44 protein-coding genes and 1 pseudogene are annotated in these 57,671 nt (G+C 36.9%); 25 read left to right on the top strand and 20 right to left on the bottom strand.

Annotated elements, in window-relative coordinates:
- The first annotated feature begins 420 nt into the window (after window positions 1-420).
- From HW278_RS00220 to HW278_RS00185, 8 genes are all read left to right on the top strand, one after another.
- A complete protein-coding gene (locus HW278_RS00220; RefSeq protein WP_255493652.1) occupies window positions 421-2,877 on the top strand; it encodes a hybrid sensor histidine kinase/response regulator in 2,457 nt (818 codons plus the stop codon).
- Window positions 2,878-2,926: 49 nt separating this feature from the next.
- Window positions 2,927-3,796: a nucleoside phosphorylase gene (locus tag HW278_RS00215; RefSeq protein WP_178976564.1), complete on the top strand. Its 870-nt coding sequence runs from the start codon at window positions 2,927-2,929 to the stop codon at window positions 3,794-3,796.
- A 20-nt stretch (window positions 3,797-3,816) separates the two neighbouring features.
- Complete coding sequence (locus HW278_RS00210) at window positions 3,817-4,182, top strand: hypothetical protein (protein WP_009418728.1); 366 nt, start codon at window positions 3,817-3,819, stop codon at window positions 4,180-4,182.
- Between the two features lie 48 nt (window positions 4,183-4,230).
- Window positions 4,231-5,232, top strand: a complete 1,002-nt coding sequence (locus HW278_RS00205) for a PLP-dependent cysteine synthase family protein (protein WP_002671739.1) — start codon at window positions 4,231-4,233, stop codon at window positions 5,230-5,232.
- A gap of 34 nt (window positions 5,233-5,266) precedes the next feature.
- Window positions 5,267-6,529 (top strand): aminotransferase class I/II-fold pyridoxal phosphate-dependent enzyme, encoded by a 1,263-nt coding sequence (locus HW278_RS00200; RefSeq protein ID WP_015782868.1) that lies wholly within the window; start codon window positions 5,267-5,269, stop codon window positions 6,527-6,529.
- A 113-nt stretch (window positions 6,530-6,642) separates the two neighbouring features.
- Complete coding sequence (locus HW278_RS00195; RefSeq protein ID WP_015782869.1) at window positions 6,643-7,341, top strand: polyprenol monophosphomannose synthase; 699 nt, start codon at window positions 6,643-6,645, stop codon at window positions 7,339-7,341.
- Window positions 7,342-7,357: 16 nt separating this feature from the next.
- Window positions 7,358-7,723, top strand: coding sequence for a diacylglycerol kinase family protein (locus HW278_RS00190; protein WP_009418724.1), 366 nt, complete (start codon window positions 7,358-7,360; stop codon window positions 7,721-7,723).
- An 8-nt stretch (window positions 7,724-7,731) separates the two neighbouring features.
- On the top strand, window positions 7,732-8,607 hold the full coding sequence (locus HW278_RS00185) for a DMT family transporter (protein WP_009418723.1): 876 nt from the start codon (window positions 7,732-7,734) through the stop codon (window positions 8,605-8,607).
- A gap of 32 nt (window positions 8,608-8,639) precedes the next feature.
- Here HW278_RS00185 and metG read toward each other — a convergent pair whose 3' ends face one another.
- Complete coding sequence (gene metG / locus HW278_RS00180; RefSeq protein WP_178976563.1) at window positions 8,640-10,706, bottom strand: methionine--tRNA ligase; 2,067 nt, start codon at window positions 10,704-10,706, stop codon at window positions 8,640-8,642.
- Between the two features lie 111 nt (window positions 10,707-10,817).
- Here metG and HW278_RS00175 point away from each other — a divergent pair, with 111 nt between their 5' ends.
- From HW278_RS00175 to HW278_RS00160, 4 genes are all read left to right on the top strand, one after another.
- Complete coding sequence (locus HW278_RS00175) at window positions 10,818-11,036, top strand: hypothetical protein (RefSeq protein ID WP_178976562.1); 219 nt, start codon at window positions 10,818-10,820, stop codon at window positions 11,034-11,036.
- A gap of 129 nt (window positions 11,037-11,165) precedes the next feature.
- A complete protein-coding gene (locus HW278_RS00170) occupies window positions 11,166-12,644 on the top strand; it encodes a YfcC family protein (RefSeq protein WP_178976561.1) in 1,479 nt (492 codons plus the stop codon).
- Window positions 12,645-12,656: 12 nt separating this feature from the next.
- Entirely contained in the window at window positions 12,657-13,283 is a 627-nt protein-coding gene (locus HW278_RS00165) for a rhomboid family intramembrane serine protease (RefSeq protein ID WP_178976560.1), read from the top strand.
- Between the two features lie 18 nt (window positions 13,284-13,301).
- Window positions 13,302-16,031, top strand: coding sequence for a PD-(D/E)XK nuclease family protein (locus HW278_RS00160; protein WP_178976559.1), 2,730 nt, complete (start codon window positions 13,302-13,304; stop codon window positions 16,029-16,031).
- 32 nt (window positions 16,032-16,063) lie between these two features.
- Here HW278_RS00160 and HW278_RS00155 read toward each other — a convergent pair whose 3' ends face one another.
- The 3 genes from HW278_RS00155 to HW278_RS00145 are packed head-to-tail and all read right to left on the bottom strand — an operon-like array spanning window position 16,064 to window position 19,238.
- On the bottom strand, window positions 16,064-17,284 hold the full coding sequence (locus HW278_RS00155; protein ID WP_015782872.1) for an aminotransferase class V-fold PLP-dependent enzyme: 1,221 nt from the start codon (window positions 17,282-17,284) through the stop codon (window positions 16,064-16,066).
- Window positions 17,285-17,318: 34 nt separating this feature from the next.
- Window positions 17,319-18,917: a bacillithiol biosynthesis cysteine-adding enzyme BshC gene (gene bshC / locus HW278_RS00150; protein ID WP_178976558.1), complete on the bottom strand. Its 1,599-nt coding sequence runs from the start codon at window positions 18,915-18,917 to the stop codon at window positions 17,319-17,321.
- Window positions 18,918-18,935: 18 nt separating this feature from the next.
- The gene (locus tag HW278_RS00145) at window positions 18,936-19,238 is read right to left on the bottom strand and encodes a hypothetical protein (RefSeq protein WP_002671767.1); all 303 of its coding nucleotides are present in this window, start codon (window positions 19,236-19,238) and stop codon (window positions 18,936-18,938) included.
- Window positions 19,239-19,367: 129 nt separating this feature from the next.
- Between HW278_RS00145 and HW278_RS00140 the strand changes: the two genes are divergently transcribed.
- On the top strand, window positions 19,368-20,108 hold the full coding sequence (locus tag HW278_RS00140; protein WP_178976557.1) for a 16S rRNA (uracil(1498)-N(3))-methyltransferase: 741 nt from the start codon (window positions 19,368-19,370) through the stop codon (window positions 20,106-20,108).
- Window positions 20,109-20,511: 403 nt separating this feature from the next.
- On the opposite strand, the pseudogene HW278_RS00135 reads toward HW278_RS00140, so the two are convergent.
- From HW278_RS00135 to HW278_RS00100, 8 genes and pseudogenes are all read right to left on the bottom strand, one after another.
- Window positions 20,512-23,687 (bottom strand): annotated as a pseudogene (locus HW278_RS00135) (efflux RND transporter permease subunit).
- 70 nt (window positions 23,688-23,757) lie between these two features.
- Entirely contained in the window at window positions 23,758-24,333 is a 576-nt protein-coding gene (locus HW278_RS00130) for a DUF4136 domain-containing protein (RefSeq protein ID WP_178976556.1), read from the bottom strand.
- Window positions 24,334-24,393: 60 nt separating this feature from the next.
- Window positions 24,394-25,359: a polyprenyl synthetase family protein gene (locus HW278_RS00125; RefSeq protein WP_178976555.1), complete on the bottom strand. Its 966-nt coding sequence runs from the start codon at window positions 25,357-25,359 to the stop codon at window positions 24,394-24,396.
- Window positions 25,360-25,402: 43 nt separating this feature from the next.
- Entirely contained in the window at window positions 25,403-27,061 is a 1,659-nt protein-coding gene (recN, locus tag HW278_RS00120) for a DNA repair protein RecN (protein WP_178976554.1), read from the bottom strand.
- 5 nt (window positions 27,062-27,066) lie between these two features.
- Window positions 27,067-27,963, bottom strand: a complete 897-nt coding sequence (locus HW278_RS00115; protein WP_015782878.1) for a DUF4835 family protein — start codon at window positions 27,961-27,963, stop codon at window positions 27,067-27,069.
- 28 nt (window positions 27,964-27,991) lie between these two features.
- Window positions 27,992-29,116, bottom strand: a complete 1,125-nt coding sequence (ribB, locus tag HW278_RS00110) for a 3,4-dihydroxy-2-butanone-4-phosphate synthase (RefSeq protein ID WP_016478682.1) — start codon at window positions 29,114-29,116, stop codon at window positions 27,992-27,994.
- A gap of 83 nt (window positions 29,117-29,199) precedes the next feature.
- Window positions 29,200-29,745 carry a hypothetical protein gene (locus HW278_RS00105; RefSeq protein WP_009411807.1) on the bottom strand — a complete coding sequence of 182 codons (546 nt, stop codon included), beginning with the start codon at window positions 29,743-29,745 and terminating at the stop codon, window positions 29,200-29,202.
- A complete protein-coding gene (locus HW278_RS00100; protein WP_009411808.1) occupies window positions 29,745-31,280 on the bottom strand; it encodes a helicase HerA-like domain-containing protein in 1,536 nt (511 codons plus the stop codon). Before HW278_RS00100 ends, HW278_RS00105 begins: the two co-directional genes overlap by 1 nt.
- Window positions 31,281-31,804: 524 nt before the next feature.
- Between HW278_RS00100 and murB the strand changes: the two genes are divergently transcribed.
- Window positions 31,805-32,788 carry a UDP-N-acetylmuramate dehydrogenase gene (gene murB, locus HW278_RS00095; protein WP_178976553.1) on the top strand — a complete coding sequence of 328 codons (984 nt, stop codon included), beginning with the start codon at window positions 31,805-31,807 and terminating at the stop codon, window positions 32,786-32,788.
- Between the two features lie 83 nt (window positions 32,789-32,871).
- Entirely contained in the window at window positions 32,872-33,879 is a 1,008-nt protein-coding gene (locus HW278_RS00090; protein ID WP_178976552.1) for an aldose epimerase family protein, read from the top strand.
- A 79-nt stretch (window positions 33,880-33,958) separates the two neighbouring features.
- Here HW278_RS00090 and HW278_RS00085 read toward each other — a convergent pair whose 3' ends face one another.
- The 5 genes from HW278_RS00085 to HW278_RS00065 form a co-directional block, all read right to left on the bottom strand.
- Window positions 33,959-35,017: a nucleoid-associated protein gene (locus tag HW278_RS00085; protein WP_009411811.1), complete on the bottom strand. Its 1,059-nt coding sequence runs from the start codon at window positions 35,015-35,017 to the stop codon at window positions 33,959-33,961.
- A gap of 30 nt (window positions 35,018-35,047) precedes the next feature.
- On the bottom strand, window positions 35,048-35,557 hold the full coding sequence (locus tag HW278_RS00080) for an IS1096 element passenger TnpR family protein (RefSeq protein ID WP_009418287.1): 510 nt from the start codon (window positions 35,555-35,557) through the stop codon (window positions 35,048-35,050).
- A gap of 109 nt (window positions 35,558-35,666) precedes the next feature.
- Complete coding sequence (locus tag HW278_RS00075) at window positions 35,667-36,797, bottom strand: peptidylprolyl isomerase (protein WP_178976551.1); 1,131 nt, start codon at window positions 36,795-36,797, stop codon at window positions 35,667-35,669.
- A 25-nt stretch (window positions 36,798-36,822) separates the two neighbouring features.
- A complete protein-coding gene (gldI, locus tag HW278_RS00070; protein WP_009411813.1) occupies window positions 36,823-37,395 on the bottom strand; it encodes a gliding motility-associated peptidyl-prolyl isomerase GldI in 573 nt (190 codons plus the stop codon).
- 6 nt (window positions 37,396-37,401) lie between these two features.
- On the bottom strand, window positions 37,402-38,409 hold the full coding sequence (locus tag HW278_RS00065; protein ID WP_178976550.1) for a DHH family phosphoesterase: 1,008 nt from the start codon (window positions 38,407-38,409) through the stop codon (window positions 37,402-37,404).
- A gap of 578 nt (window positions 38,410-38,987) precedes the next feature.
- Here HW278_RS00065 and HW278_RS00060 point away from each other — a divergent pair.
- The 3 genes from HW278_RS00060 (at window position 38,988) to HW278_RS12290 (ending at window position 44,635) form a co-directional block, all read left to right on the top strand.
- On the top strand, window positions 38,988-42,209 hold the full coding sequence (locus HW278_RS00060) for a P-loop NTPase fold protein (RefSeq protein WP_178976549.1): 3,222 nt from the start codon (window positions 38,988-38,990) through the stop codon (window positions 42,207-42,209).
- A gap of 481 nt (window positions 42,210-42,690) precedes the next feature.
- Window positions 42,691-43,650 carry an IS30 family transposase gene (locus tag HW278_RS00055; protein ID WP_255493651.1) on the top strand — a complete coding sequence of 320 codons (960 nt, stop codon included), beginning with the start codon at window positions 42,691-42,693 and terminating at the stop codon, window positions 43,648-43,650.
- An 850-nt stretch (window positions 43,651-44,500) separates the two neighbouring features.
- On the top strand, window positions 44,501-44,635 hold the full coding sequence (locus tag HW278_RS12290; protein WP_255493650.1) for a hypothetical protein: 135 nt from the start codon (window positions 44,501-44,503) through the stop codon (window positions 44,633-44,635).
- Between the two features lie 614 nt (window positions 44,636-45,249).
- Here HW278_RS12290 and HW278_RS00050 read toward each other — a convergent pair.
- The gene (locus HW278_RS00050; protein WP_178976547.1) at window positions 45,250-46,041 is read right to left on the bottom strand and encodes an IS982 family transposase; all 792 of its coding nucleotides are present in this window, start codon (window positions 46,039-46,041) and stop codon (window positions 45,250-45,252) included.
- Window positions 46,042-46,509: 468 nt separating this feature from the next.
- Here HW278_RS00050 and gldF point away from each other — a divergent pair, with 468 nt between their 5' ends.
- From gldF to HW278_RS00015, 7 genes are all read left to right on the top strand, one after another.
- The gene (gldF, locus tag HW278_RS00045) at window positions 46,510-47,229 is read left to right on the top strand and encodes a gliding motility-associated ABC transporter permease subunit GldF (RefSeq protein ID WP_178976546.1); all 720 of its coding nucleotides are present in this window, start codon (window positions 46,510-46,512) and stop codon (window positions 47,227-47,229) included.
- Window positions 47,226-48,914, top strand: a complete 1,689-nt coding sequence (gene gldG, locus HW278_RS00040) for a gliding motility-associated ABC transporter substrate-binding protein GldG (RefSeq protein WP_178976545.1) — start codon at window positions 47,226-47,228, stop codon at window positions 48,912-48,914. Before gldF ends, gldG begins: the two co-directional genes overlap by 4 nt.
- Before the next feature lies 1 nt (window position 48,915).
- Window positions 48,916-50,109, top strand: coding sequence for a tRNA 2-thiouridine(34) synthase MnmA (gene mnmA, locus HW278_RS00035; RefSeq protein ID WP_178976544.1), 1,194 nt, complete (start codon window positions 48,916-48,918; stop codon window positions 50,107-50,109).
- Between the two features lie 67 nt (window positions 50,110-50,176).
- On the top strand, window positions 50,177-51,451 hold the full coding sequence (locus tag HW278_RS00030) for a glycosyltransferase family 4 protein (RefSeq protein ID WP_178976543.1): 1,275 nt from the start codon (window positions 50,177-50,179) through the stop codon (window positions 51,449-51,451).
- 356 nt (window positions 51,452-51,807) lie between these two features.
- Complete coding sequence (locus tag HW278_RS00025) at window positions 51,808-52,119, top strand: membrane-binding protein (RefSeq protein WP_178976542.1); 312 nt, start codon at window positions 51,808-51,810, stop codon at window positions 52,117-52,119.
- Between the two features lie 135 nt (window positions 52,120-52,254).
- A complete protein-coding gene (locus tag HW278_RS00020; protein WP_178976541.1) occupies window positions 52,255-53,553 on the top strand; it encodes a TolC family protein in 1,299 nt (432 codons plus the stop codon).
- Between the two features lie 191 nt (window positions 53,554-53,744).
- Window positions 53,745-54,971 (top strand): alpha/beta hydrolase, encoded by a 1,227-nt coding sequence (locus HW278_RS00015; RefSeq protein ID WP_178976540.1) that lies wholly within the window; start codon window positions 53,745-53,747, stop codon window positions 54,969-54,971.
- A 106-nt stretch (window positions 54,972-55,077) separates the two neighbouring features.
- On the opposite strand, the gene HW278_RS00010 is transcribed toward HW278_RS00015, so the two are convergent.
- Both HW278_RS00010 and dnaA read right to left on the bottom strand, forming a co-directional pair.
- Window positions 55,078-56,250: an alanine dehydrogenase gene (locus HW278_RS00010; RefSeq protein ID WP_178976539.1), complete on the bottom strand. Its 1,173-nt coding sequence runs from the start codon at window positions 56,248-56,250 to the stop codon at window positions 55,078-55,080.
- A complete protein-coding gene (dnaA, locus tag HW278_RS00005) occupies window positions 56,250-57,671 on the bottom strand; it encodes a chromosomal replication initiator protein DnaA (protein WP_178976538.1) in 1,422 nt (473 codons plus the stop codon). Before dnaA ends, HW278_RS00010 begins: the two co-directional genes overlap by 1 nt.

The raw sequence follows: 57,671 nt of genomic DNA, 5'->3' as shown, positions 1-57,671 counted from the left end.
GTTCATTGTTCGTCATTTGTTCGTCATTTGTTTGTCTTTCCTTCGTTCATTGTTCGTCATTTGTTCGTCTTTTGTTCGTTCATTGTTCCTCTTTTCTCTATCTACCCGTGCAACTCGCACCGTCTTTTATTCATTGTAGACCCACTGTAGAGCCACTGTAGAGCCACTGTAGAGCCACTGTAGAGCCACTGTAGAGCCACTGTAGAGCCACTGAAAAGCCTCTCATTGTTCAACTATCTTATAAGCTTTCTATAATCCTCTCCTAATTTCACCATTAACCATTAACCATTAATCATTAACTATTTTTTTATCTTTTACTTCTTAAAAACATAGATTTTTCTTATTATAGTTGTACATTTAAAAAAAAGTCGTACTTTTGTCGGTTAATAAATGTCTTTTTTACGCACTAAAATACTCAAAATGAAGTCAAACAAAGTAACTCTTAAAGTTATTGTGAGCTATGTATTGCTCATCTGCGTGTCTATTGTAGCTGGATATGTAGTTTATAAAGAAATACAAAAACTCTCACACCAAGAAGAAATTAACCAGCAAGACAGAAATAAAATTATCCAAATTAGCAAGATACTCACCCTAATGAACGATACCGAAAGCGCAGGAAGGGTCGCTATACGTACCGATGATAGAGAAGCGCTTCAAGTTTTCTTAGAAAAGAATGTTACTTTACAGAATGAGGTACTAAAATTTCGTCGTGATATTACTTCCGAAAGACAGCTCTTAACTCTCGATACTATTACTTCTTTGCTAAATCTTAAAAGTGAAAACTTGCAGGAGTTAAAAGCTTTTCAAGAAAGCGACAGTACTTCTATCATTATTCGCAGTGCCATCAGTAAGCTCTCAAGTTTGGAACCTTATTTAGGTTATGAAGTATATAACAAAACCTATTCCCGACGTAAAAATAGAGAATATACTCCTGTTCCCGCTACTGATATTGCCTCTATCTTAAAGAAATATAAGAACATCAAGATTCCAAAAACGTTCAAAAATACCAAATTCGATAAGGTAGTAATGGAAACGCTTACCTTGCTCAATAAGGTAAATGAAGATACGCAAGAGTCTAAAAGCCAAATTAATGAACGAATGCAAAGCCTTTGGCAAAACGATGTGCGTTTATCTCAAAAACTTGACGACCTACTACATAATTTTGAAGAAGAGGTATTGGCTAATTCACAAAAGCTAAGTCAAGAGCGTCGAGCTATTTTTGAGAATAGTAAAAACCTATTGATGTTAGCTTTTTTGGTAGCTTTGGGCATTATTGCCATTTCTTCTATTGTGATTATCAATGATTTTGTTACCTCTCAACGTTATCGTCGTAAACTCGAAACCGCTAACCGGAAATCGTATAACCTACTGAAAAACCGTGAGCAACTCATTTCTATGGTAAGCCACGATTTGCGTACTCCATTGAGTTCTATTGTGGGATATTCCGAATTGCTTAGCAAACAGAAAATCTCCGATAAGGGTAAGAATTATCTTTCACATATCAAGTATTCATCAGAATATATATCTAAATTAGTAGATGAACTATTAGATTATACTCGTATCGAGGCAGGAAAAATATCTGTTGAAAAAGTTCCTTTCAATACCGCCGAAATTATTGATGAGGTAGCCAATAATGTGAAGTCAGCTTATAAAACTAAGGAAATAAATCTTACCTTCACTTTTTCCGAAACGGTAAATAATCTAAACTTTTCAAGTGATGCTTATCGTGTGAAGCAGATATTGTATAACCTCATTTCTAATGCCTTTAAGTTTACCGAACGCGGGAACGTACACATACAAGCCGATGCACGTCCGTTAAGCAACGATGTGTATGAAATAGGTATTGCCGTTACCGATACGGGTATTGGTATAAAGAAAGAACAGCAACAACACATCTTTGATGAGTTTACTCAAGCCAACGATGAGATTTCTAAGCGTTATGGAGGTTCTGGTTTAGGCTTGCATATCTCTCAAAAATTGGCGCATTTACTCAGAGGTAAGATATATTTAGAGAGTAACGAAGGCAAGGGCAGTACCTTTACCTTACGCTTCTTAGCCGAAAAAGTAGTAGAGCGTACCAAAGCACCTCAAATTATAACCTCAAACAAGCCCGCCAATAAGATTACAATTATAGTAATTGATGACGATTTCTCTATCCTTAGTCTCATTGAAGAACTGTTAAAGCAGAAAAATATTAACGCTATTACGTTTAACAATGGTAGAGATGCGTTTACTCAAATGACTAACCATAATTTCGACTTGGTAATTACCGATATACAATTGCCTGAAATGAATGGCTTCCACTTTGTAACGCTCTTTAATGAACAGTATAAGAACAACCCGCTTCCTGTATTAGCCATTACAGGCAGACGCGACGTGCCCGAAAGTTTTTATATGAAGAGTGGCTTCTCTGGTATCCTTCCTAAACCGTTTACTCCTGAGCAGTTTTATGAGAAACTAAAAGTGTTCTTCCCTAAGCTCGACACCAAAGTAGAACAAAAGACAATTATCTTAACCGATAATGCTTCCACAGGAGGATATACTCCTGAGGTATTGGAGAACTTTATGGGAGATGATATAGAAGGTATTGTTAATATTTATCAACATTTCTTAGCCGAAACAGATACTAACTTGGAAAGCTTAAAAATCTATGTTGATAATAAGGATTACAAAGGTATTAAGGCAATAGCTCATAAAATGACTAGTATGTTTGCACAGATAAATGCCAAGCGTGAATCCGAAATACTTATCTACTTAAATAAGGTAACTAATGAAAGCATTTCAGATTTACATTCTCAAATTCATAAGTTAGAACAGCTGTTTAACAATGAATGCAAACCAGCTATTGAAAGTTATTTAAAGAAAATAATGCAATAAGTCAAATATAATAAGTAATAATATTTTAGAATTAAAAAACCACCATACTATGATTAAAGAATCTGAACTTATCTTGAATTCCGATGGTAGTATTTACCACATCAATTTGCGACCTGAACAAGTAGCCGATACTGTTATTTTGGTAGGCGACCCTAATCGTGTACCTCGTGTGAGTGCTTATTTTGACAATATAGAATTTAGCACCCAAAAACGCGAATTTTGTACCCATACAGGTACTTATAAAGGTAAACGCCTTACTGTAATTTCCACTGGTATAGGTCCTGACAATATCGACATTGTTATCAACGAACTCGATGCTCTTGCCAATATTGATTTGAACACCCGTAAGCCCAAAGAGCAGCTCACATCGCTCAATATAGTGCGTTTCGGTACCTCTGGCTCTCTACAAGCCGATATACCCGTAGATAGTTTTGTACTCTCTTCTTACGGATTGGGTATGGACAATATGTTCCATTCGTATAAAGATAGTCCTAAGGTGCGTGAACTCGCTATGGAAGAGGCTTTTATCGCTCATACAGGTTGGAATCCTCTCAAAGGTCGTCCTTATATCATAGCTTGCGGACAGGAACTCAAAAAACGCCTCCTCACCGATAGAGTATTTGAAGGTATTACAGGTACTGCTCCAGGCTTCTACGGTCCTCAAGGACGCGTATTGCGTTTACCAGTGCAAGACCCTGACCTCAACGACAAGCTCCATAGCTTCAATTACAAAGGACATCGTATGACGAACCTCGAAATGGAAACCTCAGCCATCTATGGGCTCTCTAAACTCTTAGGACACCAAGCTGTTTCACTCAATGCTATCATTGCCAATCGTCCTACAGGTACTTTTACTAAGGATACTAAAAAAGTAGTAGAAGACTTGATAGTGTATGGCTTAGAACAATTGGCAAAATAGTCGCTATATAAAAAGTGAATATGACACCTCTCACAGGTCAAGAACTCCACAATTTAGCGATGAACATTGTAGGTGAAGCCTTACAAAAAGAACTACAATGGGAATTCCTATTGGTAAATAGTGAACTCAAACGCGACCCTCAATTTGTATGTGTAGATAAAAACAACCAAAAGTACTTCATCATTGTGCGGGCTGTGCCTTATGGAGATGACCCTACCGAGTATGATATCGTATTTATGGAAGTGGTGCGCAAACACGCCGAAAAACACAACGCTCGCACTTTCTATGCAGGTGTAGGGCTTAGCAATGTAACAGATGAAACCCTCCCTCTATATAAAGATGAACCTTATAAACTCAACTTTCAAGGGCTTATCGAAATTTGCTAATTGATAAATTATTCGTATTTTTGCCACTCAAAATAAACTAAGTAACTAATGAAAATAGATGAATCATTGAACGTACATAGCAGCTTACTACAACTCATTGGTAATACGCCCCTTTTGGAATTGCACAAAATTACCAAAGGTCTCAAAGGGCGTTATTTTGCAAAGCTAGAGGCTTTCAATGTGGGTCATTCTGCTAAGGATAGGGTGGCTAAGTACATTGTAGAAGATGCCGAACGTAAGGGATTACTTAAACCAGGTAGTACCATCGTGGAAACTAGCTCTGGTAACACGGGCTACAGTTTAGCAATGATAAGTGCCCTAAGAGGCTACCGCTGTATCATTGCAATTAGCGATAAATCGTCTCACGACAAGGTAGAAATGCTCCAAGCCTTAGGAGCAGAGGTGCATTTGTGCCCTGCAAATGTTGCTCCCGATGACCCTCGTTCTTATTACGAGGTAGCCAAACGTATACACAGCGAAATCCCCGATTCAATTTACATCAATCAGTATTTCAATCCACTAAACCCAGAATCTCATTACCAGACAGGGCGTGAGATATGGGAACAAACACAAGGCGAGATTACTCACGTGGTGGTATGTAGTGGAACAGGCGGTACCATTTCAGGTATTGCTCACTACCTAAAAGAGCAAAACCCAAGAGTGCAAGTACTGGGGGTAGATGCATATGGTTCGGCTATCAAAAAATATCACGAAACCCGAGAGTTTGACCCTGCTGAAGTATATCCATACAAAATAGAAGGAATAGGTAAAAACTTGATTCCTACTGCTACTGATTTCGATGTCATTGATGAGTTCATCAAAGTAACCGATAAAGATGCAGCACTTATGGCTCGCAAATTAGCACGTACCGAGGGGCTCTTTATGGGCTACACTAGTGGGGCTGCAATACAAGCGGTAAAACAATATGCTGAGGCAGGTAAATTCGACGAAAATAGCATCGTAGTAGTCCTCTTCGCCGACCACGGTTCGCGCTATATGAACAAAATCTATAGCGACGATTGGATGAAAAAACAAGGATTTATTGACTAAAAATTATCAATTAACAAAATAAGATAAAGAACGAATGAAAGATTTATTTGAGCATATTTATGCAAATAAAGGAAGTATAGGGCGCTGGTCTGACCACGCCGAGGGGTATTATGTATTCCCTAAATTGGAAGGCGAATTAGGCCCTCATATGAAATTTCAAGGAAAAGAAATCCTCAACTGGAGTATCAACGACTATTTAGGGCTTGCCAATCATCCTGAAGTCCGCAAAGTAGATGCCGAAGCAGCTGCCGAGTATGGTGCTGCTTACCCTATGGGGGCTCGTATGATGAGCGGGCATACTACTATGCACGAAGAACTCGAAAAACGTTTAGCCAAATTTGTACACAAAGAAGCATCTTATTTGCTCAACTTTGGTTACCAAGGAATGGTGTCTATTATCGATGCTTTGGTTACTAAAAACGATGTGATTGTATACGATGTTGATGCACACGCTTGTATTATCGATGGGGTACGCTTGCACTTTGGTAAACGCTATACCTATCAACACAACGATATGGAGAGCTTTGAGAAAAACTTAGAGCGTGCGGCTAAATTAGCTGAAACTACAGGAGGCGGTATCTTGGTGATTTCAGAAGGTGTTTTCGGGATGCGTGGTGAACAAGGCAAACTTAAAGAAATCGTAGCTCTTAAAAAGAAATATCCTTTCCGCCTTTTGGTAGACGATGCGCACGGTTTTGGTACCTTAGGTCCTCGTGGAGAAGGAACTGGTGTTCACCAAGGCGTACAAGATGAAATTGATGTTTATTTTTCTACTTTTGCTAAATCAATGGCAGGTATTGGAGCTTTCGTTGCTGGAAATGCTAAAGTAGTGGACTACCTCAAATACAATCTCCGCTCTCAAATGTTTGCTAAATCACTTCCAATGATTTATGTAAAAGGAGCTTTGAAACGTTTGGAAATGATGGAAACAATGCCCGAACTACAACAAAAGTTATGGGACAATGTAAATCGTTTGCAAAACGGACTTAAAGAACGTGGTTTCAATATCGGTAATACCAATACTTGCGTAACGCCTGTATTCTTGCATGGTAGTATTCCTGAGGCAATGGCTATGGTAAACGACCTACGTGAGCACTATGGTATCTTCTTGTCGATAGTAGTTTATCCTGTGATTCCAAAAGGAATGATACTTTTGCGCATTATTCCTACCGCTTCACACAGTAAAGAAGATATCGACCGCACTTTGGAAGCATTCTCAGCGATTCGTGAGAAACTCGAAACAGGCGTATACCGCGCTATAAATGCTGAACTTACTAAAGAAATGGGAGATATGTAATTAATTATTAATTGAAAAAGAATACTTTGCCAAAGTGAGATAGCTTACTGTGCTACGACCAACTTTGGCAAAGTTTTTGTGTATGCCCACCTTGTTAAATTATTAATTGTTCATTGTTAATTGTCATTCCTACATATAACGAAATTGAAAATATAGAAGCTATCATAAAGGCTGTATTTGCCCAAAGTGATAAGTTTCACATTCTTATTGTAGACGACAATTCTCCTGATGGTACTGCCGATAAGGTACGCGAATTACAAAATATTTACCCTAACCGACTTTTTTTAGAGGTACGCACAGAGAAAAAAGGCTTAGGAACAGCTTATATTTACGGCTTTCAGTGGGCATTAGCACGCGACTATGAATATATTTTTGAGATGGATGCCGATTTCTCTCACAGCCCTACTGACCTCTTACGACTTTATGAGGCTTGTCAGCAAGGTGCTGATGTAGCAATTGGGTCGCGTTATGTGAAAGGTGTGAATGTAGTGAATTGGCCTTTGCAACGCATCTTGTTATCCTATGGGGCTTCTATCTATGTGAGGGTGATTACAGGAATGAAAATCAAAGACCCTACTGCTGGCTTTGTGTGTTACCACCGAAGGGTATTAGAGAGCATCGACCTGAATACTATCCGATTTGTAGGCTATGCCTTTCAAATAGAGATGAAGTATCGTGCTTACCTCAAGAAGTTTAAAATCACTGAAGTACCTATCATCTTTACCGATAGAACTAAAGGAAAATCAAAAATGAATAAAAGCATTATCCGTGAAGCTATCTTTGGCGTTATCGGAATGCGATTTAAAAAATAAATCAGCATAAAGAATTATGGAATTTATAAGAAAAAGACTCAAAAGCTTACAATATGTATTTCAAGGTTTGTTTTATTTAATAAAGAATGAACCCCCAGTGATGGTACACATCGTTATCTCTTTAGTATGGGTGATTTTAGGCTTTTGTTTCGGCATTACTACCAATGAGTGGATTGTACAACTGTTGTGTATCGCTATAGTGTTATCAGTTGAAGGACTCAATACAGCCGTTGAGAAACTCTGCGACTTCATCCACCCCGATCATCATAAAACTATTGGGATTATCAAAGATGTTGCTGCCGGAAGTGTAGGCTTTGCTGTGATACCTGTAAGCATTGTACTCTGTATCATCTATTATCCTTATGTAATGGAACTCTTTTAATTTTTACTATGAAAGATATAGTAAAAGGGTATTTAGCAGCTTTTATTTCAGCGGTTACTTATGGTATGATTCCGCTGTTTATGATTCCTATTAAGCAGCAAGGTTTTTCGGTAGATGCGGCACTTTTCTATCGCTTTATTACAGCGAGTCTTTTTATTATGTTTTATCTTTTCTACCGAAAAGAGACACTGCGCATTACCCCTCGTGAAGTGTTTATCTTCCTTATTTTAGGATTGCTGTACGCCCTTTCAGCTGAATTTCTCTTTCTTGCCTACGATTTGCTCTCTCCAGGCATTGCTTCTACTATATTTTTTATGTATCCACTAATAGTAGCACTTGCTTTGGGTGTTTTTTTCAAAGAACATATTACTTTTCCTACGATTTTAGCACTTTTTATTGTATTAATAGGTGTTTTCTTACTCAGTGTAAAAGATGTAACAAACTTTTCAATCAACTATGTAGGGGCAGGAGTATCATTACTTGGGGCAGTTTCGTATGCACTCTATATGCTCATTGTCAATAAGTCTAAAATATCGGCTTCAGGAATAAAAGTATCGTTTTATTCTACCTTATTTTCTTCAGTTTATTTTCTTGTAAAACTATGGGTTATAGGCACCCCTCTCCCCATTCCAGAAGTAAAAATGAGTTTACTGCTCACAAGTTTCGGTATAGTAACTACTTTGTTTTCTATCATCACCCTTATTTATGCTATCAGAATGATAGGTTCTACTCCTACGGCTATTATTGGGGTAATGGAGCCCATTGTAGCAGTAGCTATTAGTATTTGGATATTTCAACAAGAAAGTCTTACAACAAATCTTATTATAGGAGTGCTACTCATTATCATTGCAGTAATGATAGATATCTTAAAAAGAAAAAAGTAGAGTTACATTGTATCTCTACTTTTATAATATTCTTATTTTACTTCAGTACCATTAGTAATTCCATCGGCATCAGGATTGATGAAGGTGTATTTGCCTTCGGAATTTTCTACCATTAGTATCATTCCTTGGCTTTCTACACCGCGTAGTTTACGCGGAGCAAGGTTTACCAATACAGTTACCTTTTTACCTATAATCTCTTCAGGGGCAAAACTTTGGGCTATACCGGAAACGATAGTGCGTTTATCAATACCTGTATCTACTTTTAAAACGAGAAGTTTATCTGCCTTAGGCATCTTTTCAGCTTCCAAGATAGTACCAATGCGAATATCCATCTTTGCAAAATCATCGTAACTGATGAGTTCTTTTTGTGGAGCTACTTCAGTTTCGGCATTGACTTGTGCTTCTTGCTTATTAGCTAATTTAGTGTTCTCTAAACGCTGTAATTGCTTTTCGATAGTGGCATCTTCAATCTTTTCAAAAAGAAGTTCCGCAATGCCTATGCGATGTCCTGTTTTGAGGAGCTCAGTAGCATTTGTTTTTAGGTTCTCCCAAGTGATAGACCCCAATTGCAACATACGTTTGAGTTTCTCGGAAGTGAAAGGCAAGAAAGGTTCGCTAGCGACAGCCAAAGCTGTTGCAATTTGTAAAGCTATGTACATTACAGTCTTTACGCGCTCTGGGTCAGTTTTGATGAGTTTCCAAGGTTCTTCATCAGCTAAATATTTATTGCCTAAGCGCGCCATATTCATCAGTTCTTGTTGGGCTTCGCGAAAACGGTAACGTTCTAATGATTGTTCTATCTTCTCTGTAAGTTCTGTGATTTGACGAAGTGTTTCAGTATCTACGTTATTATAAGTATCTGCTTGTGGTACAACTCCTTTATAATATTTCTGCGTTAGCACTGCCACGCGATTGATGAAATTCCCAAAGATAGCCACAAGTTCGTTGTTGTTACGCGCTTGGAAGTCTTTCCAAGTAAAGTCGTTGTCTTTGGTTTCGGGAGCGTTGGCGGTAAGAACATAACGCAATACATCTTGCTGATTAGGAAAATCTTGCAAATACTCGTGTAACCACACAGCCCAGTTTTTGGAGGTAGAGAGTTTGTTGCCTTCTAAGTTTAGGAACTCATTTGCAGGCACATTTGCAGGCAGTATAAAGCTACCTTCAGCCTTGAGCATTGCTGGGAAGATAATGCAATGGAATACGATATTGTCTTTCCCAATGAAATGCACCAATTGGGTATCACTGTCTTGCCAATAAGGACGCCAGTCTTTGCTTTCGCGTTCAGCCCACTCTTTAGTAGAAGAAATATAACCGATAGGCGCATCGAACCACACGTAGAGCACTTTGCCTTCAGCGCCTTCTACAGGTACGGGAATTCCCCAATCGAGGTCGCGGGTTACAGCACGCGGTTTGAGTTCGTCGTCTAACCAACTTTTTACCTGCCCATATACATTAGGTTTCCAATCGGATTTGTGACCTTCTAATATCCATTTTTCCAAAAACTCTTGGTAGCGATTGAGGGGCAAAAACCAGTGTTTGGTAGCTTTTAACGTAGGTTTGCTTCCTGTGATTGACGATTTAGGGTCGATGAGGTCGGTAGCGTTGAGTGAACTACCACAACGCTCGCATTGGTCGCCGTAAGCCTCTGGGTTACCACATTTCGGGCAAGTACCAATCACAAAGCGGTCGGCAAGGAATTGATGCGCTTCTTCGTCGTAGAGTTGTTCGGATATTTCTTCGATAAAATCACCTTGTTCATACAGTTTTTTGAAGAAATCGGAAGCTGTTTGGTGATGAATAGGGGCAGAAGTGCGCGAATAATTATCGAATGAAATGCCAAAATCGGCAAATGATTGCTTGATAATTGCGTGGTATTTATCGATAATAGCCTGAGGGGTAGTACCTTCTTTTTTAGCTTTGATAGAGATGGCTACTCCGTGTTCATCGCTTCCGCAAATAAAGGCTACATCGTTGTTTTTCAATCGTTGATAGCGTGCAAAAATATCGGCTGGCACATATACTCCCGCCAAGTGACCAATATGGATAGGCCCGTTCGTATAGGGTAAAGCCGCTGTAATGGTATAACGTTTAGACATTTTTTGAGTTTTGAATTATATATTTTTGGGTGGCAAAGGTACGAATAAAAGTGAAAAGTGAAAAGTGAAAAGTGAAAAAGTATATTCTACGAGTGCGACCGACGCGGGCAGATGGGGAAAAGACGAATAAAGAACGAACAAAAGACGGTGCGAGCCGCACGGGCAGATGGAGAAAAGACGAATAAAAAACGAACAAAAGACAAAGGAATGACGAACAAAGAACGAACAAAGAACGAACAAAGAACGAACAAAGAACGAACAAAAGACGAACAAAAGACGAACAATGAACGAAGAAAGGATGGGGATAAAGTGAATCTAACGCAAAGATAAGTTGGAGCAAATTTAATGTACTTGGTTCAGAAAAGTATTAAAAATTTGCTCAAATAAAAAAATAAACCATATCTTTGCCTAATGAATATTTGGAGGCAAGTCGATTTTTAATAACCTTGAACAGAACTGATGAAAAAACTCAAATTCCCTACCCCTTACACCGTACTGATGCTGGTGATAGTGTTGGCTGCGAGCCTTACTTTTTTGTTGCCGTCGGGGTCGTATAGCACTTTGCAATATGATAAGCAACAAGACTCTTTTGTGATACACACTGTAAATAATTCTTATACTGTACCTGCTACTCAAGAACAACTCGACGGCTTGGGTATTCATATTCAGTTGAGCAAATTTAAAGATGAAAAAATTAAGAAACCTATTTCGATACCTAATACTTATGTGCAGAGCGTACCTCACCCGCAAGGAGCTAAATCTGTGCTTTTTGCACCTATACGAGGAATCTACGACAGTATAGAGGTGATTCTCTTCGTACTCATATTAGGGGGCTTTATAGGGGTGTTCAACAGTTCGGGAGCACTAAATATGGGCGTAGGCTATTTGGCACACCGACTCAAAGGGCGCGAGGGTATCCTTATCATTCTGCTCACTACCCTGTTGGCGCTGGGTGGCACTTCTTTTGGATTAGCCGAAGAGACACTTGCTTTCTACCCTATGTTAGTACCTATTTTTTTAGCAGCGGGCTACGACCTAATGGTACCCTTAGCAGTGATTTACATAGGTTCAAATGTAGGCTCTATGGCATCGACTACCAATCCATTTGCGGTGATTATCGCCTCAGATGCCGCCGGGGTAGATTGGACGTCGGGGCTTAGCATACGTGTGATTGCCTTAGCAGTATGTGTGCTGATAAGTATTATTTATATTATTCGTTATGCCGAAAAAGTACGCAAACACCCCGAAAAGTCAATTGTGTATGGAGTAGTCCTCCCTGAAATCTACAGTGCTAATACCCCAGAAAAGACCACTTCCTTAGAGCTTTCTACTAAAATAGAGCTCTTAGTATTTGCGCTCTCGTTTATAGTGATGATTGTAGGTGTGTCGCAATGGGAATGGTGGTTTCAAGAGATGACAGCTCTCTTTTTGGTAGCTGCTGTTGTGATTGCTATTTTACAACGCAGTAGTGAACAACAGTTTATCAGTCAGTTTATGGCAGGAGCACGCGATTTGCTGAGCGTAGCCTTTATCATAGGAATAGCCAGAGGGGTATCGTTTATACTGAACGACGGACAAATATCGGGTACGATTTTGCATTACGCCACCGACCTTGTGCAAGGAATGTCGCCAATGGTCTTTTTGCCAATGCTGATGTTAGTATTTGGTGTACTGAGTTTATTTATAGCTTCTTCCTCAGGAATGGCGGTACTCACGATGCCTATTATAGGATCACTGGCTTCGGTTGTGGGAGTAGAAGGGCACAGTGTGGTGAGTGCTTATCTTTTTGGAATGGGTATTATGGGGCTTATCACCCCTACGGGACTTATCTTACCTTCACTGGCAATGGTGAATATTAACTACAAACAATGGTTGCAGTTTTGTATGCCATTGGTGATTATCTTTGCAGTAGTACTTACTATCTTATTGTGGATTTAAAATATAAAACTTATGAATATCACTTTTATTATCATTCTTCTTGCGACTATAGCAATGAGTTATTATGGATTTAAGAATCCTACTTTTTTCAACCGTTATAAGTTCAATGTAGGAGCAGTGCAAAAGGGCGATTATGTGCGATTGGTATCCTCAGGCTTCTTGCACGCCAACTGGGAACACCTCATTTTTAATATGATTTCACTCTACTTCTTTCAAGATGTGATTATCGGTTCTATGGGGAACCTAATGTTCTTGCTTATCTATTTTGGTTCAATGCTACTGGGGAGTGTGTTCAGTTTGTACATTTACAAAAAACAGCCCTATTACTCCGCCATAGGGGCTTCGGGAGCTGTATCGGGGATTATTTTTGCAGCTATTGCTCTATATCCTACAGCATTGAGTGTGAACTTCTTGCCAGGATGGCTCTTTGGAGCATTATACTTTGGGTATTCGGTATTTATGATGTTCAACCCACAACAAGGAGATAATTTAGGGCACGCAGCTCATTTAGGTGGGGCACTCTTTGGCTTGGCAGTAGTAATAATCTACGCTCCTGGGGTAGTGATACACCACGCTTTCTATTTGGGAGTAATGGCATTGCCTTTGGGCTATATGGGAGTGCGATTGCTGAAGAAATGAGGAAATTAGCAAATCATTATGAGTTATTTACAAGAAGTTATTACCGATGTTTTAGAAAACTATTCTGATAAGATAGAGCGTCTTGTGTTTGTTACTACGGGTAAACGCCCTGCACTCTTCCTCAAAAAACACTTTGCCGAGCAAGTAAAGCACGCTACTATTGCCCCTGAGTTCATCGGGATAGCCGACCTATTTACGCGTATTTCGGACGTGCAACCTATCAGCAATTTGCCTTTGCTCTTTGAGTTTTACGATTGTTATGTAAAAACTTGCAAAGATACCCCCGATAGCTTTGAAGAGTTCCTCAGCTGGGGACAAACGGCTCTCAAAGATTTTAGTGAAATCGACCAATATTTGGTAAATCCCGATAAGATATTCCCTTATATTCACGCCCTCAAAGAAGTAGAACATTGGTCGGGTATGGACGAGCTTAGCGAGATGCAGAAAAAGTACTTGGCATTTTGGAATAGTCTCGGCGATTACTATTTCGCACTCAATAGCAAACTCACCGAAATGGGTAAAGGTTATGGCGGTTTCATCGCTAAAAAAGCTGTTGAAAAACTCCCCGAATACCTGCAAACACACAGCAATAGCATTCATATATTCGTCGGTTTCAACGCCCTTTCCAAAGCCGAACAGAAAGTTATACAATCAATGCTAATGGATTTAGGCGGTGAAATTTATTGGGACGGTGATACTTATTTTTTAAACAATCCAGCTCACGATGCGGGTTTCTTCTTGCGCAAGTATATAAAAAGCTGGCGTTATTACCAAACCCATAAGCCTAAGTTTATACAAAGCAACTACGAAAAAGAAAAAGAACTCTATCTTACGGGGGTACCCAAAAGCATCAATCAGGCGCATAGTGTAGCCGAACTACTCAAAAACACGCCTACCAAAGCATTGGAAAAAACCGCCCTCATCATCGCCGATGAAAATCTGCTCATCCCCGTACTGCAAGCTGTACAACCCAAAACAAGTGTGAATATCACTATGGGTTACCCTTTGCAACAAACGCCTCTCAACGACCTTTTTGTCGCTTATTTCCGCTTGCATCTCTCCAAGAGTTTTTACTATAAAGATATACTGAACCTGCTCTCTCAACCTTTCTTACACACCTTGCTAAAAGAAGAAGTGGTGCGCCATATTTCGCAGTATATCAAAACGCACAACCTCACTTATATCACCCGTAAAAAGCTATTCGAGTCGGTAGATGATACTGAACACGAGATGCTCACTTTGCTATTCCCGGAAAGCAAGGGCAAAGCACTCATCACTACCCTTATCGACAATGCTATTACACTTATCTATCGCCTAAAAGCACAAATCGACCCTGAGAGCAATACTCACCTACTCACTCAAGAGTATGCTTATCGCTTCTTTCAGTTATTCAATCAGTTGAAGCAGTTGCAAGAGCAGTACAACTATATAGATTCAGTGAAAACGCTTTATCATTTCTATTTAGATGTTTTACAGAAGAGTTCGCTCAATTTTCGCGGTGAGCCTTTGGAAGGCTTGCAAGTGATGGGAGTACTGGAAAGCCGTAGTTTGGATTTTGAGCACGTGATTATCACTTCGGTAAACGAAGGCGTATTACCCTTAGGCAAAAGCGATAGCTCTCTGATTCCTTACGATGTCAAGTATGAACTGGAATTGCCTACCTACAAAGAGCGTGATGCGGTGTACAGTTACAACTTCTACCGCATTTTACAGCGCGCCAAACAAGTACACCTATTCTACGATACCGAGATGAATAGTCTGAAAAGCAAGGAGAAAAGTAGGTTTATTCTCCAATTGTTGGCAGAGAAAATTCCCACTCACAAGGTAGTGCACCAAATTAAGGCACCTGAGGTATATCCTGCTGTGTTGCGACCTCTTAACATCAAAAAAACGACCTCTGTAATCGATGCACTAAAGGCACTTGCCGAGAAAGGCATTTCACCTTCAGCACTAACTACTTATATCCGCAATCCACTCACGTTCTATGAGCAACAAGTACTACAGGTATACGAAGAAAAAGAAGTAGAAGAAACTGTTGAAGCCCGTACTTTTGGAAATATCGTACACGGCATTTTAGAAGATTTGTACACACCTTTCTTAAACGAAATACTCACTGAAGAGCACATTAAAAAAATGCAACTTTTGGTACTTCCCACTATCGAAAAACGCTTTGAAGAAGAGTACAGAAGTACTGATTTTAGGACGGGTAAAAACTGGCTTATTTTCAATGTAATAGAGAAGTATGTGCGTAGTTTTTTAACTTTAGAACTCAACGAAATAAAGAGTGGTATCGAAATCATTCCTCTGTATTTAGAACAGAAAATAAAAATACCTTTCCAAGCTTCTCACTTGCCTTTTCTTGTTAATTTCAAAGGGATTATCGACCGGGTGGATAGACGTAACGGAGTGTTGCACATTATCGACTACAAAACAGGTATTGTAGAAGAAACCGATGTGCGCATCAAAGATTGGAATAACCTCATTACCGATATTAAGTATGGCAAAGCCTTCCAACTCCTCACTTATGCTTATATGATTACCCAGCATTTCAAGATTGATGAACCGATGATAGTTGCCAACCTATCATTCAAGCGTTTGCAAAAAGGATTCTTGCGTTTCCACACCTATATCGACAAGGTAAAAGACTGTGATGTAACCGCTCAAACTCTCGCTTTGTACAGTCAGTATACCGAGCAACTATTGCAAGAAATCTTTGATATAGAGAGACCTTTTTACGAGAAACTATAGTATTTATATCTTATATTCCTTTTGTGTGTTTATCAGCTTAACATTTTCTGAGCTTTTTTTACAGCTTCTACAAAGGTATCTATTTCTTCAAAGGTATTGTAAACAGCAAAGCTGGCACGAACTGTACCTGGTATGCAGTAGAAGTCCATAATAGGTTGGGCACAATGATGCCCCGTACGTACAGCAATTCCAAATTGGTCGAGAATTACACCTACATCGTAAGGGTGAATGTTTTGTAAGTTAAATGATATAACAGCGGTACGCTTACTCAAATCATCATTACCGTAAAGAGTAATGCCTTCTATATTTTGTAATTTAGCGATAGCATATTCTAATAGTTTGTGTTCGTGTGTAGCAATAGCTTCCATTCCCAATTGCTGTATATAGTCAATTGTAGTTCCAAACGCAATACCTCCACAAATATTAGGAGTACCTGCTTCAAACTTATAAGGGAGGTCGGCATAAGTACTCTCTTCAAAATGCACTTCTTTTATCATTTCTCCCCCTCCTTGATAAGGAGGTAATTGTAATAGTAATTCTTCTTTACCATACAACGCTCCTATCCCCGTAGGTCCGTACATTTTATGAGCTGAAACAGCATAGAAATCAACATCGAGAGTTTGCATATCGGGTTGCAAATGTGGGGCTGCTTGTGCTCCATCTACTAATACAACAGCTCCTACACGGTGTGCTTTTTCTATAATTTCTTCTATAGGGTGAATATTTCCTAAGGCGTTCGATACGTGCTGTACACACACTATCTTCGTACGTTTATTTAGCAGTTGGTTATACACCTCTAAGTCCAAAATTCCTTTCTCATTCATCGGGATTACTTTTAAGGTAGCTCCACTCCGTTGGCAAGCTAATTGCCAAGGCACTATATTGCTGTGGTGTTCTGAAGCCGAAATAATTACTTCGTCTCTCTCTTGCATCAGTGCGCTATAACCGTTAGCCACTAAATTAATACCGTGTGTAGTTCCCGCAGTAAAAAGAATTTCAGAGCTTTTACGGGCATTGAAGTGGCGCTGTAGTTTCTTCCTCGCTTCTTCATAAGCATCAGTAGCTTCTTGGCTGAGAGTGTGTACTCCACGGTGTATATTAGCATTTTGGTAACTGTAATAATGCACTATTGCCTCTATCACTTGTGTAGGTGTTTGCGAAGTTGCTCCATTATCAAAATAGATAAGAGGTTTGTTATGAATAGTGCGTGAGAGTATAGGGAAGTCTGTTCTTATTTCAAGAATACTTTTCATTGTTCGTTATTTTGGGTGCAAAGATACAACATTTTTATTGTATTACCACAAACCTAAAATCAAACGGATTAAAGTCTTTTATTAACTCAGGAATGAGTTCTTCTCCTTTCATCAAATAGAAATCTGTGAAGTTAGCAAAACGCTCCTGTAAGGCTCCGTTAGGAAAGAGTTCATTTTGTAAAAAAATAGTCTGTTCCAATTCCTCTGCAAACTTCCTTTTCTGGGCTTTTAAGAGGCGTTTTTCCAGTTTGTCTAACCCTTTCATTTGTCTTACTTCTTGTGCTTTTACAGCGTTCTCAAAAGTAATATCAGTGCGTTTAGCTAACTCATATAAGTGCTTAAACTGCTTGTGTAGTAACTCTTTTTCAGGAGTAAAATCTATAGGAAATTCGCTTAACTGTCTTACTTTCTTGTTTTTTAAATCTTCTGGTTTTAGAAATAAGTCTTCTACTGAAAGTTGTAGTTTTTGTAGTTTTTCGGCTTGTCTTTGCGAAATAAGCATTGCTGAATTGCGCAACATTAGTATCGGGAAAGGTACTTTCTCCTTATTGAAAAAGCCTTTTAATTCCAGCCAATAGGCTATTTCACCGCCTCCACCAATATATGCCAAATTGGGTAATATTACCTCTTGATATAAAGGTCGTAAGATTACATTGGGTGAAAATCGTTCTGGATAGGTGCGTAGTTCCTCTAAAATCCCCTCCTCAGAAAAACGAATATCCGTACCGTGTACCTCAAAGCCGTCCGCAGTGCGCACAAGGCGATGTCGTCCTCCTTCTGTAAGATAAAACATATTCACCTCACGAGGGTTCACTTGCACGGGATAAGAGCTATTTACAGTCTGTAAAGCCTTAATACTTTTAGTAACCTCAGTATGTGCCACACTGTGCAGTAAATCATCGCTTATGTAAGGGATAAATTGCCTTTTTAGGGCTTTATCGTTGCCATCTATTACTACAACTCCGTATGCTTCAAAGAGAGCATTTACTAAGTAACGAGTGGCAGAGGCTAAATCTTTATTTTTCAGATAACTATCGTGGAAGAGTGTGCGCAAAGTATTAGCATTTTTGCCTAGACCTATGGCTTTGTCAAAAGTCTGAAACACCGCTTCAAGTGTGTCAGTAGCAAAGTTGCCTGTGGCTCCTGTTTGGTCGCTATTCCAGCAAATTGTGCGATTGTTGAAGTGAAAGTGGTTAATCTCCTCAAAATCGTGGTCTTCTGTAGCCATCCAATATACAGGTACAAAGTGCTTATCAGGGTACTTTTCGGCGAGCTGTTTAGCAGTATTAATTACCGAAATTATCTTGAAAATGAAGTAAAGATGTCCTGTAAAAAGACTTAATTGATGTCCCGTAGTGATGGTAAAAGTATTACTTTTGGATAAAAGTTCGATGTTTTTAAGTACTTTCGGAGTAGTTTTTACCTCAGCGTATTGTTCTTTTAAACTACTGACCAAAATATGGCGTTTCTCATCAGTAAAATCAAGAGCTTTTTCTTCTATTTGCTTTTTAAATTCTAACAATGAAGGGAAATTATGATAAAAAGGACGTAATTTTTTATTCTCACCTACATAATCAGTGATGAGTTTAGAGAAAAAACGAATATTTTGATAAGGAATATAAGCGGTAATCATACGCTTTTTAGTGTTTTATTATTCGTCGTCTAATGAAGAGTCATCAGGTATATCTAAATTGCTTACACTCATATCATCTTCTTCGTTATTCATAAAGTCATCATCTTCGTCGAAGTTTTCCATAGTGTCAGCTAAGCGGGTACTCACTTTCACTAAATATATAGTGTCATCAGTACGGACTTCCAAGGCATCAACTGTTTCATTTTTAGCATTCTTAAAACGAATCACATCTGCATCTGTATACCCTTCGGGGTATTTCTCTACCAACATTGAGAGAATCTCATTAGTTAGTTTGTTGTAGTCTACTATTACACGTTTCATATTAATATTACTTTTCACGGGGCGAAAGTAAGTCAATTTTTATAATTACAAAATAAAAAATCTACTTTTTTTTATTTTGTTGTATCTTTGTCCCGCAATAAAGCCCATTTTTTCTAAGAAAATAAAATTATGAGTATGCAATTATTTTTCCATTCCAGCCTTCATTCAAGTAGCACAAATTGCTTTTTTGATAAGGAAGAAAGCCAACATATAGTAAAGGTACTGCGCAAAAAAGCAGGCGATATACTCCATATTACCAATGGTAAAGGACTTCTTTTTGAAGCAAAATTAGATTTCGCTACACCTAAACAATGTGAGGTGTCTATACTGAAATGTACTCCTCAGCTTTCCCGTCCTTACTACTTACATTTGGTGGTAGCACCTACCAAGATGAATGAACGTTATGAGTGGTTTTTGGAGAAAGCCACCGAAATAGGCGTTGATGAAATTACTCCTATTATCTGTGAACATTCTGAGCGTACCACTATCAAAGTAGAACGTTTTGAAAAGATACTCCTTTCAGCAATGAAACAATCGTTGCAATGCTATTTGCCTAAACTGAATGCTCCTATTGCATCAGCTCAGTTTTTCAAAACGATGCTGACAGATAGTTCAGCTAAATATATAGCTCACTGTCAAGAAAATGAAAAGCGCTTGCTCTCTCGCGCACTCAAGCCCTTTCCTGAGCGTATTACCGTGCTTATAGGTCCTGAAGGCGATTTCTCTACCAATGAGATAAACACCGCTTTGCAACAAGCATTTGTGCCTATCTCATTAGGAGATACTCGCTTACGCACCGAAACAGCAGCCATAGTAGCCTGTCATACCGTTGCGGTAATAAATGAACTGACTAACATTAGTTCAACTTAATATCATCTTAGGTCTGTCATTCCTTTGTCTTCTGTTTGTCATTCCTTTGTCTTCTGTTCGTCATTCCTTCGTCATTTGTTCGTTCATTGTTCGTCTTTTGTTCGTCATTCCTTCGTCATTTGTTCGTCATTCCTTCGTCATTTGTTCGTTCATTGTTCGTCTTTTGTTCGTCATTCCTTCGTCATTTGTTCGTCATTCCTTCGTCATTTGTTCGTTCATTGTTCGTCTTTTGTTCGTCTTTCCTTCGTCTTTCCCTCATCTGCTCGTGCGGCTCGCACCGTCTTTTGTTCGTCATTCGTTCGTTCGTCTTTTTCCTATCTGCCTATGCGTCTCGTTCTATCCGCCTGTCGTGCTACGACCTCGCACCTTCTAAGAGATAAGTAAAAAATAAGATGAATTATAGTTATACTTCGTGTTCGCCTTTGATGTCTCTGTGCTCGTAATCGGCAATCATCAGTTTTTCGTAATCAGTTTTAGTACCTTTACCGAAACGTCTGCCAATATTGTCAAAAATGAGGTATACCAAAGGCACTACAATAAGTGTTAAGAATAATGAGGAAATAAGTCCACCTATAATTACAATCGCCAAACCATTGTTCACTTCGGCACCTGCTCCATTGGCAATAGCAAGCGGAATCATACCTGCTACCATTGCTATAGTCGTCATTAAGATAGGGCGTAAACGGGCGTGGTTTGCTTGTATTAATGCAGTTACAGTATCTTCCCCTTCTTGCTTGCGGTGGTTAGCGAAGTCTACTAACATAATTGCGTTCTTAGCAACCAACCCAATAAGCATAATGATACCTAAAAGAGTAAAGATATTAAGTGACATATTGGCTAATGCCAAAGCTACTAAAGCTCCAATGAACGAAAGCGGTATAGAGAACAATACCACAAAAGGCCGTGAAAAACTGTCGTATAACACTACCATTACCATATAAACTAAGAGAATAGCTGCAAAGAGCGATATAAACAAGGTGCCGAACCCTTCGTCTTGCATCTCTTGGTCACCTGTAAACACGAAGTGTACGTTAGCAGGTTTTTCTAATTGGTCTATCTTAGTTTTCCATTCTGAAACTATAGTACCTGTAGGACGACCTACCGATTGAGCTTTTACGGTTACCGAAGGAGATTTGTCATAACGTTCCAGCTGTGTAGGTCCTGAAGCGTAAGCTATAGTCGCAAATTGTGATAGTTTTACCTGTTGTCCCACCGAGTTGATAAACATCATATTTTCTATATCGTCTATAGACTGACGGCTACCTTCTTCAAACACTATATTAATATTGTATTCTGAATCTCCTGTACGGAATTTACTGTCGTCATTACCATTAAAAGCGGTTCGCATCGTTCCCCCTACAGTAGCAATATTAAGTCCTAACATTGCCATCTTATCGCGGTCTATCTGCACATTTATTTCAGGATTACCAGATTCTGAGGAAAGCTTAATTTCAGTAGCACCTTCAACAGTTTTAAGAAGCTCAGCTGTTTTCTCAGCGTACTGTTGGGCTACTTCCACATTGTCAGAAGTAACTACCAAAGCAATTGGTGATTGCTCAGCTCCCATCAATCCTACAGGCACCGTCTTTACTTTAGCTTCTACTAAATACTGACTCAGTTTACGTTTCAGCTTTGCCGCAATTACGTTAGTCGATTCATTACGTTCTTTTTTATCGATAATAGTAAGTTGTATTTCCGATTTGTAAGGAGTTGCTTGTGAAGCTCCCATACCACTGGTAGACTGTCCTACAGTAGTAATCATACTCTCTACCAAAGGTTTATTGGTACCCTCTACTTTTAAGCTACGAAGATAATTTTCAGCTTTTTGGGTCATAAAGTTAGTCTGCTCTAAGGAAGCATCTTTATTCAATTCAAACTGTACTAAAAACTTTCCTCTATCCATATTAGGCATAAACTCAGATCCGATAAATCCAGTAGGAATCAATGAACAAGAACCCGCAAAAAGGAAAAATACCAAAATAATAGTTTTCCATTTATTGGCAAATACCCATACCAATAAGTCAGAGAAGAACTGTGTAAAGCGTTTGAGGTATCCTTCAAAGCCTATGGTTAGTTTTCCTAAAAATGAATTGGGATTTGCGTGTTCTAATTTTCCAAACCTAGAGTACAACCAAGGGACTACTGTAAAAGACATCAATAATGAAAGCATTGTAGCAATAGCTACAGTCAAACAGAACTCACGCAATACTTTTACTACAATAGCATTACCTAATGAAATAGGGACAAACACTACCACAATTACTAAGGTAATTGCCATTACAGTAAGCACAATTTCCTTAGAGCCATCAAAAGCAGCACGCACTTTATTCTTACCCATCTCCATATGGCGGTGAATGTTTTCTAATACTACAATAGCATCGTCCACCAAGATACCTACCACCATCGAGAGGGCAACAAGGCTCATCAAGTTCAGTGTAAAACCAAAGAAATACATACCTATAAAAGTAGCAATGAGAGAAGTAGGTATAGATACCATTACAATAATAGCATTACGTAGGCTGTGGAGGAAGAAGAACATCACTACTGCTACCAATACAATTGCCAATATCAAATCGGACATTACAGAGTTGGCTGCTTCCAAGGTAAACTCACTAGTATCTTCAGCCAATAGCATCTTTACTCCATCATTTTTATAAGTCTGCTCTACTTGTTCCATCTTCTTGCGTACCAACTCACTCACCGATACAGCATTAGCATCGGTTTGTTTCAATACTTGTAGCAAGAGAGTATTTTCTTGGTCTATACGCGCTATTTTGGTAGCTTCTTCTTCGGTGTCTTGCACATCAGCTACATCCGAAAGTCGTATCTCTACTCCATTCTGTGAAGCAAGTATAAGGTTGCGCAATTGTTCTACATCTTGTAATTTACCAAGCAAACGTATAGAGGTACTATTCTCACGAGTTTTAATTTTACCCGCAGGAATTTCCATATTCGAAGCTGCAATCAATTGTTGTACTTGAGCAATAGAAAGACCATAACCTTCTAACTTCTTAGCATCAATGCTCACGCGTATTTCGCGTTTGCGACCACCTATTATATTCACTTGTGCTACTCCTGGAACACGTGATAACTCTGGCTGTATTTTTTATCTACCAAATCGTACAATTCTTGTGCCGATAACTTAGAAGTTACCCCAATAGACACAATAGGCAAATCGGAAAGAGAGAATTTACTCAATGATGGTTCTTTAGCATCATCGGGCAAATCAGCTCTTATTGCATTAATTTTGCGCTGTGCCTCATTAAGGGTGTTATCTACATTCGCATCGTTAGTAAGTTGTACTACTACCACCGAAAGGCTTTCATACGAATATGATTGTATCTTTTTGATATTTTCCAAAGCCGAAACGGCATCCTCGATTTTCTTTGTCACGGTGCTCTCAATCTCCGAAGGAGAGGCTCCCGCATACACAGTAGAGATCGTAACTACATTCACTTCAAACTTAGGAATGAGTTCGTAGTTCAATAACTTATACGAATAGAAGCCACCAAGTAGCAACAACAAGAGCATCACAATAAGTACACTGGGACGCTTAATAGAAAGTTTAATTAAATCCATCTTTTGTTTGTTCTAAATCGGGGGCAAAGGTACGATAAAAAACTTAATAAACAAAAAAAGTTTCCATATTTTAGGAAACTTTTATTATAAGTAAGTACTTGAATAATTTGTGAGACTTACTGTTTTGGGGATATTTTTCTAATATTTTATTTACGAAGTTATTAATAGCTTCTTCTTTGCGTTCCGTTGTTTGAGGTAGGTTACCTATACCTTTACCTTGCCAAATAAGTTCACGTTTATGAGCGTCTATAATTTCAATATAAAGAGAACCTTCTGTACTTCGAGCTACATTATAGGTTGCTCCTCCCCAAAAAGGCCCCCAACCCATTCCCCAGCCCCAATAGTATGGAGAATTGTTGTACACATCTACATTTTCTTGTTCACGTGTAAAGATATTTACTAAAACGTCTGGTTTTTCAGAAAGTGTCATCCCTTTAGACGTTAAATTACGCTCAATAGCTCGTAGAATACGTTTCTTATCTAAATCTGAGATAGGAACTTTATCAATACCTTCTTTAAAGAAAGCAAATGATTTGTATGCAGAAAAATCGGCCTGTTGGTCATAATCTGTAGCTACATATACACTAGCACAAGAACTAAGAACAATAGCCATAATTAGGAGTATAAAAACAGTTGTTTTTTTCATATCATAAGTTATTTAAAAGGTTTTGAAATCTTGTTTTATAAACACAAAATCTATACCGTTTTATATTTTTCTATCCATTAATTGTAGGGCAAAAGTTCTGAGGTATTCTCGTTTATCATCTCCTATAGTTATTTTCTCTAATATCATAAGAGCTTTTTGAGTATAATTTTTTATCAGCTGTCGAACTGCTTTGTCTGCATTTGTTATCTGAAAAATCTCTCTTACTCTTGCTATTTTATTATCAACTTCATTTAAAGCATATGCTCTCAATAGTTCTTCACGTTGTTTTTCATTGCTTAGGGCTAAAGATTTTAAAAAGAGTATAGTTTTCTTATTCTCTATAATATCACCTCCTATTTTTTTACCAAATGAAGCATCTCCAAAAGTATCCAAATAATCATCTTGTAACTGAAAAGCTATTCCTAAATTTAAACCGAAATTGTACATATTTATTTGGTTTTCCTTAGTGGTTTCAGAGATAATACTACCCATTTGTAAGGCAGCTCCTATAAGAACTGAAGTTTTGTATGAAATCATTTGCATATATGCCTCAATACTTACCTCTTGTAGCTTTTCAAAATCCATATCCATTTGCTGTCCTTCACATACTTTAAGAGCTGTTTTACTTAATGTTTTTACTAATTCTTGAAATATTTTTGAAGGATAATCCTCTAATAATTTATAGGCAATGATAAGCATAGCATCTCCTGAAAGTATACCTACATTTGTATCCCATTTTTGATGTACAGTAGGTTTGCCACGCCTTAGAGAAGCATTATCCATAATATCGTCGTGGATAAGTGAAAAGTTGTGAAAAACCTCTATAGCAGTAGCTGCATTAAGTGCTTTGTGATAGTCTTTACCAAAAATATCGGTTGCAATAAGGGTAAGTATGGAACGAATACGCTTTCCTCCTAAATTAAGAATGTACTGAATAGGTTCATAGAGGTGAATAGGCTCTTTGGGAGTAAAAATTTTTTCTATATGCTGTAAAAAAGCTGTTTTATACTCTTCAATGGGAAGCATAATAAATTATTATTAGTTTAGAAAGTTAATACTTGTCTGTTTTTTATCCTTTTCTTAAAAGCTCTATTGCGTGATTACGAGCTGATTCACCACTATTTTTTCCTTCAAGCATTTCTGAGAGTTCTGAAATGCGTTCTTGTTCGGTGAGCATTTTAAGATGGGTAGTTGTCTTACCTGTTATATCTTCTTTAAATACTTTAAAATGATAAGCACCCTTAGCAGCTATTTGCGGTAAATGAGTAATGGCAAAAACCTGTCTGTTTTTGCTCATTTGTTTCATTATATCACCCATTTTTCGAGAGATTTCCCCTGATACTCCTGTGTCAATTTCGTCGAACATAATAGTAGGGAGTGCTGTATGTGCTGCCATTATTGCTTTTACAGCTAACATTATACGTGATAATTCTCCTCCTGAAGCTACTTTCTTTAATGGTCCAAAATCTCCTCCTTTATTGGCAGAAAATAAAAATGAGAGCTCATCATTTCCGTTGTTAAAGAAGTGTGAAGTAGGTGTTAGCTTGATATCAAAACGCCCATTGGGCATTCCTAATTCGTGCATAAAGCTCTCTAATTGTTTAGTGAGAGTAGGAATTACTTTTTCACGAGTTTTGTGTAATTCAGTTGCTTTTTTAGAAGTTTCTTCTTGTTGTTTTGCAACTAACTCTTGTTGTTCTTTAAGGTCGAAATCTGCACTTTCTGTTTTAGAAACAGCCTTCTCTAAACGCTCTTGAATACTCATCAACTCTTCAACGGTTGTTACTTTGTGCTTTTGTTGAAGTGAGTAGATTTTATTGAGTTGCTTAGATATTTCCTCTAAATTTTCTGGGTCTGTTTCTATGTTTTCATCAATGTCTGCTACATCTCTACTCAAATCTTCTAAATCTAAGAAAGCTGAGTCAATGCGTTTGTATAATTCCCGGTATTGCTGTTTGTATTCTGTAAGATTTGAAAAAGCGCGACGCAGTTCACGCAAATTATTCAAGATACCTATGTTCTCATCGTTGAGTAAATATAAACTTTCAGCTACACTTTCTTTTATCTCTTCGATGTTAGAGGCTTCTTCATAGCTTTCTTCCAATTCCTCCAAAATGCCTTCTCCTAAAGTAACCGATTTCAGTTCTTTGAGTTGGTGCAGATTGTAATCGTATTCTTTATTAGCTGTCTGTTGGAAATCTATGAGCTCTTGTAGTTTTTTTTGTTCGTTTTTAAGTAGTATTAAAAGACGTTGGTATTCCTCTAACAAAGATTTATTCTCAGCCATTGCATCTATAATTTCAAACTGAAAAGCTGTGTCACTTAAAGAAAGCGTCTGATGCTGAGAATGAATATCTACGAGTACTTCACCTAAACCTGAAAGCACGTCTAATGTTACAGGAGAATCATTCACAAAAGCTCGAGATTTTCCTGAAGGAAGAATTTCACGACGTATAATAGTTTGAGGGTCATAATCTATTTCCAGCTCATTAAAGAGAGATTGAAATTCATAATTTTGCAAAGAAAATTCGGCTTCAATTACACATTTTTCATCTTTATTCCTCAAAGCAGACATATCGGCACGTTTCCCCAATACTAAGGAAAGAGCGTCAAGCATTATAGATTTTCCTGAACCTGTTTCGCCTGTGATAATAATAAAGCCTTTAGGGAAGTCAACTTTTAGGTCATCAATTAATGCATAATTTTTTATAGATAGAGTGTTGAGCATATTCCTTATTTTATTTCATTCCACTTAGTTACTTGGGTGGGAGCTAATTTCATTAAGGCTTCTTTTAGCATTTTGGTATTAAAAATCATTCCACCTGAGTAAATAGAGGCAATTTCATCAGTTTTCGCATTAAAAAACAATATCATTGCATAGGAGCTCAACCGTAGGCTCGGTATTTTTTCAAGTAAAATAATAGCATTCTGGATAGCTTCTTTTCCGCCTTTCTCATCGGTGCTCATTATATCTAAACCCAAACGATGGTATTGGTATAAAGCTTTGTGATAATCAGTGTAATTTTCTGAAATGAGCTCATTTATTAACAAGAATCGGTTGTTTTTACCATTATCAGCCCAACCTGTATAACTACTGTTTTGTGCTATATTAGCAATTTGTTGTGCCTTTAAGAAATAAGGTCTCCCTGCATTTTCAGCAAACGTATCAGCATCGAACCCTAATAGCAAATAGGCATAGTAAGCTATTACCGACGTGAGGTTCGACTCAAAGGCATTTTCATTGAAGGTAAGAGGGGCAAACTCTTGATAGTCAAAAGCTACTTCTTTATCTTGCAAGTTAAATACAGGAGATTGATAAGCTGAATTGTATACAGGACGAGAAGATTGCACCAAAAGACTTGCTTCATAATGCGAATTTTCAAACTTATTAATCACCAGAGTAAAACTACAACGGATACGTTCGTTTTCGCGCACTTTCAAATCTGTCCAACGGGTTTGATTGATAAATTCTTGCAAAGATTTTTCTAAGGTCTTAAAGACTGAGCGATTACTTAAATTTACCTGTTGTGTATTGACCGTTACCACGGCATTCAACTCTTGTGAGAAAGAAAATGAGCTGGCAATTAGGGCTAAAAAGAGTGTTATTTTTCTCATAATGATATGTGTCATATAATTATTTCCTATCTTCCCATTCTAATTAATACGGTATCTCTTCCGTAATTTCAAGACCGTAGCCTGACATTCCTACGTAATTAGAGGCATTTTTAGAGTTGGTAAGTAATCGAAGTTTCCTAATACCTAAATCGTTGAGTATTTGAGCTCCCATCCCAATATCTTTGGTATCTTTACCTACTTGAGGAAGAGAGTGCCCTGTTTGGTGTTCTTTGATTTCGGTAATGTGCTGTAATAACGTTTTCGAATAACCTTCTTTATTAATTACTATCACAGCTCCTTTGCCTTCCTCATTAATTTTTCTGAAAATGCGTTCAAGAGGGTTGTCCTTATCTCCTGCTATAACTTCTAGAATATCATTGCTGATAAATGATGAATGAACGCGCGTAAGCACAGGTTCATCTGCTTTCCAAGTGCCTTGTGTAAAGGCTAAGTGTATTTGTTTATTAGTAGTTTGTTCATAAGCGCGCAAGCGGAATTCTCCATAAGGGGTTTGCAACAAGAAATCTTCTTTCTTTATCACAAGTGTGTCTTTGCGCATACGATAAGCAATAAGGTCTTCAATAGAAATGATTTTAAGGTCGAATTTCTTAGCTACTTCCACCAACTGAGGTAATCGTGCCATCGTACCATCTTCATTTAAGATTTCTACTAAAATACCGGCAGGTTTTAGTCCCGCAATACGAGTGAGGTCAATAGTTGCTTCTGTGTGTCCTGTACGGCGAAGCACTCCGCCTTCTTTAGCGCGTAAAGGGAATATATGTCCAGGACGCCCTAAGTCGAAAGGAGTGGTCTTTGGGTCTACTAATGCTTGAATAGTTTTTGCCCGGTCGAAAGCTGAAATACCGGTAGTACAACCCTGACCTTTCAAATCTACTGAAACAGTAAACTGAGTTTCGTGCAGTACGGTGTTGTTTTGCACCATCATCGGGAGGTCAAGCTCAGCACAGCGTTTTTCAGTAAGAGGAGCACAGACTAACCCGCGACCGTTGGTAATCATAAAATTAATCATCTCAGGAGTTACCTTTTCAGCAGCAGCAATAAAATCGCCTTCATTTTCGCGGTTTTCATCATCTACTACAATAACGACTTTTCCTTTTTTTATGTCTTCAACAGCTTCTTCAATGCTGTTTAGTTTAATATTGTTCATCTTTATCAATTGATTTTATACAAAATGAACACGAGTGTATCACTCGTGTTAAAATTATAAATAGTTATTAATCTTCGTTCAACTTAAAAATTAACTGTAATACGAGCGATTTTGGCACTTTCCTCAATATCTCCTTCTGAGATATTATCGGTAAGGTCAAAAGCTGTTTTAAGAGCCGATTTATCAAAAGTAAAGTAGTAATTCTTTCCTTTTGGAGTAACCATTACGCTACTGATAGAGGGCTCAATTTCTAAATCGGGATATTTTTTCTTTACGTCTTTAAAAGTACTCTGTAACGAAATCCCTTTTTCGGTAGCGTATTTATCGCACAATATCAATACACTTTCCACTATTTTATCCCCCTTATCATTGGTAGTGGGAGTAATTTCAAGAAGCTCTTTACCTTCTTTGTCTAAAATAGTAATGCGTTCAGCACTTGCATAACGCAACTCTCCTTCCATAGTCGAGTTTACTATGGAGTCCTTAGCAAAGATAGAATCTAACTTTTGTATGGGAGTGTCTTTTTGGAGGACTCCTACACTGTTATTAGTGATGAGGAACTCATTCTTTTTATTGTTACACGCCACAATAGTTAAAAGAACAGTAATGATGATAAAGTATTTTTTCATTATTTCTTGATGATTTTATTTAATATTCCTAAAACTCCTCTTACGAACGAAGCACTTGTAACCATTTTTATCAAAGGATTAGTACCCGAACGCTTAGTAGTGGTTTTTTGTGTAGTGGGCTTAGGAGCAGAAGCTTTTTCGGCTTCCTTAGCTTCTTTTTGCTTCTCTTCCTCTTTCCGCACGTCCTCTATTTTCTTATTTAAGATTTCATAAGCACTTTCACGGTCGATAACTTCGTTGTATTTGCGCACTAACTCCGAACGTCCTACCAACGCTTCAATTTCACTATCACTAAGAATATCCATTCTACTCATCGGTGCGCGCATCATTGTGTCTACCAATGGGGTAGGTATTCCTTTTTCGTTCAGTACTGTTACCAGTGCTTCTCCTGTTCCTAAGGAAGTAAGCGTATCGGTAGTGTCGTAAAATTCTGATGAAGGATAGTTCTCCGCAATCAGCTTAATGGCTTTACGGTCTTTAGCGGTGAAAGCACGCAGAGCGTGTTGTACCTTCATACCCAGCTGAGAGAGTATCGCATCGGGAATATCGGTAGGGTTTTGAGTACAGAAAATAAGCCCCACACCTTTTGAACGTATGAGCTTTACAATGTTCTCTAATTGGTTGAGAAGCGTTTTGGAAGCCTCATTGAAAATAAGGTGCGCTTCGTCGATAAAGATAACCAACTTAGGTTTCGACATATCGCCTTCTTCGGGGAAAGTAGTGTAAATTTCAGCCAAAAGACTCAACATAAAGGTCGAGAACATCTTAGGACGGTCTTGAATGTCCGTAAGGCGAATGATGTTTACATAACCTTCGCCCTGTGCATTGGTTCTCATTAAGTCAGCTGGTTCAAAACTGCGCTCGCCGAAGAAAAGCTCAGCACCTTGATGCTCTAATTCCACAATTTTACGCAAGATAGCACTTGTTGAGGACTTAGAAACCGCTCCGTACTCTTTTTCGAAGTCGGTCTTTCCTTCATCAGTGGCATATTGAAGTATCTTCTTTAAATCTTTTAGGTCTAACAAGGGTAGTGCGTGGTCATCGCAGTATTTAAAAACCACTGCCAAAACGCCTTCTTGTACATCGCTTAGGTCTAAGATGCGTGAAAGTAACACAGAGCCAAATTCTGATACAGTAGCACGCATACGCACACCCTTTTGCTCCGAAATGGTCAGTAGTTCGGTGGGGAATGCCTGTGGTTGAAAGTCTAAGCCTATCTTACCTAAACGTTCTAAGATAAAAGGCTTTACTTCACCAGATTCAGCAATACCACTGAGGTCGCCTTTCAAGTCCATTAGCAATACAGGAACACCTTTTTTAGAAAGGTTTTCGGCGATAACTTGCAGAGTTTTAGTTTTACCTGTACCCGTAGCTCCTGCGATAAGCCCGTGGCGGTTAAGTGTTTTTAAAGGTAAATTTACCAATACGTTTTCAATAGGTTGCCCTTCGTAGATAGCCCCTCCTAAGGTAATGTAATCACCTTTAAACGAGTATCCAGCGAGCATTGTTTCTTTAAAAGAATCTATTTTAGCCATTTGTTATTAGTTTTAAGCTGTTAGTAGTGTTTTACTTATTCGATAGGTAGTTGGTATTTTCAAGGCACAAAGGTAGAAAAAAAAGTTGAAAACCCAAAATTTATTAGGTAACAAATTTATTTTTAGTGTAATAAAAGGGTTTGTTAATAACCTTATGAGACTTACAGACTAAGAGCAAACAACGGTCTTTCCTTTCGTTTTACGTCGCTTTATTTCCCTCAAAACTACGGTTTTTTATTAACTCTTAACTCCTCATTTTTAATCATTTACATAGCTATTCTATACCAATCGTCCAAGATTCGTATAAGCTTCCTATAAGCTCTCTATAAGCTAAGCATACCCTCCTAATAACCTTTTTTCACCAAAGTCCCCTTCAATTATCTTCCGAACCTCTCCGTTATCTTTCGTTTCTTCGTGACCCTATCACTAAGCCATCAATCTCCATTTGCTAATTTACTAATTTTTCACATTTGCTAATTCATTTTTTTTTGCATACCTTTGCACTTGTAAGTAGACCGTAAGTTATGCAAATACCTAACACTTTTAACCTTAAAGTTCAAGCTGAAAAATATATTCCTATCCATAGTGAAAAGGAACTCATCAGTGCGTTACAAGAGTATCACAATCCATTTGTTTTAGGGGGTGGAAGCAATATGCTTCTCACTAAAAATATTACGCAACCTGTGTTTCACATTCTGCTTAAAGGCATTAGCACTGTAAAAGAAACTGATGAATACATATGGCTTAAAGCACAAGCTGGAGAGAATTGGCACCAATTTGTGCGTTATACTTTACAACAGGGCTATGGCGGACTTGAAAATCTTTCACTGATCTACGGCAATGTAGGTACTACTCCTGTACAGAACATAGGGGCTTATGGGGTGGAAATAAAAGATGTGATGGAGAGTTGTGAGACTATTGAGGTTCATACACTGCAAAAACGCATATTTACAAATGCAGAATGTGCTTTTGCTTATCGAGAATCTATTTTTAAGGGGAAAGAGAAGGGCAATTACATCATTACTTCGGTTACTTTTAAACTTACTAAAAAGAACCACCAATTGCACACGCAATACGGAGCTATTCAGCAAGTCCTTTCAGAGCGAGGAATTACTAAACCTACCCCCGAAGAGTTGTCTGATGCGATTATTACCATTCGCGAAAGTAAATTGCCTAACCCTAATGTTTTGGGTAATTGTGGCAGTTTCTTTAAAAATCCAATTATTCTAAAAACTGATTACGAAAAGCTACAACAGCAATATCCTGAAATTCCTTGTTATCCAGTGAATGAAACCGAAGTGAAAGTGCCAGCTGGTTGGCTTATAGATCGCTCAGGACTCAAAGGTTATCGGAAAGGAGATGCAGGAGTGCACAAGCATCAAGCATTGGTATTGGTGAATTATGGTGAAGCTACAGGTGAAGAAATTTTAGCGGTGGCTAATTATGTAAAAGCTCAAGTGCGAGAAAAGTTTGGTATTGCCTTGGAGTTTGAAGTGAATATATTTTAATGGATATACTTTATTTACATACAACTCAATCCAACTCTTGATTTGCATTATTTCAATATCTTTATCTAAAAAAATAATTATTGATGAAAAAAGAATATCATAAAGAAAAATTACAAACTATTGTACTTTCTAATAAGGGAGGTATGGAAGTAACCGTACTTAATTTTGGTGGTGTGATTAGCTCTATTAAAGTGCCTGTAAAGGGGAAAAAAGTAGAGTGTGTATTGGGATTCGACACGTTTGAAGAGTACGTAAGTGAGGATTACCGCAAAGAGTATCCGTATCTTGGTGCGATTATAGGGCGTAATGCAGGGCGTATAAAGTATGGAAAAGCTATTATTGATGGCAAGGAAATACAATTGAACTGCAATTTAGGAGAAAATCAAATACACGGAGGCTCAGTAGGCTTTGATAGTGTCTTTTGGGACGTAGTGGCAGTAAATAGGGGAGAAGATAATTCTTCAGTAACCTTACAATATGTTTCTAAAGATGGCGAAGAGGGTTACCCAGGAGAGGTAACGGTGCGTGTAACCTATACGCTTACTTCCGATAACCGTTTGCGCATTGATTATCACGGCACCACCGATGCACCTACTATTTTAAATCTCACTCAGCATACGTATTTTAACCTCAATGAAAGCAATACCGATGTGCTTAACAATACCTTACAAATAAAAGCCGATAAGTACGTACCGTTAGAAGAAGGGTTCTTTACCCCTACAGGTGAACGCCCTCCTGTGGCTGGCACACGTTTGGATTACCGAAAAGGGCAAAAGGTATATGCTCATACTGATAATTCGTTTGTACGTGAGATTGCCCCTGAGGAAGTAATGGCTATACTTACTAACGGAGAAGGTTCATTGGCAATGGAAGTGCGTACCAATCACCCTGTGTTACATATCTATGCAGGATATTATTTACCTGAGTTGCAACCACCTCATCGCAAAACTGTAGGGCAAAACAGAGGGATTTGTTTTGAAGCACAAGGTTATGCCGATGCTACTAAACATCCACAGTTCGATAATGTAGTGTTAAGACCTAAAGAAGAATACAATTTCTTTACTGAATTTAAGTTTATACACCTTTCGTAGAAGGAATATAAGATAGATAGAAGCATAAAAAAAAGAGTCTGATATACAGACTCTTTTTTATGCTATCACCATTTAAAATCTAGCTTTTTTGTTCTTTATTGAAGTACACCAAATAGTAATACATTTGTTTTTCTTCGTCCCAACCTTTCTCAATAAACTTATCAGCTGATTCTGGATTGATAAAGTCCATACGTATTTGGATATTAGTGTCTAAATCAATCACATTTTTAATTTTTTTGCGCACATCCGATACAGCCTTATTAACAATCGGAAAGGTTGATACATCTTCTATTTGGTACTTAGGTCCTTTCTCTACTTTGTAGTGCTTAAACTCTGGTATCAATTCAGGATTTTCAAACACTTCATTCATAAACGAGGTTTCTTCAAAATCATCATTCTTAGCGAAGTAATTAATCGCACGGTTCATAAACAAAACCTCTTCTTTTTTATCTTCAGCAGGCAAGATTACATCTTTGGCAAAGTCTTGGCTGAATTTTAAGTACTTTTTAGTATAGAAATTATCGTCTATTAACGCATCGACATTTAGAAAGTTCTCCAACCAATACTTAGTATCGTAACGATTGCTATCGATGGAAAGTATTTTGTATCCGTCCTCTTTATTCACATTAAAGATAATACAACCTTTATCCAATCGGTGAATGTTCACTCCCTCTTGAATAATCATCTCCAACTGGTTAGCCTGTTCCTCAAACTGCAAAAAGCTGTTCCTCATCTCCGATTTGAAGATACCTACTGCTTTTACCTTTTCATTATCTAAATAACTATCGTGAAGAAGCGCTACATACACCTCTCCGCTTTTGATATGTGGGTGATTAGACTGATTGTACAAGTGTTGCGCAATCTTCTTAGATTGCTCGTGAATAGAGCTCTCGTTCTCAAAAATAGGAGTTACCAGCTGGTAAAGTTCATTGAACTCAACATCGGTATCGTGTACTAAGTGAAAGTAGTTTTCTTCTTTTTCACGGAAAGGTTTAAAGAAGTATTCTTTCAGTAACCCTATAATCTCATCGTTTAGTGCATAAGGTTTTTCTGAAAGGAATAGAGGTTCTCCTTTGCTTAGATTACCTACCCTGTGAATAGAAAGTGTTTCAATGTTTGTTGTATATAAATTTAGCATAGTTACTTGTTATCTGTTACTATTACGTAATTAGTAGTATTCTTCTTCACTGAAACTTCCATAATCGTCTTCGTCGAGGTCAAAATCGTTAAATTCATCTTCAAACTCATCAAAATCATCAGCTACAAATGATTTTTCGGGAGCTTCAGCAGGAATAGAACCGTGAGCGTATATCAAAGCAGGATAAGAGGCGCCTGTTTCTTCTTCATCAATCTCTACTAATTCTACGAAGAATGTCCACATCGACATAAAGTCGTATACGTACAACAGTTTAGGCTCTTCTTCACTTACTACCGATTCGATGGTTGTCTCTTCCATCAAGCGCATTTCTCCACTTTCTGATACATCAAAAAGGGTGATTTCTTCTCCTTGATTCCAATCCTCGTCGGTAAGATAGAAAGAAGCCATTTCGTCACCAGCAAAGCCAAATGATTGGTTGATTACATTGTGTAAATCTTCCAAAGTAGCTTCTCCTTGAATGATAATATCTCTAAAAACGTCTTCTTTAACGTCGAGTATCACTCTGAATTTGTATACCATTTTTAGTTTTTAGTTATTTTAGTTGTTAGTAAAAAAACTTTGTCAAAGGTCGTAGCACGACAGGCTGTTAGAGACTTTGACAAAGTTTGTATATTCTTATTTTCTATACTTATTTAGCTATATCTGTAATTTCAATATCGAAAATAAGGTCACTATTAGGTGGAATCACATCGCCAGCACCTCTTTCGCCATATCCTAAAGCAGCAGGAATAAATACGCGTATTTTATCACCTACTTTCATTGTAAGTAAAGCATCTCTGAAGCCTGGTATAAGTTGTGCAGAAGTGTTGTAAGGCATAGGGAAGGCTTGGTATCCTCCTTGTTGTTCACGTAATGAGTTGTATTTACCATAAGCCTCTTCAATTTCTTTTACGTTAGAATCGAAAAGGGTTCCGTTTTTCAAATAACCTGCGTAGTTTACCATTACTTGATGTGTGTGATTAGGTTGTTTGCCTTTACCATCAACTAACTTAAAGATTTTTACTCCTGAAGGAAGTGCTTTGGCTTGTGGTTCCTGTACTTTTACTTCTTCTAAGAACTTAGCTGCAGCGGCTTTCGTCTTAGCCTCTCTTTCTCGCTCTCTCTTGTTAATTTCTTTGAAGTAATCTTCAAAAACTTTTACAGCATTGAAGTTTTTAGCATCTTTACCATTGGCAATAATAGTAATCTTATTGATTTTGATATCCTTTTCAGGCTTGTCATTCATTACTGTTTTAGTATTAGCAATAGCATCTATTACTTCTAAACCTTTCACCGTTTCGCCGAATACTGTGTGGCGACCATCTAAATGAGGAGTAGGCACTTGGGTAATAAAAAACTGACTGCCATTGGTAGCTGGGCCTGCGTTTGCCATTGACAAGATTCCTTTTTTATTGTGTTTTAAAGTAGGCACTATCTCATCTTCAAATCGGTAACCGGGTTCTCCCATTCCGGTGCCGGTAGGGTCACCTCCTTGTATCATAAAATCCTTGATTACTCGGTGGAAAATTGTTCCGTTGTAAAACGGTTTACCTTTGTATTCAGCTTTTACGAAAGTGTTTTTACCTTCTGCCAAAGTAACAAAGTTGGCTACTGTTACAGGAGTTTCTTTGTAGTTTAGTTTTACAATAATATTTCCTTGAGTAGTTTCAATATCCGCAAATAAGCCATCGCCTAAATCTTTATAGGCTTTCTTTTGCGAATTGCAACTGAAAAATACAAACATTGCAGAAAGCAATGCGATAAAATTGAGTCGTCTCATATATAAAATTAATTAAAATTTCTACTTATTCAGGTCGTGGTTCTATTTTCTCTTTGTTCTTTTCAATTTTAAAAACCTCTATCTTGGCAATAATAGGCTGGTTGAAAGTTATTTTATCTTTATCACCACGATAACCATAGGCTACGCTCGAGGGGAAAAAGAAAACACCACTTTCTTTCTCTTTTAGCAATTTTAGTGCTGAACGCAACCCTTGGAATACCTCTTCTTTATCTACATTATACTTATAATCACCATCGGGTTTCTCTTGGTAGAGTTCGTTACCTTGCAAATCCGAAAGACTGTAATCATAGGTTACGATATCGCCAAACTGTGCTGTGTAGTCAGCATTAGGATTTTGGTTTAGGTAATAGAATTTAAAACCGTGTTGTGAATCTATAAAGGTGTGGAGCGTATCTTTTTTGATAATAGAATCAATAAGAGCTTCTTCTGAAGCTAATAGCGCTTTATTTTTCTTAGCCGATTCCTTTAAAAAGGTACTTGTTTTCTTGGTTACAGGGTGGCGTGCTTGTCGGTCGGCACAGCTTATGAAAACTATGCCAGCAACCATTATTATTGCTATTTTTTTGAGTATATTCATTGTTTTTTAAATATTCTTGTGAATAAAATCTGGCAAAACTTGTTTAAAATAAGTTACTGCTTCTTCCATTGTACCGTCAAATCTACCTCCTGCAGCATTGATGTGCCCTCCGCCATTGAAATATTTGCGTGCAAACAGATTTACATCGTTATTACCTTTGGAACGCAACGACATTTTTATAAAATCACCTTCTTGAATGAAGATTACTGCCAGCTTGGTGTTCTTAATGGTAAGCCCATAATTTACGAAACCGTCAGTATCTCCTTTTTGGCAGTCGTATTGTTGTAGTTCTTCCGAACTAAGCGTTGTGTAAGCCGTGTCGTACTCTTTTAAATACATCATATTTTTCAGAACTACACTCAGTAATTGCAATTTGTTAAATGAATTATTATCAAACACATTACTGTTAATCTGACTGTTTTTAGCTCCTTTTTCGATAAGAAAAGCAGCTATTTTTAGCGTATTGCTAGTAGTGGTGGGGTATTTAAAATTTCCCGTATCGGTCATTATTCCTGTGTACAAACAAGTAGCTATTTCTCTATCTATTTGGTTTTTATTGCCCATTGCATCAATAAACGAATATACCATTGTGCAGGTAGAGCTGGCATTGGGGTTAGAGAAAGTTACTTTGGCATAAGCCTCAGGCGCTTGATGATGGTCAATCATCACAAACGTAGCTGCCGAGCTTTCTAATAAAGGTGTGAGTCCATCAGCGCGTTTAAGCGAATTGAAATCAAGCGTAAAGATGAGTGTAGAGTTTTCTATTTGTTTTTTTGCCTTTTCAGGAGCATTGTCATAGATGAGAATCTCATCGGCTGAGGGTAACCATTTTAAATAATCAGGAAAATCATTGGGCGACACCACCGTTACATCTTGGTGCAATTGCTTTAAATACAAGTATAGTCCCAAGCAACTCCCTATGGCATCTCCATCAGGGCTTTTGTGAGGAATGATACTTATTTTCAGCTGTTTTTTAAGTAGTAGCTTAACGTTTTCTATATCATATATATTCATAGGGTGCAAAAGTACGACATTAATTTGTTCTTAATGTTTTCATATCTGAAAAATTTTAAAATTGAAAAAGAAATGATTAATTTGCAGGACAAAGGTAGTAATTAATTTTTAATGACAAAAAAATAATTTTGTTTTTTAATGAATATTCGTTGATAATGAACTCTTAGCGATAATAAGTAATTATCAATTGATAACAACTAGTTCCGCTGGCGTAACAAATAATTATCAATTGATGATAAAAAGAAAACAGAGTAGGGGATAGGATTATTGTAGAATTACGGAAATATTACACGAAAAACTATTGTATAGTATTCTTTCTGCAAAACGCCCATTCCACCATCAAGTGCAATTTTTCAGATACTTTTCTGCGAATATCTTCAGAATGATTAATTTCTTTTAAAATATCATCGATAATACAAAAAAAATAATGTAATTTTGTCTTTGCAAAGCATTGGAGTTGTTTTTATTTTTTTTGCAATTACAAATATACAAATCTTTTGCTTTGCTTTTTTATTTTTTAAACTTTTCAACTAGCAAATTGAATTAAATAGTATAAACAAATAATAAATAATAATTTTATGGAAGAAATTTATCCTCATTTTATTGTAGACAAACCATTAGGTGAAGATTTTTTTGAAGGACAATCTCAGAGTAAACTGGCAGAAAATATTTCCAATTATATACTAAAAGTAGATAATAAAAATAAAAATACAAATAAAGAAAGTTTACCACGTATAATTGGAATAGAAGGCTCTTGGGGATCGGGAAAATCTAATGTTGTAACGAGGCTAGATAATAAACTAAAGAACTTATCTTATTATATATTTACTTATGACACTTGGTCGCATCAAGAAGATTTACAGCGGCGTTCTATTTTAGAAACGCTTACAAATAGGCTAATACAAGATAAAGTTTTACAAGGTGAAGTTAGTATAAAAATGAGGAACGGGAAACTACACGCGGCAAAGTGGTCTGACCAACTTCAAATGCTCCTCTCGAATAAAACAACCACAATAACAAAGTCTATTCCTAAATTTTCTTGGGCAACCATTTGGGGAATCTTGTTAGTGGGGTATTTTGCAGTCTCTTCAGTTGTACTTAATCAACTAATTGAGAGAGAAATTTATTTTAGGTTTAGATGGATTCTAGTAATAGAGCTAATGCCTTTGTTGCTTGTTGGAGGTATATCATTATTATACGCGGTTTGCAAAAGTAAATGGGAAATCTTCACAACCCTTTTGACTCAGAAGAATGACAATATTATAGATGAGCAGTTCACTTCTAGTGAAGAGCCATCTATAACTGAATTTAAGAACTGGCTTCAAGTAATCTCTAATCAGTTGGAAAAGAAAGAGTCTTCAAAGAAAAAAGTTATCATAGTATTTGATAATATGGATAGACTACCTTCTGATAAAGTTATTCAGTTATGGTCTCTCATTCATACATTCTTTGCAGGAAGTGACTTCAAAAATATATGGGCGATAATACCTTTTGATTATGTACACTTATGTGAAGCTATTTTGCCTAGCGAAAAGAAAGAGATAGATAAATTTAAGCAATTTATAAATAAGACTTTTCCCATAGTGTTCACAGTCCCCAAACCAGTCATTACCGACTACAGGAAACTATTCAAAACACTCTTTGAAAAGGCTTTCGGAAAGAACGAACATGACGAGGAACACATCTGTCAAGTGTTTATGTGCTTAGAAGAAAATCCCAATCCTCGTACTGTTATTTGCTTTATTAATGAACTTGTGGCATTACGACTTCAGTGGCGTAGTGCACAGTTTCGTCTTCAGAATCTAGCTTTATATGTATTAAAGAAAGGATACCTACTATACAACAAAGAAAAATCTTTGGAAGAATCCCTTTTGTCAAATGAACTTTTTGACAAAGTAAATAGTTTCTACCCACAAACGGACAGCGTAAGAATACAGTTGTGTCAATTTGCATATGGTCTTGAAGATGAAAAATTGGCTGGTGAACTTCTGCTTAGAAATGTATTGTTGAACTTGATTAATAATGGAAATCCTATATCCGAATATGCAGAATCTCCACACTTTGTTCCCTTATTAGAATCAATTCTTACTTCTGCATACATTACAGAAGACAGTCTTGCGAATGCGGTTAAGAGTTTCAACTCACTTGAGATTTCTAATTTTAATGAAGAAGAACAAGAACGGCTAAATAAAAAATGGAATGCACTTGCAAATATGAAATCAAGAATGCATTTCACAGAAATAGAAAATGATGAGACAATACATATTTTAACACATAAACTGTCTGAAGCTTGTGCTAAACGATTACTTGAATCCTATTTCAATACATTATCTAAATGCCGTTTGACTAATGGAGAGAAGTACTATAACGTGTTGAACAATCTCCAAAAAGTGGTTGATAATAGTGATAAAAACATTAATATAATGGGAATGTTGCAAGAAAGAGAGACTACTCCAAAAGAATTTGAAGAATATGTGAATACGGCAAAAGAGAAATATCCTATATTCAAGGTTTCAACAAATAATGATCAACTTAATCAGTACATATTAGAGGGTACGTTAAAAGGTCACGATTCTACTGTTTCGATGTTGGAGTTACTTCTGAAGGATCAGCAATATAACTTTAATACGCTGAGAAATGAACTTTCAGACCACATTGAACATTGGCCAGATGAGAATAATAATCTTCGTCTTCCTGCCCTTGTAAATCGCCTTTTGCATGAAGGAAAAGGTGTGTTGGAAACACGCTTTAAAGCAATCATAATAAATACAATGTTTTCTAATATTTATTCTACTCCCTGGGATGATTTTTCAATGCAAGGTAATGAAGACATAGTTGCTATGTATATTGCAAATGGCTATGATATTTCGAATTTTGAGGATAACATGACCCCAAGAGTTAGTAGAATAATCGAAAAGTATATTGTTTACGCTGACCTTATAAAAAGACTAGGTAGCTCTGGTACAGCTTTATATAAAATAAATCGATATATGATAGAACATTGTATTGGAGAAGAACCTAATTCTATATATATAGCCCAGAATATACAAAGTATAAAAAATATGCTAAATATTACTTACGAAGTTTTATTTAAACAATTTAATAAATGGTCTTTTAAATGGGGTGAAAATGATATAAGTTCTTATCGTAGCTATGTTCATGAACCATTATTCGAAGATTATAAGCGTAATCCGGGAAAATTCATAGATGGGCTTATTACATTGGCTGTTAAAGCAATGGAGGAACAATCTGAAGGTTTCTTAACTAGCGATAGTTACTGGATTAGTTTTGTGAAAGTCTTTCTCGGAACGCAATATCTATCATCAACAAATAAACAGCTTACAGAAGAACTAAAACAACAACTGGATTATGTTATTAGTTATAATGACATTAGAGATGAAGAACTTCTAAATTGCTTATTAAGCAATTCACCTGATGCGTCCATATTTATTAGCTACCTTAACGATAAGATGTCGACCTATTTTGCTCAGAATGATGTCACAAGTTCTAGGTTCCAAGTATTTGGAAAATTATTGCCAAAACTAGAAAAAAGCATAACCGCGAATACATGTATAGGTTTGATAGAACATTTTGTTAAGCCCGTTTATCGTGAAATCAAATGCGCAGAGATTATCACAAGCGATCCTGATTTTTATCTATATGTATTTAAAGTTGGAATAACAGTAGCAAAACCAATCTTGGAGGAAATGTTGACATCTCAAATGTATGAACCTATACATAAGGAAATTAAAACATTAATAAATGCTGAGAAAAAAGATTCTAGTAAAAATAACATATAAAAGCTAACTATATTATTTATATTACACGATGAATTATTGTTAGGTAATCAAAAGATCGATTCTCAGACTTTACTTTCATCTTTTTTAGTATATAGAGACATAAATGTAAATTTAATGATTAGGTAATAACATCCAAGACATTTTCTAATCAATACCTCTCAAGTTTTATAATCCCTCATTTGTACCATAAAATTATAAATTATTGATTTTCAGTATTAGTTATTTTCGAAGAAGTAAAATAGTGGAGAGCCTCCGCAGGCAAACAATAACAGCCCCATCTAATAAATAATTAGGTGGGGCTCTTTATATAGCTTTTGTAAGTTCCACTAATAATTGCAATTTTAAGTAGTAAATTTTAGTAAAACTTTTATTTTTCAGATGGTTTTGCCTCTAAGGGGCAACCCTTTGAGAAATAAAAAAAGAGAAAAAACTATAAAAGTCTTTTCTCTTTCAAAATAAATGCTTTTCTTTGTAAATGACAATGAAAGAATATAAGCATTTAAATTTGGTGCAAAGGTCAGTAATTTCTGCTTTAAAAGCAAGCGGAATCAAACAAAAAGATATTGCTCTTTATGCAGAGTGTAATCCCTCTACCGTCAGTCGAGAGCTGTCAAGAAACAAAACAAAGACAGGAAAATACAGTCCAAAAGTAGCTCAAGAAATCTCAGAAGAGCGTAAAGAACGTTTTAGGAAAGAACGTAAATTTACTAAAGAAATGAAAGTTTTTGTTATTAAGCATATCACTGAAGAACAGTGGTCTGTTGAGCAAATTGTAAGGTATTGTAAAAAAAATAGAATACCAATGGTTGGAAAAACAACTATCTATAAATTCATTCACCAAGACAAAGAAAACGGAGGCGAACTATACAAACACACTCGTCATCAGCTTAAGCATAGAAGTAGAGCATTGTACACTTGTAAAAAGAAAGTAGAAGATAAAAAGTCTATTGAAGAACGTCCTGAGGTTATAAGTCAGAAAACAGAGTTTGGACACTGGGAAATAGATTTAATTGTAGGAGCAGGAAATAAAGGAGCGATACTTACATTGGTTGAAATGACTACTAAAATGTTGCTTATGAAAAAGTTAAAAGAAGGAAAGAAAGCAAAATCATTAGCAGATGAACTTATAGATATGACCTTGCCTTACAAAAACTATATAAAGACAATTACTGCTGACAATGGTAATGAATTTTCTGATTTTAAGCGAGTTGAAAAGAAATTGAGTCTACAATTTTTCTTTGCTCATCCTTATAGTTCTTGGGAGCGAGGTCTTAGTGAACACACCAATGGTCTTGTACGGCAATACATACCAAAAAACACTGATTTTAAAGATATTACAGATAAAGAAATTAAAGAATATCAATATAAAATTAATAATAGACCAAGAAAAGTATTAGATTTTGAAAAACTAAAAGGTTTATTCTATCAGAAAGTAATCTGAAAAATTGCACTTGATGGTGGAATGGGCGAAATCCCAAACAAGAAAATAATTTTTTAAAATTTAAGGAAGAATACGAAGCAAAATGATTTTTTTAACTGTATTATCGTTTATAATCTTTTATTATTGTATCTTTGCAGAATCAACAGAACATTGAATGCATTTGATAAACATATGAATTGATTCAAATAGGTGCTTATTAAAAAAAGAATAAAGCAAATGTAACTCAGAATGAATAACAGTTTCCATTATTGCGCGCTTAAAAAATAAAATAAGAAAAAACTTTGCTCCTTCAACGAACGTGAAGTAAGTTAGGATGAAGAGAACAGTAAATATTTTCTATATTAGATATCATTGTTACAACCAAGAGGATTATAAAAAAACTATTGGAAGCATCTCAAAACAAAGTTAAAGAATAAGAATAATGAATTGCTTTGTAGACTAACTAGTTAAACTGCAAGCTTCTTGATGTAAAAAAAAGTAAATATAGAATAAATAATTTAACTTGCTAGTTATTGATTATTTTAAATAACTGTAATCCAAAAATATACATTGTAATTATAATCCGCAAAACGAAATGTACCAATTTTCAAAACGAAATGTACATTTTTTGAGCAAGGATTGAACGGGACAAAGATAATAAAAACACGGATATGCGTTATAGCTATCCGTGTTTTTTTGTGCCTATACTTATTATATTATATAGGGTAGTTAGCAGTTAATACTTCTATACGCTTCTTTCCTGAGCTATTGCTACTTCCTAAGTGCAAACGAACTTCTTTCTGGTACCAACCACATTGCTGTACATACTTGCTGTTCGTCGTTATGGTAGGAGCTTAACAGGAATTTGCCTTTGATATTGCTTAAGGTAGCAACAGGTAGACAAATGGGAATGGACAGAGAAGCTCTTTTAATCTATGCTACACAAGTATTGGGGTTAGCTGACACCTTATTTTCTTTAAAAGACTTAGAAGACGACCTGCTATAAAAGTTATACAATAAAATATTTGGGAAAAGGCAATAAATTGGACGCAAAAGAGTAGAAAGTAAGTAATGTATAGGAGAGAAAAGGCACTTTTTAAGTGGTGTCAATATAAACACTGTGTAAATCAGTATGTTATATGTAAAATGCCCTTATTATTATGGTAATACCCCCCGCACAATATGCCCAAAAGTGCCAATAATGGCTTTATATAGGTATTATACCCCTGCCTTAATACTACCCAAAAAGGGGCTAACTGTAACCCCAACTTCCAAAAGTAGCTTTTTGAGCGAGGAGGTAGCAGGGTACCTTCTTGGGGTGTTTTCTACCCCTCTAAAGGTGGCTTTTGCAGTAGCTATAAGGCACAAAAAAACGCCCTAAATGGGCGTATTTGTTGGGGTCTGGGGCTTTTTTTGGGGTGTTACTTGCATCGCTGGTATATAATGTTTATGTTTGTACAATAAAAGGTATAACATTGGGGCATTTTATGCATATAAATGTAGCGTTTTGTACATTTTGTTTTACCCATCTTTTTGGGCTTTTTTATGGTAACTAATTGTATTTTAGGGCTTTTTTAGTTTTTTTTGTCTATATTTGGTATGTACATTTTGTTTTACCCCTTATATAATCTTTATTAAAAAACCTTTTAAAGTAACAGAATGTATTGTTCTAGGAAACATCTTTTTAATATCGCTTATAGCTACTTCTACACGCTTTCTCATCTTTAACTTCTGTCTACTTTGTTTTTCTGAGTCGGGTCTTTTGCTATTCTTTTTTCGTTGTGTATTTAACTCAACACATTTATTTTCAAGCAGATAATCTTCCATTTGATAATCTGTATAAGCACTATCCCCATAAAGTTTTGCCTCTGGTGGAAAAATCTCTGTAATCTTATCTAAGGCTTTCACATCTGCCGTTTTTCCTACGGTAAAATGAAATGCAATTGGTATGCCTTCTCCTGTTGTAACTAACTGAACTTTAATTCCATAAAAATAAGACCGCATACTTGCTGTATAGCCTCTATATTGTTTGCCTTTTGCAATTTTACATCTATTAATACGAATGTTTTGACAAATAGGTATAGGAAACGAATCTATGATATAGTTTATTTCACAAGTAATCTCTTTATAAAAAGAGGCTACCAAATGAAATAATTCATAAAGTACATTTCCCAGATTATGTAAGCGTCTATTAAACCTACTTTCTTCTAACATATTGGGAAACAAATTGTATTGTTTAACAAATTTGATAGCTGAACGATGGTTCCCATAGAAACTGGCAGCAGCTATAAATGCTGTTGTAATAATCTCGCTATCAGATACTTTTCTGCGAATATCTTCAGAATGATTAATTTCTTTTAAAATATCATCGATAATACAAAAAAATGATGTAATTTTGTCTTTGCAAAGCATTGGAGTTGTTTTTATTTTTTTGCAATTACAAATATACAAATCTTTTGCTTTGCTTTTTTATTTTTTAAACTTTTCAACTAGCAAATTGAATTAATTAATTATAACAACCTTTTTAGAACGTGACAATGACCTATATCTGTTACTGAGAAAACTATAAAATAATAGTTTTGTAGAAAAAGATAACTGTTATAATGTATTTTTTTTAATGTTTTTTAACTTTTCACTTTTATTATTTTATTAAGTGGAAAAGGAAAGAAAGCAAGGTAAAAGAAAGCAAAATAAGCATTATATTTTTCACAATAAGAAACCAATACTCTTGAAAATATGATAATTGTTACTAACTTTTATTGTCCCTATAGTGGTAATATCATATTATTTTTGTATTTTTGCACGCTGAAAAATCATTAAGAATAAAGATTATTGTTAAAGACTTTTTAAATCTCAAACTCTTACCTCTTAACTATAAAAATGTACGCACTATTCAAAAAAGAAATCCGTTATTTCTTCACTTCGCCCATTGGTTTTACTATCATTGGGCTCTTTATCGTACTCAACGGCTTGTTCCTATGGGTCTTTAAAACAGATTACAACATTTTCAATGCTGGTTTCGCCGATATGTTGCCTTTTTTTAGGCTTTCATCTTGGGTTTTTGTCTTTTTAGTACCTGCCATTACGATGAGAAGTATCTCCGAAGAGAAAAAAAGCGGTATGTTAGCCCTCTTGTTCACCAAACCGGTCAGCACCCTGCAAATGGTGCTAGGCAAGTACTTGGGCATCCTCTTCTTGCTCTTTGTAATCCTTTTGCCATCAGCCCTATATGTCTATATGGTATGGGTGTTGGGCAACCCCGTAGGCAACTTAGATATAGCTGGCACTGTGGGGTCTTACATTGCCTTGTTTTTGCTGGTAGCCACCTTTGCCTCTGTAGGCTTATGGGCGTCGTCTATAAGTAGTAACCAAATCATTTCCTTTGTGTTAGCGGCCTTTCTGTGCTTCTTTTTCTTCTTTGGCATCGACCAACTTATTGCCTTTGTAGCCCCCGAAGATTTTGGTGGGGTAGGCTTCCAAACGCATTTCGACGCTATCAGTAGGGGAGTGCTCGACACCCGAAATATCGTGTATTTCCTCTCTGTTATCTCATTTTTCATATATCTCACTACCTTATCACTCAAAGCCTACAAACGATGAAAAAACTCTTTCAAAACTCTATTAGCAAGGTAGTTATAGCCTTAGTATGCCTCCTTGCAGTCAATTATATCGCCAAACAATGGCACACGCGGATAGACCTCACACAAGACAAACGTTATACGCTTTCAGAGGTGAGCAAGAAAACACTTGCTAAAATACAGAATCCTATCGTGATTGATGTATTGCTCAAAGGCAATATCCCTACCGAATTTAAGAAATTACAGATTGAAACAATTCAGTTATTAGACGAGTATGCTGCTACCAATAACAACATTATCGTCAATTTTGTAAACCCATTAGAAGGGGAGGAGCACCCCGAAAGTGTAATTCAAGAACTGATAAATAATGGCTATCAGCCCCTGCGAATCACCCAAAATGAAGCGGGAAAATCTTCTATTGAGTATATTTTCCCTTGGGCAGTGATTAGCGATGGCAAGAAGAGTGAGCGCGTTCGTCTCTTCGTGAACAAACTCGGCTCTACCGACCAAGAGCAGGTACAGAACTCAGTACAGAAATTGGAATACAATTTTACTGATGCGCTCTATAAGTTTACGTTGGACAAGAAGAAGAAAATCGCAGTACTCAGAAGTAACGGTGCGCTGAAAGATATCTATATGGCCGACTTCCTCAAAACAGCGCGCGAATACTACTTTATAGCACCTTTCACCCTCGATTCAGTAGCTACCAATCCCGAGAAGACTCTACACGACCTCGAAAAATTCGATTTACTGCTCGTGCCTAAGCCTACTGAGCCTTTCACCGATGCCCAAAAGCAAGTAATAGACCAGTATATAATGAATGGCGGTCGTGCTCTATGGTTGATTGACAATGTTGCAGTTTCCTTAGAAGATATGTACAAAACAGGCGGAATGACAATGGCAATGCCCGTCAATCTAAACCTTACCGATATGTTTTTCCAATATGGTTTCCGTATCAATTACACCTTGGTAAACGATTTGTACTTTTCTGAAATCATAGTAGCCACAGGCGATGGCTCTCAAACCCGTTATATGCCTATTCCTTGGGTATATAATCCGCTAGTGATTTCAAGTAATAATCATCTTATCAACAATCATTTAGATGCAGTGAGGTTTCAGTTTGCCAATAGCATCGATACGTTGAAAAACGGAGTGAAGAAAACGGTGCTTCTCGCCAGTTCACCTTTCTCAAAAGCAGATGGTACCCCTCGCGAAATCAATTTGCGCTTCGACCCCAATAACCAGAATAAAGAAGCCTACAAACACGGAAATATTCCCTTAGCAGTGCTTTTGGAAGGAGAGTTTAACTCAGTTTATAAAGATCGTATTCGCCCCATAAACCTCAAAGAAAAAGCTGATAGAAGCAAACCTACCAAAATGTTGGTAGTAGCCGATGGCGATATTATCAAAAACGATATAGATAGCAAAAATAATTTCCCCTTAGAACTTGGTTTTGATAAATGGACAAACAAATATTATGATAATAAAGCCTTTTTGCAGAATGCTTTAAATTACCTCTTAGACGATACTGAGTTTTTGAGTTTGCGTAATAAGAAAGTACAATTGGCTTTCTTAGATAAGGAAAAAGTAGCCGAAAGTGCCAGCAGTTGGCAAGTAAAAGTATTTGTGTATCCATTATTGCTTTTGATATTGGTAATGCTTTTGGTATTATATTTTTACAAAAAGAAGAACCTAAAGAGAGGATAAAATGAAAAGAGTAGTAGTAGGACTTAGTGGGGGAGTAGATAGTAGCGTAGCTGCCTATTTGTTAAAAGAACAAGGCTATGAGGTAATAGGCCTTTTTATGAAGAATTGGCACGATGATTCAGTTACTATTTCCGACGAATGTCCTTGGTTAGAAGATAGTAATGATGCACTTTTAGTAGCCGAAAAACTCGGCATTCCATTCCAAACAGTGGATATGAGTGAGCCCTACAAAGCCCGTATTGTTGATTATATGTTCAATGAATACGAGCACGGTAGAACCCCCAATCCCGACGTGTTATGTAATCGTGAAATCAAGTTTGATGTTTTTATGAAACTTGCCCTTAGTTTAGGTGCCGATTACGTAGCAACGGGACACTATTGTCGCAAAGAAGAAATAGAGATAAACGGTAAAAAAATCTACCGATTGCTATCGGGAAAAGATGAAAATAAAGATCAATCATATTTCCTATGTCAGCTTTCACAAGAGCAACTTAGTAAAGCACTTTTTCCTATCGGGGAATTGCAGAAATCAGAAGTAAGAGCCATTGCCAAAGCTCAAGATTTGATAACCGCTGATAAAAAAGATTCTCAGGGACTTTGCTTTGTAGGGAAAGTGCGTTTACCCGAATTCCTACAACAAAAACTACAACCCAAACAAGGCGATATTATTGAAATCCCCAATGATTGGAAAGGATATACTGACTTTGATATGCTACGTACTTTTGAAACTTATGAAGGCGAATTGGAGTATTTGTCGCAACGTTTTGTTTATCGCCCCGAAGACGGTAAAAAAGTAGGTATCCATCAAGGGGCTCATTATTTTACTAAAGGGCAACGCAAAGGCTTAAATGTGGGAGGAACCAAAGAACCCTTGTTCATCATAGAAACTGATATCGAGAAAAATATCATCTATACAGGACAAGGACACACTCATCGCGGATTATTCCGAAGTGCTTTGTTTATCACAACCTCTGATGAACATTGGATTCGCGAAGATTTGGCATTAAAAGTATATGAATCAAAAGAGTTTATGGTGCGCATTCGCTATCGTCAGCCATTACAGAAAGCAGTTTTATACAAAGTGAAAAATGGTTTATATATTCATTTTTCAGAACCTCAAAGTGCTATTACTGAGGGACAATTTGCGGCTTGGTACAGCGGAGATGAATTGGTGGGTAGCGGTGTGATTTCATAGTAAAAAAACACCTTTATCAAATAAACTATAATGTATATTATGTCAAATAAAAGATAGGGAAAAAGATATGAGAAAGGTACTTATCATCACTTATTATTGGGCGCCTGCTGGCGGACCTGGTGTACAACGTTGGTTAAAATTTGTAAAATATTTACGAGATTTTAATATAGAACCTATTGTATATATTCCTGAAAACCCAACTTATCCTATCATCGACAATGAAATAGGAAACGATTTGCCTACTGATATACAAATTATCAAACATCCTATATGGGAACCTTATGCTTGGGCTTCGTTATTCTCTAAAAAGAAAACCCAAAAAATTAGTTCGGGTATCATTCCGCGTAAAAAAGTTTCTATTTTAGATAAAGTATTACTTTGGATACGTGGTAATCTCTTCATTCCCGATGCTCGTAAATTCTGGGTAAAACCTTCTGTAAAGTATCTGAATAAGTTTATAAAAGAAAACCAGATAGAAACTATCATCACCACTTCGCCTCCTCACAGCGTACACCTTATAGGTTATGAATTAAAGAAACAAATTCCTCACCTCAAATGGATTAGCGATTTCCGCGACCCGTGGACAACTATTGGTTATTACAAAGATTTACGCCTTACTAAATGGGCAGATAAACGTCAGCATTATTGGGAAAAAGAAGTGTTACAACAATCAGACTTGGTGATTACAACCAGTTTCAAGACGCAAAAAGACTTTCAGCAGCTTATCAATACTCCTATTGAGGTGATTACCAATGGTTACGATGAGGAAAAAACAATCACCCCTCCCCTATCCAATAAATTCCTTATTTCGCACATAGGTTCTTTATTATCAGATAGAAACCCCAAAATACTGTGGAAAATATTAGCCGAATTAGTACGCGAAGAACCTCATTTTGCCGAAGATTTCACACTTTGTTTTGCAGGCAAAGTAAGTGAAGAAATCGAAGAAGATATTCACCATAACGGACTTACACCTTATTATATTAATAAAGGTTATATTAGCCATCAAGAAGCTATTAGTTTGCAAAAGCAATCGCAAGTATTGTTGCTCATCGAAATAGATTCCGAAGAAACACAAGGTATTATTCCGGGTAAACTGTTTGAATATATGATTTCGGGGCGACCTATTCTCGCCATAGGACCTCATAACTGGGATGTTACACCTATTCTCACTGAAACACAAACAGGTATTTTTGTGGGATATACCGATGCCTCTCAGATGAAAGCCAAAATAGTAGAGTTCTATCATCAATTCCAACATAAAACACTTAAAACTAACCCCAAAGAAGTAGAACAATACAGCCGTAAAGCCCTTACTCAGCGGTTGGCTCAACTGATATGAAAAGTTTTCTTATTTATCACATTTTTTTCTATTAATGAAAGATTTTCTACAATAAATAATCTTTTTCTTTTGTTTATTAAAAAATAATACATACCTTTGCAGAGAAATCTCAAAAGGTACTTTTTCTACTTCTTTTATAAAAGAAGAGAAAACTATCTGGGAAAAACAATTTTCTATATAGAGAATTAAAAAATACATCTCAATAAAACGATTTTTCATATAGAAAACCAAAAAAACTATCTTGGGAAAATTATTTCCTATGTTGGGAACTGAAAAAACTATCTTAGTAAAACGATTTCCTATATAGGAAACAAATAAAACAAGTAATTATCTTATAAAATTTAATTGACAATCTTATGGCAAAGAAAACTTATTCAACCAATTTAGTCGAATCGCAAGTGATGATTGACGGGTTAAAAGGTCGTAATGACAAATTGCCTTTGGGTGTGAAGGTCGAAGACATTACCAAGCTCGAAGAACTCCGCAAGAAGATGGAAACGCTCAACAGCGAACAAGAAAAGCTCAAAGCCGACCTCAAAACTAAGACTCAAGAGCTTAGTAAAACTATTACCGAAATAGAAAGTAAAGTATCTTTCATTAAAAAACTCATAAAAATTGATATTCCTCAAACACAATGGAAAGAATTTGGTATTGAGGACAAACGGTAAGAAAAAATACCTTGTTAGGCAGTGCGTCCCAACAAGGTATTTTTTGTAATAATAAATAGTTAAGAACGAATTACTTTGTATATATAATAATTCGGAAACTATATATAATATATCAAACTTATTGAATAGAACAAAATGATGAAAAAGTTATTTTTTTTACTTTGTTTACTGCCTTTTTCAGTAGTAGCACAAAAACTGTGGACATTAAGCGACTGTATTCAGTATGCCAAAGAAAATAACCTATCTATTAAACAATCGGAAATAGATTTGAAAGCCACAGATATTGATAAAATGCAAGCCAAAGCAGGTTTCTTGCCCTCGGTGAATGGCAACGCATCTTATAACTTAAATGAGGGAAAAAATATTAATCCTGTAACCAATCAGTTTGAAAATGCTTTCTTTCAATCGGCATCAGGAGGGGTAAGCGTAGATCTTACTCTTTTTGCAGGACTACAAAATTGGCGCAAGTTACATCAGGCGGAACTTAATCGTATAGCTTCTCAATATCAGTTAGATAAAATGAAAGACGATATAGTACTGATGATTATCAATGCCTATGCCGAAGTGTTGAGCAATAAAGAACAAATCAAGAATTTGAAAGCACAGTTAGAAATTTCAAAGGAAAGTTTAACGCGCACCCGTGAACTTATTGGTGCAGGTTCTTTACCCAAAGGAGATATTTATGAAGCCGAAGCACAACTGCTCACACAAGAACAGCAAATAATAGCTACTGAAAACGCTCTCTTTATTGCCAAAATGGGTTTGGCACAATTACTTTTGTTAAAAAACTATCGAGATTTTGATATTGCAGATAGTGCTTTTGAGCAACCTTCTGCTGATATTCTCAATAGAACTCCTGAAGAGATTTATGAGCGTGCCAAAGAGGTAATGAGCGATGTAAAATTAGCCGAAGCAAATATGCAAGTAGCTCAAAATAGTTTGCGCTTATCACAGTCGGCTTATTCACCACGTCTTTCTGCTCAATGGGGGTATAGTTCACGATGGAGTAAGAATCAATCGCAAGATTTTTGGCAACAGCTTGATGCTAATAAAGGTATGTATGCAGGGTTATCGCTTAATATTCCTATTTTTAACGGATTTTCAACTTTGGGAACTGTAAAACGTCAGCGATTAAATTTTCTAAAAAGTCAATTCGCTAAAGAACAAGCAGAACTTACTTCTGAGAAGAACATTTATCAAGCCTATAATGATGCTTCGAATGCTAAAAAGCTATATGAAGCTAGTGAAAAGACGGTACAAGCAAAACAACAGGCGTTTAGTTATGCGCAAGAGCGTCATAATGTAGGCTTAATGAATACTTTTGATTTTAGTCAAGCTAAATATCAGTATGAGAATGCTCAAAACGATTTTGTTAAAGCCAAATATCAATATATTTTTAAGTTAAAAGTATTAGAATATTATTTTAGTCATTAATACAAAGTCGATGGTTTTTTGCCCAACTTTGGTACTTCCGGACAAGCCTTATTAAAGATTATTTCAGATAAAGTAGAACCTTTAGCTTTGTTGTTTACCTAAATATCTGACAATTGGAAAGGTGTAATCAAAGATGTTCGCAACGCTAAGTACAAAAGTCATAAAAAGTAAAATTACTAATTTATCTATATATGAAAAAATACATACTATTCAGTGCTATAACCTTATTTGTTCTAGGGCTACAAGCACAAAACAAATTCAAAGTAACGCCTGATGAGGCACGTAATGGTTCGTATACTATTAGTCCTACTTTACCTAAGGACGGAATGGTAAAAGCAGGCACGGTTCTTACACTCAAAGCAACCCCTGCCACTGGCTATATTTTTGATAGTGGCTATTACTCTTTACCAGAACAGTGGGGAGCTATGTTTTATGAACAATCTACACCTGAGTTCAAAGTGAAAGTAGACAAAGATATGAATGTAGGAGCTTGTTTTATACCTAAAAAAGCGGAAGCTAATCTGAAAGTAGTGCAAGATATTGTTTATGCTAAACCGGGAGTAAAACCGCTGAAATACGATGTATATAGTCCTAAAGGTAAGCAAAATCTACCTTGTATTGTAATTATTCACGGAGGTGGATGGAGCTCTAATACCGAATCGGTGATGAGAGGTTTGGCACGCGAACTAGCAAACAGTGGCAGATATGTGGTTTTCAACATTGATTACCGCTGGATAGACAAACTTGACGGAGATAGTACTCCTACTCAATTGCACCAAATTATAGAAGATGTGTATGGGGCTTTGTTACACATTGCTGAAAATGCTGCTAAATACGGAGGGGATAGCAGTAAGTTACTCCTTACAGGCGATAGTGCGGGAGGACATTTATCGGCTTCAGCAGCAAATTTTGTAGAACGCATAGGCGATAGAGGTTTTGGTAAAACGCAAGGTGTTTACGAATTTATGCCTACCTATATGCCTAAAGGGAAAACTGTGGCACAAGTGCGCAATGAGTTGGCTAAAGCTATCAAAGCTGCTGCACCCAGCTATGGGGTATTTCGTTCTGAAATGCTTATCTATCGCTTTAAAGACTATCCTTATTTAAATGAAATTGCACCTATCAACAGTATTCCAGAGGCTTCTAAAAGAGCAGTACCCCAATTGTTGTTTAGAGGTTCAGAAGATGAACTTATAAAAGATGAAGAGGTCAAAGCTTACGAACGTGCCCTTTCCAAAGCCGGTCAGAGGGTGGAGTATATACAAGTAGGAGGTGCCAATCACGCTTTCTTCGATTGGAAACCCGATACTAAAACACAAGCAACTTTCAACAAATACGGCAAATACCACACTCACGAAATGTTGTTGTTCTTTGATTCAGTGTTAGAAGGTCTTAACAAAACAGAAAATACAAATTAGAAAATAGAAAAAGGAAATTAGAAATAATAGCAAAATGTCCGAGAAGTTACCTCTATAACTTCTCGGACATTTTATTATCAAAGTATTAAGAAAACTTATTCTGTGTCTATAAAAACAATAAATGTAAAGGTTTGTAAGGCAATCCGAACCACTCGGAGATGTTGTGATGAGTAATGATTCCGTGATAAGAATAGAGTCCGTTTCTAAAACCTTTGTCTATTTGTAAAAGGTTTTCTACACCTCCCTCCTCTCCTATTTTCAGTAAGTAAGGTAATAGGATATTGCTGAGCAAAGTTGAAGCTGTATGAGCATAACGAGAAGGTAAATTAGGCACTCCACAATGTACTACTTCGTATTTTGTAAAGGTAAGTTGTTCTAAAGTGGTAAGCTGACTGGTTTCTATACAGCCTCCTATGCCAATACTAGCATCTACTATCACAGCACCACGCTTCATTTGTTGTACCATCTCTTCCGTTACTACTATGGGCGAGCGACATTCTCCACTCATAGCTCCTATAAGTACGTGGCAATGTGTTAAGGCTTCTCGGAGTAACTGAGGTTGCAAAGTAGCGGTATATACTGAGGAGGGCAAATGTGTACGCAGTTTTCTCAAATCGGTGAGAGAAGGAGCAAATATCTTTACATTGGCACCTAATCCTAAGGCAGTTTTGGCAGCAGCTTTGGTGAGTTCATTTGCTCCCAAAAGTACTACTTCAGTAGGCGGTATTCCAGTGATATTGCCGAGCAAGAGTCGGTTTTCTTCTGCAAGCAGTTCAGAGGCGGTGAGTACAGCTGCAATACCTGTGAGCTCATCAACCGACTGCTGTATAGGGTGATTTTCAGCTTCGTCCTTTATATATTCAAAAGCTAAGGCAGTGATTTGCTTTTGTGCAAGCGTCTCGAAGTAAGTTTTATCTTGTGTGTTAAGTTGTAAAGCCGACAACAATACAGATTGAGCATTAAAGTAAGCGAGTTCATCAGTAGTGGGCGGTTGAACTTTTAGCACAATAGGACACACGAATACTTCTTGGGTATCGTATACTATTTCGGCACCTGCCTCACTATAGTCGGTATCCGAAAAATGAGCCTCCTCCCCTGCCCCAGCCTCTATTAGTATTTGATGTCCATTAGCTACTAATACCGCTACTTCATCGGGAGTTAAGCAAATGCGATGCTCCTGAAAGGTTTGCTCTTTTGGAAGTCCTATTTTCAGAGATTTTTGTTCATTGCTTACCGCTAATCGTTCTTCTTGTGGTAATAGTTGAGATAAGGATTCCATCAGTCAGAGAATTTAGTTTCCAAATCACTTACATATTTCTTGAATGCACGGTCGGTTTCTATTAGATTTTCCACCGTTTTACAAGCGTGTAGCACCGTAGCGTGGTCGCGTTCTCCTATTTGGCTTCCAATAGTAGAAAGCGAATTTTTGGTGTATTTCTTCGAGAAAAACATCGCCAACTGTCGTGCTTGAACCACATTACGCTTTCTAGTTTTTGAATGCAAGGATTCTATATCTAAGCCAAAGTAATCGGCGATGATTTGCTGAATATGGTCAATCGTCAAATCGTTTCGATTATTCTTCACCGATTTATCAATAATGCTTTGTGCAAGTTCTATAGAGTACTCTTTGCGGTTGAAAGCTGCTTGTGCAATCAGTGAATTACTTACCCCTTCGAGTTCACGCACATTGGTACGAATATTTTCAGCTAAATAAGCGATGATATCCTCGCCTATTTCAGCGCCATCATTATAGAATTTATTTTCTAATATTTTATAGCGCGTTTCATAGTCGGGCGTTTGGAGTTCGGCTGAAAGCCCCCATTTAAAGCGAGAGAGCAAGCGCTGTTCGATATCGAACAAATCGACTGGTGCTTTATCGGAAGTGAGGATTACCTGTTTTCCATTTTGGTGCAGGTGATTGAAGATGTGAAAGAAAGCATCTTGGGTTTTTACCTTCCCTGATAAGAACTGAATATCATCGACTATCAACACATCGATGAGCTGATAGAAGTGAATAAAGTCGTTAAGTGTATTTTTATCTTTGTCTTTGGCTGTGGAAGCACTGATAAACTGTTGAGTGAACTTTTCGGCAGAGACGTATAGTACCTTCTTTTTAGGGTATTTTTCTTTGATATCTACCCCTATTGCGTGTGCCAAGTGGGTTTTACCTAAGCCTACTCCTCCGAAGATAAACAGCGGATTGAAAGCCGTACCCCCAGGTTTGTTGGCAACTGCCATACCTGCAGAACGGGCTAGACGATTGGAAGCCCCCTCCACAAAGTTGTCGAAGTTCTGATGTAAGTTCAGCTGAGGATCAACAGTTATTTCGCGAATACCAGGTATTACGAAAGGATTTTTAAGTCCAGGGTCTTTGGTTTCAGTAGCTAAAGTCAAAGTCTGTTTTGCTAATTCCGGCCGGTTAGTACTAGGAAGTTGTTCTTTAGTAAGAGGAGTATCGACAATATATACGAGGCGAGAGTTTACACCTAAGGTAAAAGTCATAGCTGATTTGAGAAGAGAAATATAATTTTCTTCTAACCACTCGCAAAAGAATTTACTGGGTACTTTGATTTTTAGGGTGTTGCCCTCTAATTCTACAGGTACGATAGGAGCAAACCAAGTGTTAAATGGTTGCTCAGTAATGTTGTCTTTTATAAATTCAAGACACCTACTCCAGACTTTTTCAGCTGCTTCTTTCAT

It is taken from the genome of Capnocytophaga sp. oral taxon 902 (assembly GCF_013394735.1).
In the GTDB taxonomy this organism is placed as follows: domain Bacteria; phylum Bacteroidota; class Bacteroidia; order Flavobacteriales; family Flavobacteriaceae; genus Capnocytophaga; species Capnocytophaga ochracea.
The sequence above is the reverse complement of the archived record's forward strand: the minus strand, read 5'-3'. Positions and strand labels throughout refer to the sequence as shown.

Bases quoted from the DNA above. Each gene is read 5' to 3' on its own strand.
- HW278_RS00220 (WP_255493652.1), top strand. From the start codon at position 421: ATGAAGTCAAACAAAGTAACTCTTAAAGTTATTGTGAGCTATGTATTG.
- HW278_RS00215 (WP_178976564.1), top strand. From the start codon at position 2,927: ATGATTAAAGAATCTGAACTTATCTTGAATTCCGATGGTAGTATTTAC.
- HW278_RS00210 (WP_009418728.1), top strand. From the start codon at position 3,817: ATGACACCTCTCACAGGTCAAGAACTCCACAATTTAGCGATGAACATT.
- HW278_RS00205 (WP_002671739.1), top strand. From the start codon at position 4,231: ATGAAAATAGATGAATCATTGAACGTACATAGCAGCTTACTACAACTC.
- HW278_RS00200 (WP_015782868.1), top strand. From the start codon at position 5,267: ATGAAAGATTTATTTGAGCATATTTATGCAAATAAAGGAAGTATAGGG.
- HW278_RS00190 (WP_009418724.1), top strand. From the start codon at position 7,358: ATGGAATTTATAAGAAAAAGACTCAAAAGCTTACAATATGTATTTCAA.
- HW278_RS00185 (WP_009418723.1), top strand. From the start codon at position 7,732: ATGAAAGATATAGTAAAAGGGTATTTAGCAGCTTTTATTTCAGCGGTT.
- metG (WP_178976563.1), bottom strand. From the start codon at position 10,706: ATGTCTAAACGTTATACCATTACAGCGGCTTTACCCTATACGAACGGG.
- HW278_RS00175 (WP_178976562.1), top strand. From the start codon at position 10,818: ATGGGGAAAAGACGAATAAAGAACGAACAAAAGACGGTGCGAGCCGCA.
- HW278_RS00170 (WP_178976561.1), top strand. From the start codon at position 11,166: ATGAAAAAACTCAAATTCCCTACCCCTTACACCGTACTGATGCTGGTG.
- HW278_RS00165 (WP_178976560.1), top strand. From the start codon at position 12,657: ATGAATATCACTTTTATTATCATTCTTCTTGCGACTATAGCAATGAGT.
- HW278_RS00160 (WP_178976559.1), top strand. From the start codon at position 13,302: ATGAGTTATTTACAAGAAGTTATTACCGATGTTTTAGAAAACTATTCT.
- HW278_RS00155 (WP_015782872.1), bottom strand. From the start codon at position 17,284: ATGAAAAGTATTCTTGAAATAAGAACAGACTTCCCTATACTCTCACGC.
- bshC (WP_178976558.1), bottom strand. From the start codon at position 18,917: ATGATTACCGCTTATATTCCTTATCAAAATATTCGTTTTTTCTCTAAA.
- HW278_RS00145 (WP_002671767.1), bottom strand. From the start codon at position 19,238: ATGAAACGTGTAATAGTAGACTACAACAAACTAACTAATGAGATTCTC.
- HW278_RS00140 (WP_178976557.1), top strand. From the start codon at position 19,368: ATGAGTATGCAATTATTTTTCCATTCCAGCCTTCATTCAAGTAGCACA.
- HW278_RS00130 (WP_178976556.1), bottom strand. From the start codon at position 24,333: ATGAAAAAAACAACTGTTTTTATACTCCTAATTATGGCTATTGTTCTT.
- HW278_RS00125 (WP_178976555.1), bottom strand. From the start codon at position 25,359: ATGCTTCCCATTGAAGAGTATAAAACAGCTTTTTTACAGCATATAGAA.
- recN (WP_178976554.1), bottom strand. From the start codon at position 27,061: ATGCTCAACACTCTATCTATAAAAAATTATGCATTAATTGATGACCTA.
- HW278_RS00115 (WP_015782878.1), bottom strand. From the start codon at position 27,963: ATGACACATATCATTATGAGAAAAATAACACTCTTTTTAGCCCTAATT.
- ribB (WP_016478682.1), bottom strand. From the start codon at position 29,116: ATGAACAATATTAAACTAAACAGCATTGAAGAAGCTGTTGAAGACATA.
- HW278_RS00105 (WP_009411807.1), bottom strand. From the start codon at position 29,745: ATGAAAAAATACTTTATCATCATTACTGTTCTTTTAACTATTGTGGCG.
- HW278_RS00100 (WP_009411808.1), bottom strand. From the start codon at position 31,280: ATGGCTAAAATAGATTCTTTTAAAGAAACAATGCTCGCTGGATACTCG.
- murB (WP_178976553.1), top strand. From the start codon at position 31,805: ATGCAAATACCTAACACTTTTAACCTTAAAGTTCAAGCTGAAAAATAT.
- HW278_RS00090 (WP_178976552.1), top strand. From the start codon at position 32,872: ATGAAAAAAGAATATCATAAAGAAAAATTACAAACTATTGTACTTTCT.
- HW278_RS00085 (WP_009411811.1), bottom strand. From the start codon at position 35,017: ATGCTAAATTTATATACAACAAACATTGAAACACTTTCTATTCACAGG.
- HW278_RS00080 (WP_009418287.1), bottom strand. From the start codon at position 35,557: ATGGTATACAAATTCAGAGTGATACTCGACGTTAAAGAAGACGTTTTT.
- HW278_RS00075 (WP_178976551.1), bottom strand. From the start codon at position 36,797: ATGAGACGACTCAATTTTATCGCATTGCTTTCTGCAATGTTTGTATTT.
- gldI (WP_009411813.1), bottom strand. From the start codon at position 37,395: ATGAATATACTCAAAAAAATAGCAATAATAATGGTTGCTGGCATAGTT.
- HW278_RS00065 (WP_178976550.1), bottom strand. From the start codon at position 38,409: ATGAATATATATGATATAGAAAACGTTAAGCTACTACTTAAAAAACAG.
- HW278_RS00060 (WP_178976549.1), top strand. From the start codon at position 38,988: ATGGAAGAAATTTATCCTCATTTTATTGTAGACAAACCATTAGGTGAA.
- HW278_RS00055 (WP_255493651.1), top strand. From the start codon at position 42,691: ATGAAAGAATATAAGCATTTAAATTTGGTGCAAAGGTCAGTAATTTCT.
- HW278_RS00050 (WP_178976547.1), bottom strand. From the start codon at position 46,041: ATGCTTTGCAAAGACAAAATTACATCATTTTTTTGTATTATCGATGAT.
- gldF (WP_178976546.1), top strand. From the start codon at position 46,510: ATGTACGCACTATTCAAAAAAGAAATCCGTTATTTCTTCACTTCGCCC.
- gldG (WP_178976545.1), top strand. From the start codon at position 47,226: ATGAAAAAACTCTTTCAAAACTCTATTAGCAAGGTAGTTATAGCCTTA.
- mnmA (WP_178976544.1), top strand. From the start codon at position 48,916: ATGAAAAGAGTAGTAGTAGGACTTAGTGGGGGAGTAGATAGTAGCGTA.
- HW278_RS00030 (WP_178976543.1), top strand. From the start codon at position 50,177: ATGAGAAAGGTACTTATCATCACTTATTATTGGGCGCCTGCTGGCGGA.
- HW278_RS00025 (WP_178976542.1), top strand. From the start codon at position 51,808: ATGGCAAAGAAAACTTATTCAACCAATTTAGTCGAATCGCAAGTGATG.
- HW278_RS00020 (WP_178976541.1), top strand. From the start codon at position 52,255: ATGATGAAAAAGTTATTTTTTTTACTTTGTTTACTGCCTTTTTCAGTA.
- HW278_RS00015 (WP_178976540.1), top strand. From the start codon at position 53,745: ATGAAAAAATACATACTATTCAGTGCTATAACCTTATTTGTTCTAGGG.
- HW278_RS00010 (WP_178976539.1), bottom strand. From the start codon at position 56,250: ATGGAATCCTTATCTCAACTATTACCACAAGAAGAACGATTAGCGGTA.
- dnaA (WP_178976538.1), bottom strand. From the start codon at position 57,671: ATGAAAGAAGCAGCTGAAAAAGTCTGGAGTAGGTGTCTTGAATTTATA.